Origin of the sequence: Rickettsiella endosymbiont of Rhagonycha lignosa, from assembly GCF_964031165.1 — a bacterium.
In the GTDB taxonomy this organism is placed as follows: domain Bacteria; phylum Pseudomonadota; class Gammaproteobacteria; order Diplorickettsiales; family Diplorickettsiaceae; genus Aquirickettsiella.
On sequence record NZ_OZ035011.1, the window covers coordinates 285,001 to 342,671 of the forward strand.

General features: G+C 37.3%; 49 protein-coding genes, 1 tRNA gene and 2 rRNA genes (1 of these 52 running past the window's edge). 32 read left to right on the top strand and 20 right to left on the bottom strand.

Features of this window, described 5'->3' with window-relative positions:
- The 7 genes from AAHI99_RS01290 to AAHI99_RS01320 all read left to right on the top strand — a co-directional run.
- Positions 1-1,740, top strand: a 23S ribosomal RNA gene (locus tag AAHI99_RS01290) (it extends 1,370 nt beyond the left edge of the window).
- Positions 1,741-2,060: 320 nt separating this feature from the next.
- A 5S ribosomal RNA gene (gene rrf / locus AAHI99_RS01295) occupies positions 2,061-2,176 on the top strand.
- A gap of 102 nt (positions 2,177-2,278) precedes the next feature.
- Complete coding sequence (gene queA / locus AAHI99_RS01300; RefSeq protein WP_342228336.1) at positions 2,279-3,316, top strand: tRNA preQ1(34) S-adenosylmethionine ribosyltransferase-isomerase QueA; 1,038 nt, start codon at positions 2,279-2,281, stop codon at positions 3,314-3,316.
- 88 nt (positions 3,317-3,404) lie between these two features.
- A complete protein-coding gene (gene yajC, locus AAHI99_RS01305) occupies positions 3,405-3,740 on the top strand; it encodes a preprotein translocase subunit YajC (protein WP_342227886.1) in 336 nt (111 codons plus the stop codon).
- A gap of 7 nt (positions 3,741-3,747) precedes the next feature.
- The gene (secD, locus tag AAHI99_RS01310; protein ID WP_342227887.1) at positions 3,748-5,610 is read left to right on the top strand and encodes a protein translocase subunit SecD; all 1,863 of its coding nucleotides are present in this window, start codon (positions 3,748-3,750) and stop codon (positions 5,608-5,610) included.
- An 18-nt stretch (positions 5,611-5,628) separates the two neighbouring features.
- Positions 5,629-6,543: a protein translocase subunit SecF gene (gene secF, locus AAHI99_RS01315; RefSeq protein WP_342227888.1), complete on the top strand. Its 915-nt coding sequence runs from the start codon at positions 5,629-5,631 to the stop codon at positions 6,541-6,543.
- A gap of 215 nt (positions 6,544-6,758) precedes the next feature.
- Positions 6,759-7,502 carry a hypothetical protein gene (locus tag AAHI99_RS01320; protein WP_342227889.1) on the top strand — a complete coding sequence of 248 codons (744 nt, stop codon included), beginning with the start codon at positions 6,759-6,761 and terminating at the stop codon, positions 7,500-7,502.
- A gap of 17 nt (positions 7,503-7,519) precedes the next feature.
- On the opposite strand, the gene AAHI99_RS01325 is transcribed toward AAHI99_RS01320, so the two are convergent.
- The gene (locus AAHI99_RS01325) at positions 7,520-8,326 is read right to left on the bottom strand and encodes an inositol monophosphatase family protein (RefSeq protein WP_342227890.1); all 807 of its coding nucleotides are present in this window, start codon (positions 8,324-8,326) and stop codon (positions 7,520-7,522) included.
- 159 nt (positions 8,327-8,485) lie between these two features.
- Here AAHI99_RS01325 and AAHI99_RS01330 point away from each other — a divergent pair, with 159 nt between their 5' ends.
- Positions 8,486-9,208: an RNA methyltransferase gene (locus AAHI99_RS01330; RefSeq protein WP_342227891.1), complete on the top strand. Its 723-nt coding sequence runs from the start codon at positions 8,486-8,488 to the stop codon at positions 9,206-9,208.
- A gap of 13 nt (positions 9,209-9,221) precedes the next feature.
- Positions 9,222-10,373, top strand: coding sequence for a tRNA guanosine(34) transglycosylase Tgt (gene tgt / locus AAHI99_RS01335; RefSeq protein ID WP_342227892.1), 1,152 nt, complete (start codon positions 9,222-9,224; stop codon positions 10,371-10,373).
- Positions 10,374-10,416: 43 nt separating this feature from the next.
- Here the strand turns inward: tgt and AAHI99_RS01340 are convergent, their stop codons facing one another.
- Positions 10,417-10,584 carry a DUF1328 family protein gene (locus AAHI99_RS01340; RefSeq protein ID WP_339050890.1) on the bottom strand — a complete coding sequence of 56 codons (168 nt, stop codon included), beginning with the start codon at positions 10,582-10,584 and terminating at the stop codon, positions 10,417-10,419.
- A gap of 131 nt (positions 10,585-10,715) precedes the next feature.
- Here AAHI99_RS01340 and acs point away from each other — a divergent pair, with 131 nt between their 5' ends.
- From acs to AAHI99_RS01355, 3 genes are read left to right on the top strand one after another with little or no spacing between them, the layout of a single operon-like run.
- Complete coding sequence (gene acs, locus AAHI99_RS01345) at positions 10,716-12,710, top strand: acetate--CoA ligase (protein ID WP_342227893.1); 1,995 nt, start codon at positions 10,716-10,718, stop codon at positions 12,708-12,710.
- Complete coding sequence (gene kdsB / locus AAHI99_RS01350; protein WP_342227894.1) at positions 12,700-13,491, top strand: 3-deoxy-manno-octulosonate cytidylyltransferase; 792 nt, start codon at positions 12,700-12,702, stop codon at positions 13,489-13,491. Before acs ends, kdsB begins: the two co-directional genes overlap by 11 nt.
- A gap of 10 nt (positions 13,492-13,501) precedes the next feature.
- The gene (locus AAHI99_RS01355; RefSeq protein ID WP_342227895.1) at positions 13,502-14,143 is read left to right on the top strand and encodes a histidine phosphatase family protein; all 642 of its coding nucleotides are present in this window, start codon (positions 13,502-13,504) and stop codon (positions 14,141-14,143) included.
- A 23-nt stretch (positions 14,144-14,166) separates the two neighbouring features.
- Here the strand turns inward: AAHI99_RS01355 and AAHI99_RS01360 are convergent, their stop codons facing one another.
- Both AAHI99_RS01360 and AAHI99_RS01365 read right to left on the bottom strand, forming a co-directional pair.
- Complete coding sequence (locus tag AAHI99_RS01360; RefSeq protein ID WP_342227896.1) at positions 14,167-14,799, bottom strand: M15 family metallopeptidase; 633 nt, start codon at positions 14,797-14,799, stop codon at positions 14,167-14,169.
- A 130-nt stretch (positions 14,800-14,929) separates the two neighbouring features.
- On the bottom strand, positions 14,930-15,268 hold the full coding sequence (locus AAHI99_RS01365; protein WP_342227897.1) for a hypothetical protein: 339 nt from the start codon (positions 15,266-15,268) through the stop codon (positions 14,930-14,932).
- A gap of 147 nt (positions 15,269-15,415) precedes the next feature.
- Between AAHI99_RS01365 and AAHI99_RS01370 the strand changes: the two genes are divergently transcribed.
- Positions 15,416-15,492 (top strand) — tRNA-Ile (locus tag AAHI99_RS01370).
- Between the two features lie 275 nt (positions 15,493-15,767).
- On the opposite strand, the gene AAHI99_RS01375 is transcribed toward AAHI99_RS01370, so the two are convergent.
- The gene (locus AAHI99_RS01375) at positions 15,768-16,136 is read right to left on the bottom strand and encodes an antibiotic biosynthesis monooxygenase family protein (RefSeq protein WP_342227898.1); all 369 of its coding nucleotides are present in this window, start codon (positions 16,134-16,136) and stop codon (positions 15,768-15,770) included.
- 318 nt (positions 16,137-16,454) lie between these two features.
- Complete coding sequence (locus tag AAHI99_RS01380; protein ID WP_342227899.1) at positions 16,455-18,344, bottom strand: hypothetical protein; 1,890 nt, start codon at positions 18,342-18,344, stop codon at positions 16,455-16,457.
- A 370-nt stretch (positions 18,345-18,714) separates the two neighbouring features.
- On the opposite strand from AAHI99_RS01380, the gene AAHI99_RS01385 reads away from it, so the two are divergent.
- Positions 18,715-19,062 (top strand): hypothetical protein, encoded by a 348-nt coding sequence (locus AAHI99_RS01385; protein ID WP_342227900.1) that lies wholly within the window; start codon positions 18,715-18,717, stop codon positions 19,060-19,062.
- Positions 19,037-19,660 carry a class I SAM-dependent methyltransferase gene (locus tag AAHI99_RS01390; protein ID WP_342227901.1) on the top strand — a complete coding sequence of 208 codons (624 nt, stop codon included), beginning with the start codon at positions 19,037-19,039 and terminating at the stop codon, positions 19,658-19,660. The genes AAHI99_RS01385 and AAHI99_RS01390 overlap by 26 nt, the downstream gene beginning before the upstream one ends.
- A 129-nt stretch (positions 19,661-19,789) precedes the next feature.
- On the opposite strand, the gene gstA is transcribed toward AAHI99_RS01390, so the two are convergent.
- Both gstA and AAHI99_RS01400 read right to left on the bottom strand, forming a co-directional pair.
- Positions 19,790-20,395, bottom strand: coding sequence for a glutathione transferase GstA (gene gstA, locus AAHI99_RS01395; RefSeq protein WP_342227902.1), 606 nt, complete (start codon positions 20,393-20,395; stop codon positions 19,790-19,792).
- A 149-nt stretch (positions 20,396-20,544) separates the two neighbouring features.
- Complete coding sequence (locus tag AAHI99_RS01400) at positions 20,545-20,808, bottom strand: hypothetical protein (RefSeq protein ID WP_342227903.1); 264 nt, start codon at positions 20,806-20,808, stop codon at positions 20,545-20,547.
- 160 nt (positions 20,809-20,968) lie between these two features.
- Between AAHI99_RS01400 and AAHI99_RS01405 the strand changes: the two genes are divergently transcribed.
- From AAHI99_RS01405 to AAHI99_RS01420, 4 genes are all read left to right on the top strand, one after another.
- Complete coding sequence (locus AAHI99_RS01405) at positions 20,969-21,460, top strand: hypothetical protein (RefSeq protein ID WP_342227904.1); 492 nt, start codon at positions 20,969-20,971, stop codon at positions 21,458-21,460.
- Between the two features lie 192 nt (positions 21,461-21,652).
- On the top strand, positions 21,653-22,075 hold the full coding sequence (locus AAHI99_RS01410; RefSeq protein WP_342227905.1) for a translesion error-prone DNA polymerase V autoproteolytic subunit: 423 nt from the start codon (positions 21,653-21,655) through the stop codon (positions 22,073-22,075).
- A gap of 2 nt (positions 22,076-22,077) precedes the next feature.
- Entirely contained in the window at positions 22,078-23,343 is a 1,266-nt protein-coding gene (locus AAHI99_RS01415; RefSeq protein ID WP_342227906.1) for a Y-family DNA polymerase, read from the top strand.
- Positions 23,344-23,618: 275 nt separating this feature from the next.
- A complete protein-coding gene (locus AAHI99_RS01420; RefSeq protein ID WP_342227907.1) occupies positions 23,619-24,614 on the top strand; it encodes a hypothetical protein in 996 nt (331 codons plus the stop codon).
- 56 nt (positions 24,615-24,670) lie between these two features.
- On the opposite strand, the gene rpoD is transcribed toward AAHI99_RS01420, so the two are convergent.
- Positions 24,671-26,602 (bottom strand): RNA polymerase sigma factor RpoD, encoded by a 1,932-nt coding sequence (rpoD, locus tag AAHI99_RS01425; protein WP_342227908.1) that lies wholly within the window; start codon positions 26,600-26,602, stop codon positions 24,671-24,673.
- Between the two features lie 106 nt (positions 26,603-26,708).
- Between rpoD and folP the strand changes: the two genes are divergently transcribed.
- Positions 26,709-28,052: a dihydropteroate synthase gene (gene folP, locus AAHI99_RS01430; RefSeq protein WP_342227909.1), complete on the top strand. Its 1,344-nt coding sequence runs from the start codon at positions 26,709-26,711 to the stop codon at positions 28,050-28,052.
- A gap of 26 nt (positions 28,053-28,078) precedes the next feature.
- Here folP and gcvPB read toward each other — a convergent pair whose 3' ends face one another.
- The 6 genes from gcvPB to AAHI99_RS01460 all read right to left on the bottom strand — a co-directional run bounded on the left by gcvPB (position 28,079) and on the right by AAHI99_RS01460 (position 34,403).
- Entirely contained in the window at positions 28,079-29,530 is a 1,452-nt protein-coding gene (gene gcvPB, locus AAHI99_RS01435) for an aminomethyl-transferring glycine dehydrogenase subunit GcvPB (RefSeq protein WP_342227910.1), read from the bottom strand.
- A 13-nt stretch (positions 29,531-29,543) separates the two neighbouring features.
- Complete coding sequence (gcvPA, locus tag AAHI99_RS01440; RefSeq protein ID WP_342227911.1) at positions 29,544-30,905, bottom strand: aminomethyl-transferring glycine dehydrogenase subunit GcvPA; 1,362 nt, start codon at positions 30,903-30,905, stop codon at positions 29,544-29,546.
- Position 30,906: 1 nt separating this feature from the next.
- Positions 30,907-31,299 (bottom strand): glycine cleavage system protein GcvH, encoded by a 393-nt coding sequence (gcvH, locus tag AAHI99_RS01445; RefSeq protein ID WP_342227912.1) that lies wholly within the window; start codon positions 31,297-31,299, stop codon positions 30,907-30,909.
- Between the two features lie 28 nt (positions 31,300-31,327).
- On the bottom strand, positions 31,328-32,416 hold the full coding sequence (gene gcvT / locus AAHI99_RS01450; protein ID WP_342227913.1) for a glycine cleavage system aminomethyltransferase GcvT: 1,089 nt from the start codon (positions 32,414-32,416) through the stop codon (positions 31,328-31,330).
- Between the two features lie 263 nt (positions 32,417-32,679).
- On the bottom strand, positions 32,680-33,546 hold the full coding sequence (locus tag AAHI99_RS01455) for a ParB/RepB/Spo0J family partition protein (protein ID WP_342227914.1): 867 nt from the start codon (positions 33,544-33,546) through the stop codon (positions 32,680-32,682).
- Entirely contained in the window at positions 33,543-34,403 is an 861-nt protein-coding gene (locus tag AAHI99_RS01460; RefSeq protein ID WP_342227915.1) for a ParA family protein, read from the bottom strand. The genes AAHI99_RS01455 and AAHI99_RS01460 overlap by 4 nt, the downstream gene beginning before the upstream one ends.
- 213 nt (positions 34,404-34,616) lie before the next feature.
- Between AAHI99_RS01460 and AAHI99_RS01465 the strand changes: the two genes are divergently transcribed.
- The 4 genes from AAHI99_RS01465 to AAHI99_RS01480 all read left to right on the top strand — a co-directional run bounded on the left by AAHI99_RS01465 (position 34,617) and on the right by AAHI99_RS01480 (position 38,112).
- Positions 34,617-35,489, top strand: a complete 873-nt coding sequence (locus AAHI99_RS01465; protein ID WP_342227916.1) for a metal ABC transporter solute-binding protein, Zn/Mn family — start codon at positions 34,617-34,619, stop codon at positions 35,487-35,489.
- Entirely contained in the window at positions 35,470-36,282 is an 813-nt protein-coding gene (locus tag AAHI99_RS01470; RefSeq protein ID WP_342227917.1) for a metal ABC transporter ATP-binding protein, read from the top strand. Before AAHI99_RS01465 ends, AAHI99_RS01470 begins: the two co-directional genes overlap by 20 nt.
- Complete coding sequence (locus AAHI99_RS01475) at positions 36,239-37,057, top strand: metal ABC transporter permease (RefSeq protein ID WP_342227918.1); 819 nt, start codon at positions 36,239-36,241, stop codon at positions 37,055-37,057. Before AAHI99_RS01470 ends, AAHI99_RS01475 begins: the two co-directional genes overlap by 44 nt.
- A 65-nt stretch (positions 37,058-37,122) precedes the next feature.
- Positions 37,123-38,112 carry a hypothetical protein gene (locus tag AAHI99_RS01480; protein WP_342227919.1) on the top strand — a complete coding sequence of 330 codons (990 nt, stop codon included), beginning with the start codon at positions 37,123-37,125 and terminating at the stop codon, positions 38,110-38,112.
- Positions 38,113-38,162: 50 nt separating this feature from the next.
- On the opposite strand, the gene AAHI99_RS01485 is transcribed toward AAHI99_RS01480, so the two are convergent.
- Entirely contained in the window at positions 38,163-39,245 is a 1,083-nt protein-coding gene (locus AAHI99_RS01485) for a ribonucleotide-diphosphate reductase subunit beta (protein WP_342227920.1), read from the bottom strand.
- Between the two features lie 173 nt (positions 39,246-39,418).
- On the bottom strand, positions 39,419-42,268 hold the full coding sequence (locus AAHI99_RS01490; protein ID WP_342227921.1) for a ribonucleoside-diphosphate reductase subunit alpha: 2,850 nt from the start codon (positions 42,266-42,268) through the stop codon (positions 39,419-39,421).
- A gap of 256 nt (positions 42,269-42,524) precedes the next feature.
- On the opposite strand from AAHI99_RS01490, the gene AAHI99_RS01495 reads away from it, so the two are divergent.
- The 4 genes from AAHI99_RS01495 to infA all read left to right on the top strand — a co-directional run bounded on the left by AAHI99_RS01495 (position 42,525) and on the right by infA (position 46,055).
- Positions 42,525-43,916 carry a phosphomannomutase/phosphoglucomutase gene (locus AAHI99_RS01495; RefSeq protein WP_342227922.1) on the top strand — a complete coding sequence of 464 codons (1,392 nt, stop codon included), beginning with the start codon at positions 42,525-42,527 and terminating at the stop codon, positions 43,914-43,916.
- Between the two features lie 126 nt (positions 43,917-44,042).
- Positions 44,043-44,807: an exodeoxyribonuclease III gene (locus AAHI99_RS01500; RefSeq protein WP_342227923.1), complete on the top strand. Its 765-nt coding sequence runs from the start codon at positions 44,043-44,045 to the stop codon at positions 44,805-44,807.
- A 203-nt stretch (positions 44,808-45,010) separates the two neighbouring features.
- On the top strand, positions 45,011-45,376 hold the full coding sequence (locus AAHI99_RS01505; protein ID WP_342227924.1) for a hypothetical protein: 366 nt from the start codon (positions 45,011-45,013) through the stop codon (positions 45,374-45,376).
- Positions 45,377-45,806: 430 nt separating this feature from the next.
- On the top strand, positions 45,807-46,055 hold the full coding sequence (gene infA, locus AAHI99_RS01510) for a translation initiation factor IF-1 (protein ID WP_339050938.1): 249 nt from the start codon (positions 45,807-45,809) through the stop codon (positions 46,053-46,055).
- Here infA and clpA read toward each other — a convergent pair.
- The 3 genes from clpA to AAHI99_RS01525 form a co-directional block, all read right to left on the bottom strand.
- Positions 46,048-48,357 carry an ATP-dependent Clp protease ATP-binding subunit ClpA gene (clpA, locus tag AAHI99_RS01515; protein ID WP_342227925.1) on the bottom strand — a complete coding sequence of 770 codons (2,310 nt, stop codon included), beginning with the start codon at positions 48,355-48,357 and terminating at the stop codon, positions 46,048-46,050. The genes infA and clpA overlap by 8 nt on opposite strands.
- 309 nt (positions 48,358-48,666) lie before the next feature.
- Positions 48,667-49,959 carry an NADP-dependent isocitrate dehydrogenase gene (gene icd / locus AAHI99_RS01520; RefSeq protein ID WP_342227926.1) on the bottom strand — a complete coding sequence of 431 codons (1,293 nt, stop codon included), beginning with the start codon at positions 49,957-49,959 and terminating at the stop codon, positions 48,667-48,669.
- 120 nt (positions 49,960-50,079) lie between these two features.
- Complete coding sequence (locus AAHI99_RS01525) at positions 50,080-51,993, bottom strand: hypothetical protein (protein ID WP_342227927.1); 1,914 nt, start codon at positions 51,991-51,993, stop codon at positions 50,080-50,082.
- 648 nt (positions 51,994-52,641) lie between these two features.
- Here AAHI99_RS01525 and AAHI99_RS01530 point away from each other — a divergent pair.
- The 4 genes from AAHI99_RS01530 to AAHI99_RS01545 all read left to right on the top strand — a co-directional run bounded on the left by AAHI99_RS01530 (position 52,642) and on the right by AAHI99_RS01545 (position 57,661).
- Entirely contained in the window at positions 52,642-55,197 is a 2,556-nt protein-coding gene (locus tag AAHI99_RS01530; RefSeq protein ID WP_342227928.1) for a hypothetical protein, read from the top strand.
- 241 nt (positions 55,198-55,438) lie between these two features.
- Positions 55,439-56,077, top strand: coding sequence for a site-2 protease family protein (locus AAHI99_RS01535; protein WP_342227929.1), 639 nt, complete (start codon positions 55,439-55,441; stop codon positions 56,075-56,077).
- Between the two features lie 16 nt (positions 56,078-56,093).
- Positions 56,094-56,912 carry a ScpA family protein gene (locus AAHI99_RS01540; RefSeq protein WP_342227930.1) on the top strand — a complete coding sequence of 273 codons (819 nt, stop codon included), beginning with the start codon at positions 56,094-56,096 and terminating at the stop codon, positions 56,910-56,912.
- Positions 56,909-57,661, top strand: a complete 753-nt coding sequence (locus AAHI99_RS01545; RefSeq protein ID WP_342227931.1) for an SDR family oxidoreductase — start codon at positions 56,909-56,911, stop codon at positions 57,659-57,661. The genes AAHI99_RS01540 and AAHI99_RS01545 overlap by 4 nt, the downstream gene beginning before the upstream one ends.
- Positions 57,662-57,671: the final 10 nt, after the last annotated feature.

The window sequence follows — 57,671 nt, forward strand, 5'->3', positions numbered from 1 at the left end:
GTGCGAATGCTGACATGAGTAACGATAAGGCGAGTGAAAACCTCGCCCGCCGAAAGTCCCAGGATTCCTGCGCAACGGTAATCGACGCAGGGTGAGTCGGCCCCTAAGGCGAGGCGGAAACGCGTAGTCGATGGGAAACAGGTTAAAATTCCTGTACTTTTATAGGCTGTGATGGGAGGACGAAGAAGGCTAGATTAGCCGGAGACTGGTAGTTCCGGTTTAAACGTGTAGAGAGAATCTCTAGGAAAATCCGGAGGTTCGTTAATCTCGAGACGTGACGACGAGTTGTTAACTTCGGTTAACGACGAAGTAATTGATGCCCTGCTTCCAGGAAAACTCTCTAAACTTCAGGTCTATAGGAACCGTACCGCAAACCGACACAGGTGGACAGGTAGAGAATACTAAGGCGATGAGACAACTTGGGTGAAGGAACTAGGCAAATTGGCACCGTAACTTCGGGAGAAGGTGCACCTTTTTTGGTGAGTGGGTTTACCCCATAAGCTGAGGGAGGTTGAAATAATCAGGTGGTTGCGACTGTTTACCAAAAACACAGCACTCTGCAAACTCGAAAGAGGAAGTATAGGGTGTGACGCCTGCCCGGTGCCGGAAGGTTAATTGAAGTGGTTAACTTGCGCTGAGATGGCTTTTGACAATGAATTAGAGAGAAGAATAATTCGAAGAGAAAGTTCAAAAGTCATGTCAGCGCAGGTGAAGCTGCGGATCGAAGCCCCGGTAAACGGCGGCCGTAACTATAACGGTCCTAAGGTAGCGAAATTCCTTGTCGGGTAAGTTCCGACCTGCACGAATGGCGTAACGACAGCCACACTGTCTCCACCCAAGGCTCAGTGAAATTGAAATCGCTGTGAAGATGCAGCGTACCCGCGGCAAGACGGAAAGACCCCGTGCACCTTTACTACAGCTTTACACTGGACTTTGAATTTAACTGTGTAGAATAGGTGGGAGGCGTTGAAGCGAGTTCGCTAGAATTCGTGGAGCCGACCGGTGAAATACCACCCTGTTAAAGTTGAAGTTCTAACCTAGGGCCCTGAACGGGCTTGGGGACAGTGTATGGTGGGTAGTTTGACTGGGGCGGTCTCCTCCTAAAGAGTAACGGAGGAGCACGAAGGTACCCTCAGCGCGGTCGGACATCGCGCATTGCGTGTAATGGCACAAGGGTGCTTGACTGCGAGACAAACACGTCGAGCAGGTGCGAAAGCAGGTCATAGTGATCCGGTGGTTCCGAATGGAAGGGCCATCGCTTAACGAATAAAAGGTACGCCGGGGATAACAGGCTGATACCGCCCAAGAGTTCATATCGACGGCGGTGTTTGGCACCTCGATGTCGGCTCATCACATCCTGGGGCTGAAGCAGGTCCCAAGGGTATGGCTGTTCGCCATTTAAAGTGGTACGCGAGCTGGGTTCAGAACGTCGTGAGACAGTTCGGTCCCTATCTGCCGTGGGCGCTGGAGATTTGAGAGGAGCTACGCCTAGTACGAGAGGACCGGCGTGGAGGTACCGCTGGTGGTCCGGTTGTTTCGCCAGAAGCATAGCCGGGTAGCTACGTACCGACAGGATAACCGCTGAAAGCATCTAAGCGGGAAGCCTCCCTCAAGATAAGATCTCCCGAGGATTTATTCCTCCTAAAGGTCCGTTGAAGACGACGACGTAGATAGGTGGGGTGTGTAAGTGCAGCAATGTATTGAGCTAACCCATACTAATTGACCGTGTGGCTTGATTTGAGAATCCTACTGGTTATTCTTTAGATGAATACTAGATAGGCTGAATAAAGCATATCCACATAAACACTTTTTACAGATTTTTTGTTTTGATTGTTAAAGTAAAGTAAATTTACTTGAATAAAGGTTTTACCTAAGTTTTAAAGAGATTTAGCGAAACTAAAATAGGATTCGCGCTGTTGATAAGGAGCGATGAATTTTATTTGAGATCAAGGCGGGTTAACTTTGAGTAGCGGAGTGTACTGGAAAGTACATGAGCAACGGAAAAGTTAAGCCAACGAAGAGATCGGATAAAAGACAAGCGACTTAGCGCAAAATGAATGCCTGGCGACCTTAGCGAATAGGCACCACCTGATCCCATTCCGAACTCAGACGTGAAACTATTCTGCGCCAATGATACTTTGGGGTTCCCCCATGGGAAAGTAGGGCATCGCCAGGCTACTGTTACATATAAAAAACCCGCTATACGCGGGTTTTTTGTTTTTAATCGGCGGCTTTTGCTTTGTTTATTGTATTGTTTTATGGTTAGCTTATCTTGAAAATTCAAACTCAATATAAACTGGAAGATTTTGCTTATGAACTTCCGGAAAAGTTAATAGCGCACTATCCAACCAAACAGCGCACCGATAGCCGATTGTTTTGTTTAAATAAAACGACAGGTTTCATTCAACATAAAAAATTCAAAGATATTTTAAATTTTATAAATCCAGGTGATCTGTTAGTTTTAAATAATACGCAAGTTATTCCAGCACGATTGTTTGCAAAGAAAACGACAGGTGGAAAAGTAGAAATTTTAATTGAAAAAATAGTAGATAAAAAACGTGTTTTAGCCCAACTAAAATCAAGTAAGTCACTTAAATTAGGAACTATACTTATATTAGAAACGGGTGTGAGTCTAGAAATCACTGCTCGATCTGAAAATATATTTGAATTAGTTTTTTTAATCGAACCTAATACCTCTATTTTAGAGCTATTAAATAAAATAGGTCATATTCCATTACCGCCCTATATACAAAGAGCAGATGAATTATTTGATTGGGAGCGTTATCAAACTGTTTTTGCATCTTCGCCAGGCGCTATCGCAGCGCCGACAGCAGGTTTACATTTTGATGAAGACTTGTTAACACAGTTAAAAGATAAAGGAGTAAATATTGCTTATATTACTTTACATGTTGGTTCAGGAACTTTTCAACCCATTCGCTGCGCACGTCTAGAAGATCATCGTATGCACAATGAGCATGTTACCGTGTCTGAAACGGTATGTGAACAGATAACCTTAACTAAACAAAATAATAAACGCGTTATAGCCGTTGGAACTACAGTAGCGAGAAGTTTAGAAACTGCGACTTTAAATAATCAGATTAAATCATTTGTTGGAAGCACACGTCTTTTTATTTATCCAGGTTTTAATTTTCGTTGTATCGATGCCATAATCACTAATTTTCATTTGCCGCATTCGACTCTATTAATGTTAGTGTGTGCTTTTGCAGGCTATGAGCGTGTTATGCAATCCTATCATGAGGCGATTAAACAGAATTATCGATTTTTTAGCTATGGCGATGCAATGTGGATTAATTAAAGAAGATTTCAATGGACAAAATTTGCGAATAAGCAACGAACCAGGTAAATTGCTTGGCTTAATATTATGATTCCCTCAGGAGTAAAGTATGAGTTTTTTTATCACTGATGCGTTGGCTATACCAGCCACACCTACTATTAGCCCTCAATCGAGTGGATTTTCTCAAATCTTAATTTTATTAGGCTTTGTAGTTATTTTTTACTTGTTATTATGGCGGCCACAAGCGAAACGCGCGAAAGAACATCGCCAATTAATGGCTAGCTTAGCGATAGGTGATGAAGTGACAACTACCGGTGGAATAGTCGGTAAGATTACCCGTCTAAATGATGATTTAATTACTCTGAAAATTGCAGAAAACGTGGAAATTAATTTACAAAAAGCGGCTGTTTCTAGCGTATTACCTAAAGGGACTATGAAGTCTTAAACCATTTATGCTCAATAAATACCCTCTCTGGAAAAATAGTTTATTACTGGTGTTGCTGATACTTGGTTTTATTTATGCAGCACCTAATCTTTTTCCAGAGCAGCCGGCGGTTCAAATTTCGCCTTCTACAGCGATAATGCATGTGAATTTGGAAGCTTTACAAACCAAAGTCAATGCCTTGATTAAAGCAGCACAGATTTTTCCTGTTAGTGAAGAGCTTAATCAGCAAACGCTTTTATTGCGATTTAATAACACGGATACACAACTTAAAGCCAAAGATATTTTATCCTCTGCCTTGGGTGATGATTATACGGTGGCCGTTAATTTACTGTCCTCGACACCACGTTGGATGCAGACAATTGGTGCGTCTCCTATGAAATTAGGGTTAGATTTGCGCGGGGGGGTACATTTCGCTTTAGAAGTCGATATTAATAATCTTATTGCGCAACGGATGCAAGGTTTAGCAAAGAATATTAGTGAAAATTTACAACAAGCTCGTATTCGCTATACAGAATTAATACCTAAAGAAAAGCAATTATCTATTTTATTTAGAGACATAGTTAATTTAAACCAAGCAAAAAAATTGTTACAGCAACAGTTTCCAGCTTTTGAATTTAGTGAAGCAACCGGAAATCCCAAACAACTAGTAGCTGTTTGGTCGAACCAAGGGCTTAATAATTTACGGCAATTGGCTATAGACCAAACCATCAATACTTTACGGAATCGAATTAACGAGTTGGGTGTCGCAGAACCTATTGTTCAACAACAGGGGAATAATCGAATTTTAGTCGATTTGCCGGGTGTTCAAGATATAGCACGAGCACAACAAATTTTAGGTGGAACAGCAACGATAGAGTTTCGTTTAGTGGATACAGTACATGATCCACATTTGGCACAAGTAAATAACACATCCCCTGTGGGCTCACAATTATATCAATATGAAAATCAACCCGTGTTACTAAACAAACAAGTTATTTTAACGGGTAATTCGATTACTGACGCTTCAACTAGCTTTGATGAATCGGGACGATCCGCGGTAAGTATAAGTTTGGGAGGAGGGGGTGAAAGTTATTTTCATCAGGTGACCGGTGAAAACATAGGTAAACCGCTGGCTATTGTGTATGTTGAAACTAAAAGCAGCGCAAAAGTTGTGAATGGTAAAATTATTCATATTCCTCGTAAAGTGGAACGAATTATTAGTATTGCGAGAATTCAGACCGCACTACCCCCTAATTTTCAGGTAACGGGTTTAACTAACCCACAAGAAGCATTAAATTTATCCTTGTTGTTACGCGCAGGTGCATTGCCAGCGCCTATTTATGTAGTCGAGCAACGAACCATAGGTCCACAATTAGGCGCTGAGAACATCCATAAAGGAATTATTTCTATTATTGTAGGATTTATTTTGGCCGTTGTGTTTATGGCTGTTTATTATGGTGTATTTGGTGTAATTGCTGATATAGCCTTAGCACTTAATTTAGTACTATTAGTCGCTTTATTATCTTTATTGGGTATGACGTTAACTTTGCCAGGTATGGCAGGGATTGTGCTGACTGTTGGTATGGCTGTTGATGCGAATGTCTTAATATTTGAGCGTATTCGTGAAGAATTACGCAATGGTGTGTCACCGCAATCGAGTATTCATGCCGGTTACGATCGTGCATTAATTACTATTATTGATGCGAATGTGACAACTTTAATAGTCGCATTAATATTATTTGGAGTAGGTACTGGCTCAATCAAAGGATTTGCGGTGACTCTAACCATAGGATTGCTCACTTCAATGTTAACCGGGATCATGATAACAAGAGCCTTGATCAATGCGTGCTATGGGGGACGTCCTCTAAAACGTTTGCCGATTGGTATTTAGTTTTAAAGAGTAAAAACAGTGGAATTTTTTAAAAAACAAACCCATATAAATTTTTTAGGCTTACGTCGCTGGGCGGTGGGTTTATCTTTACTATTAGTTATTATTTCAGTGGGGTCCTTAATCATCAAAGGTTTACATTGGGGATTAGATTTTACTGGTGGTAGCCAATTACAAGTTTCTTTTAATCATACGGCAGATATTCCTTTATTAAGGAAACAATTAGAGGCAGCTGGATTTAAAGATGTCTTAGTGCAAAGCTACGGAACATCACGTGATATATTGATTAGCTTGGCGCCTCATCAGCAGACTACACAACATGATTTAAGTGCACAAATTATAAATGCTTTACCCGGTGCTCAATTAAAACAAGTCGAATATATAGGACCTCAGGTAGGACGAGAATTAGCAACACAAGGTGCACTTGCTGTTTTTATTGCATTATTAGGTATCATGATTTATATCGCGCTGCGTTTTGAGTATCGTTTTGCTATAGGAGCGGCGATCGCTTTGATTCATGATCCTATCGTTATTTTGGGCATATTTTCTTTATTTGATATTGAATTCAATCTAACCGCATTAGCGGCAATTTTAGCAGTAATTGGTTACTCACTTAATGACACCATCGTTATCTTTGATCGAATTCGCGAAAACTTTCGTAAGCTTCGCAAAGGTACTGCAGTTGAAGTGGTTAATTTGTCTATAAATCAAACCTTGTCGCGTACTATCATGACATCCGCAACGACATTACTCGTTGTACTTTCGCTGTGTGTTTTTGGTGGAACAATGATTCATAGTTTCGCTTTAGCACTCGTAATAGGAATCGTTGTGGGTACTTATTCGTCGATTTATGTGGCCGGAATTATTGCCGTAGCATTAGGTCTGGATCGACGTAATTTTTTACCTTCAGTAAAAAATGTCGACGATAGACCTTAATTCAATATGCTTCTTTAGAATTCTTCGACGAGCTTGTATCTAAGTCTTTTATATTTTTACCTCCCTATAAACGCTGTTTAAAAAATATACGTTTTTTAATATTTATTTAAGGAAAAGTTGCTAATATAACTAACTGAAAGAATGATAAAACATACTGATTTCTCTAAAAGACTATCAATAAATAGAATCAGTAACTGAAGGAAAAAAATAAAAAAATGCCTACTTATCATCGAGAATTTACTAAAAGCTTTAAGATTTCTCCTGCTGATGACCAGAGCTTGATTGTGCATGATTTTAATAGAAACAAAGGACATATTTATATTAACGATAAATTGTTGGAAGAAATGTTTACTGAAATTACAGCAGATAATCTTGATCGAGTATGGAATAAGTTATTCGTAGGTGCTGGAAAAGAGGAATTAATTCACTGGAAGGATTTTGCTACTAAATATCTTCATCAGGGTGGTTTTATGTATCCACTCCAATCAATTGTAGCGGGATGTTTAGCAATGCCAAATTTAGGATACAGTACTGCATTCGCTCAAAAGGAATTACACTTTACATTTAATAAAAATGATTTACAAATCAAAGAAAATTTTACCTATACAAATTTACTAAATCCTGATGACTCCTTAACATTAAAGGCAAAGGAAGGTAGTTATCTATTTCGGGGGGAGTTATCACACAGTGTATTTGTTGATATAAATGATAAAAAAATTGCAAATTTTCAACATACTATTGCTGAGGTCAAACTCGATTATAAAGAACCAAAATTAAAAACACATCTCGATGAAAGGAGTGTAATTAAAAAAATAAAGGACTTATTCAAAGATTTTTTTAAAGACTTAATTCCTAGCTTAAATAACTATGCGTTCTTTAAGACTGTCTATAAAGGTAATTTTTGCTTATCAGAGTCTAAAAAAATAGAAGGTACTGAGTATATTAGAGTAACAAAATGAAAAAAGCTAAGCAAAAACTAAACTGAACGAATAGCTTGTAATACTAAAGGACAGAGCTTGGGGTTAGCGACAAGGATATGTCCAGCTTCAAAGTAGTTCTCACCGCCTTTTATATCACAAGCTATTCCACCCGCTTCTATAACCAACAAAACACCCGCAGCCATATCCCAAGGTGCAAGTTCAAGCTCTAAAGCAGCATCTAAGCGTCCTGCAGCCACATAAGCTAAATCAAGAGCCGCTGATCCGGTTCGGCGTATGCCACTGGCTTGTGACATCATGGTGCGTAAAGCTTCTTTATTGATTGATGCGGCCAGTGTATTAAAGCCACGGCTAGGAATCGAGATTCCTATTAAGGATTCTGGAATACTAGAACGTGTACTGACACGTAAACGACGCGTATAACGTTGTGTATTATCTAAATAAGCACCTTGGCCGCGGGTTGCAGTAAACCTTTCTTGACGTAAGGGATCATAGATTAAGGCATGTTCAATATAATTTTTTTCATTGTTTTTAATAGCGATAGATACAGCAAAATGTGGAAAATCATGAACATAATTACAGGTTCCATCGAGTGGATCAATAATCCAAGTATATTTATCTCCGTTAATCGGCTCGCTTTCTTCCGCAATGATCCCATGATTTGGATAAGCATCTTGGATAGTGGAGATAATAATTTTTTCAGCTTTTAGATCGATTTCAGTGACAACGCCGCGATTGTCCTGCTTTTGTTGCATACGAAGTCGGTCTAGACGGTTCAAACCATCTAAAATAGTCTTGCCTGCCAGACGGGCAGCGCGATCGGCGATATTTAGAAAAGGGTGCATGAGTATTGATGATAGAGTGAAAACTAATACTATATTTTTAAAAGTGTAAGATGATACCATAGCTTATGCATCTTAAATATCTTTAGATGCAGTCCGCCTTTATATGCAAATGGATATAGATTATAAAAAACCTACGTTGAAAGGTTTACAGGTAAAACCATGCCACTTTCACAAATACGGATCGTGCTCGTTAATACAACCGATCCTGGAAATATCGGTGCTACCGCTCGTGCGATGAAAACCATGGGTTTGAAACAACTTTATCTGGTAGAACCTAAGTCTTTTCCGCATGTGAATGCATCGGTGCGCGCGAGCAATGCGATTGACGTCTTAGCGGAAGTAACAGTCGTCGACCATTTAGCCACAGCGCTCCAGGATTGTCATTTAGTATTTGGTACCAGTACGCGTATCCGCGAGCTTAATTGGGTTTCTTTAACAGCTCGAGCAGCGGCTGAAAAAATAGTTATTAATCCTAAGCAGAAGGTAGCAGTAGTATTTGGGCGGGAACGATGTGGTCTTATCAATAAAGAATTACAACAATGCCATTTTCAAATTCATATCCCAGCAAACCCGGATTATAGTTCCTTAAACTTAGCAGCCGCAGTACAAATTGTTTGTTATGAGTTACGCATGGCTTTTTTACATGAAACTAAACTTGAGGAAAAAATCATCCAGTTGGCAGATGTCAAACAGCAAGAATATTTTTACCAGCATTTACATGACCTATTGAATAAAATTGAATTTTTAAAACCCATTCGTAGTCAGCAAATCATGGATAGACTACGTCGATTATTCAGCCGATCCGAATTAGATGTAAATGAAGTGAAAATTTTACGGGGAATACTCAGTACGATTGAAAAAAAATTAGCTTCTAAGTCATGAATATGTCTTTTGCATGAATAATCAATTTAATTGCGAACTACTTAAATCTAGCAAAAACACTCATGCTCGAGTCACTAAAATAACCACTGCGCATGGTAGTGTGCTAACTCCTGCTTTTATGCCTGTGGGGACGCGTGCTTTTGTTAATCATATGACGCCTCATGATCTGAAAAGTGTGGGTTCACAAATTATTTTAGGTGGCAATACCTATCATATGTTACTTAATCCTGGTATGGATATTATCTTAGCGAGTGGTGGGATGCATCGCTTAATGGCTTGGGAAGGGCCTATGCTGACTGATAGCGGTGGCTTTCAAGTATTTAGTTTATCTAAAAATGCCAAAATCTGTCGGATTGATGCGGATGGAGCACATTTTAAACATCCGATTACCGGAAAGGTGGTCCATTTGACGCCTAAAAGTTCTATCGAAGCCCAAAGAATTATTGGTGCCGATATCATCATGGCGTTTGATGAATGTACTCCTGAAAATGGGGGTAGAGATGCCGCTTTAGCGGCGATGGATCGTACACATCGTTGGTTATTAGCTTCAAAAGAGGCCTATTTCGCTGCAGATTCAGTTTATAACCATCAACAAGCTTTATTTGGAATTATTCAAGGTGGAAGTTTTAGAGATCTTCGCGAATTGAGTACGCAATTTATTTTAGATGCACAACTTGATGGCATTGCTATTGGTGGAGAAGTTATTGGTTTTGATATGCAAAAAACCACGGAAGTGATCGATTGGATTCGACCGTTATTACCGGAAAACAAAGTTCGTTACACCATGGGCGTTGGATTGAATCCACAAGATTTGATTGATGTGGCGGCCAAAGGAATTGATTTATTCGATTGTGTTGCTCCAACGCGCAATGCACGACATGGCGCACTTTATCATGGAAATATTATCAAAAAAGGTAATTGGTTAGAATTTATCAGTGAAAAGGATCAAGCAAGAATATTAATTAAAAAATCCATTTACGCAAAGGATGAAAATCCTATTTTAGTAGGGTGTTTATGCTATACTTGTCGGCATTTTACTCGGGCCTATTTACATTTTTTATTTAAACAAGGATCGTCTCTTTATAACCAGCTGGCATGCATACATAACATACACATCATGCACAATGTTTGCGAACAAATTCGACGTTTAATCTTTGATGAATAAGGGACAAAAAATTTTATTTTAATGGATTGCCAGCGGTAATTTTTTATCGTTGTCTGCGAAATAACATCGTTACAAAAGCAATGATGGCTAATATGATGAATATAAAAAAGATGATTTTTGCAACACCTGCTGCTACGGCAAAAACACCGGTAAACCCAATAATGGCTGCAATGATCGCAATAGCTAGAAAGATAAATGCCCACGCTAACATAATATTTCTCCTCTATTTAAATGGCTTAAGCTTTAAGGTTAGTTGATGAATCCAGTAGTCGCAAGTGGCGGTATGCATTCTTAGAAAAGTGTCGCCATATTTTGCTCGTTTTGACACCAGGAGTATAAAATATGTCTATAAACGAATCACAAACGATAGATACTATCTTAAAAGAAATCAAAGTTTATCCCCCGTCAAAAAAATTTTCTGATCAGGCGATGATTAAATCGATGGCTCAATATGACGAGATTTATCGCTACTCTATGGAGCAGCCCGAACAATTTTGGGCGAACATTGCCAGCGAATTACATTGGATGCAAGCTTGGAAAAAGGTATTAATTTGGGAAGAACCGTATTCAAAATGGTTTGCAGCAGGTAAAACCAATCTAGCTTATAATTGTCTCGATCGACATCTTGAACACTATGGCGAAAAAACCGCATTGCTTTGGCAGGGAGAGCCGGAAGAAAAACGTCAATTTACTTATAAGGAATTACATCAAGCGGTTTGCCAATTTGCTAATGGTTTGAAAAAACTAGGTGTAAAAAAAGGTGATTGCATCACGCTGTATATGCCGTTGATACCAGAGCTTATTATTGCCGTATTAGCTTGCGCGCGTTTAGGAATCATTCATAATGTGGTGTTTGGCGGCTATTCAGTACTAGCCTTAGAAGCGCGAATCCAAGATTCAAAATCTAAATTTGTGATTACAGCAGATGGTGGTTATCGGCGTGGCAAGATTATTCCACTTAAGCAGGTTATGGATGAAGCGTTACTCAGTTGCCCGTTGGTAGAAAAAGTTATTATTTATCAAAGGACTCATGCTGAAATTACTTTAAAAGTAGATCGTGATGTTTGGTGGCATGATGTGATAGCAGGGCTTGACCAAAACTGTCCTGCTGAACCGATGGATAGCGAAGATACGCTTTTTATTCTTTATACTTCAGGCTCTACCGGAGTACCAAAGGGGATTTTTCATACAACTGCCGGCTATATGGTAGGCGCTTATTATACTTCCAAGATAGTTTTTGATTTAAAACCGCAAGATGTGTACTGGTGTACTGCCGATGTGGGTTGGATCACTGGCCATACCTATGTAGTTTATGGACCATTGCTGAATGCAGCGACGGTGCTTATCTATGAAGGGGCCCCTGACTGGCCTAAACCGGATCGTTTCTGGCAGCTTATCGAATCTTACCGAGTCAGCATTTTTTATACGGCTCCCACAGCAGTACGTTCTTTTATGAAATGGGGAGATGAATGGATAGACAAAAAAGATTTATCAAGTTTAAGACTTTTAGGCAGTGTAGGTGAGCCCTTAAATCCAGAAGCTTGGCTTTGGTATTTTGAGAAAATTGGTAACAAACAATGCCCCATTGTAGATACTTGGTGGCAAACGGAAACGGGGTCGATTATGATTGCGCCACTTTCTGGAGCAACGCCGACTAAACCAGGTTCTGTGGCAAAACCCTTACCCGGTGTGGAAGTTGATATTGTGGATCCTGCGACGGGACTTAGAGTAGAGCAAGGAAAGGGAGGTGCATTAGTCATTCGTCGACCTTGGCCGAGTATGTTACGCGGTATTTGGAATGATCCAAAAAGATATGAAGAACAATATTGGAGTAAAGTTCCCCATGCTTACTTTTCTGGAGATAGTGCACATTATGACACACAAAATTACATTTGGATTATGGGGCGTACCGATGATGTGATCAAAGTTTCTGGGCATCGTTTAGGGTCAGCAGAAATAGAAGCGGCGTTAGATAGTTATCCTGCGGTTGCCGAATCCGCGGTAGTCCCTATTCCGGATAAAACTACCGGTCAGGCTATCGTTGCTTTTGTTGTGTTAAATGATATTGAAAAACCGACGTCAACATTAAAAACAAATATTATGAATCAAGTTCGAAGTACTATTGGTGCTTTAGCATTACCAAAGCGCTTAATTTTTACTGTTGCCTTACCAAAAACGCGTTCTGGAAAAATTATGCGCCGCTTATTACAAGACATCGCTGTGAATCGTCAAATTGATCAGGACACATCGACACTAGAAGATTTCTCAGTTCTAAAACAATTACAAGAACAACAAAAACAACAAAACGGAGAATCGAATAGCCATTATGCAGAATAAAAATATCATCATTATTCCAGCACGTTATCAATCCAGTCGTTTTCCAGGAAAACCATTAGCATTGATCAAAGGTCATAGTTTGATTTACCGAGTTTGGTCTATTGCAAAAACTATTAAAGGGGTGGATGAAGTCTATATTGCAACGGATCATGTCGATATACAAACACACGCTTTAGGTTTTGGTGCTAAAGTTCTGATGACTGAAGAATGTAATAATGGCACCGAACGTATTTTTGCCGCACTTGCGTTATTAACAAATAAACCGGATATTATTTTAAATTTGCAGGGAGACGCCGTGCTAACTCCACCCTGGGTTATCCAAGCGTTAATCAATGCCATGATCAATAATTCTCAATTAGAAATAACAACACCAGCAACCCTAATTACTACCAAGCAATACTCTCTTATGCAAAAGGCTAAATTAAAAGGTGAGGTGGGAGGTACAATGGTTGTATGTGACAAAGATTTAAATGCTATGTATTTTTCTAAAAGTATGATTCCCTATTTAAGAGATACGCAAATGCAGTTGCCACCACTTTATCGGCATATCGGACTGTATGCTTATCGTTATTCAGCACTCGAAAAATATATTTCATTATCGCCCACCCCTTTAGAAAAATTAGAAGGCCTAGAACAATTACGAATACTGGAAAATGGTAAACCCATTCGAGTGATATTAGTGGATTATAAAGGACATACTCACGCTTCGATTGATAGTCCAGAAGATGTTAGTAGAGTTGAACAGTTAATAGAAACAGAAGGTGAATTAGTAACATTGTAGTAGAAATGATATGAAAATTATTTTATCTCGACATGGTAATACCTTTTCTGCAAGCGATCCGGTGGTTTGGGTGGGTGCTACACAAGATTTACCTCTTGTTGATTCAGGTATATTGCAAGCCAAATGTTTGGCGCAAGCATTACAAAAATCAGAGATACATCCTAAGGCAGTGTATTGTGGTCCTTTAAAGAGAACACGTGATTATGCGGCTGTAGTTTTAGAACAATTACATTCTTCCTTAAAACCAATTATAGATGCGCGTTTAAATGAGATCGATTATGGAAATTGGGCCGGTCTTAGTAGTACGCAGATTCAAGAAATTGATGAAGGCGATGAATTGGCTGCTTGGGAAAATTTAAGTGTATGGCCCAAAATTGCTCGGTGGTCAGGATCCCCAACGCAAATGATTAAAGAAGTTAAAACATTTAGTAAAGCGCTAGTTGCTCAATATGATCCAACAGACACTATTTTAGTAATTACTAGTAATGGTCGGCTACGTTATTTTTTAAAACTTATTCCGGGTCTTTTTGAACAGCATGTGCGGAATAAAGAATTTAAAGTGGCTACCGGAAATATATGTTTGTTAACTTATGAGAATAGAAAATGGCAAATAAAATTTTGGAATAAAAAACCTGAATATCTTTTGTTATAAAATTTTCAAATCATATCAATTTTTTATTTAACAAAAAAATTAAAATAGGTATTTTTATAAGGTTCGTTTTTTAAAGTAAAATGCCACCATTCAGTACTTAATGGCATAAAACCATACTGCAACATCAATTTACGTAATAACATACGGTTTTTAAATTGTTTTGGAGTAATATCGCGATTATCTGGATGTGACAAAGGATCTAGAAAATCAAAAGATGTCCCCATATCCAGCATTTTGTTGGTAGCAAGATCTATAATGCTTAGATCCATAGTGCTTCCTCTGGTATGGCCTGAACGACGCGCAATGTAACCGCGTTTAAAGAGCTCATTTTTATCAATGTGTGGATAAAACAAACTTTTCGTCTTCTCATCACTATTTTGACTCCATTGTACAAAATCTTCCACCGCCATCTGTGGTCGATAACAATCATAAACTAATAGACCCAAATTTTGCTTATTTAATACCGCTTGTACCTTAGATAAAGCAATAGCAGCCTTATGAGTTAATATGCAGACCGGTTTTTTATAACCGATAATGGGGCGACCAACAAAATTATTATTACTAAAATAACGTATATCTTGTTTAATGTTAGGAATGATCTCAGTGACATAAACAAAATTATTAGGCTTTTCTTCTGCAAAAACATCCATAACCATAAAAACCAGCAAGAAAAAAAATATAGGATACTTAGTGAAAACTATTTTACACATAAAAAAAAGAATGATGAGAAAGCTGTATTTATTTAAACACAGAATTTTTTTTCCTGCTACAGAGGATAAAAAATTTTTAACAAGAACCTACTTTTAATTGACCATTACAATTGTTAAGTTTTTTAAGTTCATCAATAGTATAAAATAAAGAATAATCTGAACTAATAATATTTTTACCGTTTTGGTCATAATGCGCGTTGTAACTTCCGTTAGCGACTTCACTGCCGTCAGATTTTTTACAATGTACATAAATACCACAGTTATCACCTATTGATTTTGTTCCAAAAGCGGGGTAACAGCTTTTATAAGCGGAAGAGGATTTCCAAGCCGCTTGACATTCTTCTGTAGTCACAGCAAAAGCACTCGAACTTAAGATTAATAAACCGATCGTTAAGCCGGATAAGAAAAGTTTCATGACACTCCTTATATGATGAAGATACTTAATGAGAATTATAGAAGAAATTTACAAGGTTTAGCCGGTTAATATTTGTGCTTTTTAAGTGAGAATACAAAATTGCTAATCATGTCTAAATTAGCTACAATTCGGCTCCTTCCTTTAGAAGGGCCCTTAGCTCAGTTGGTTAGAGCAGCGGACTCATAATCCGTTGGTCCTAGGTTCAAGTCCTAGAGGGCCCACCAGTAAAATCAAGTACTTAAGCTGCTTTTACTGATTCTTGCAACAGATAACGGTCCAATTACCGTGAGTGATTATCGTAATCAAGCTTGGTTATGTGCGTAATTAATAAACCGTTATCTTCAATAATATACGATGTACGGAGATATTTTTCATGGCATTGCCAAATAACAATCTAGAACAAGTTGTACCTATCAAGTTTTAAGTTTAGCCTACTTAAAGCTTGATAGTTGCGTTATAACTAATTTTTCCTTCCGAAACAATTGAAGTAATAGCGGTATTATTCTGTACAAAGATTTGGTATAGCAACACGAGTGAATAAGTGTGGTTGTGCAATAGTGCTGGATGGGTATGCATTCAGCCGGCTATGAAACTCTGGACTTGAAAAAGCCGCACGGAAAAGTTCAACAGATTCCCATACTGCATAGTTAAGAAACATGCTGCTTCCAGCAATAGCTCGGTGCAGCTGTGTCGAAATATAACCAGGCTGTTTTTTCATCCAATTTGCATCATCTTCCCACGCACTAAGCAATGCATCGATATCGTTTGGGTCGACTTTAAAAATATTTACGAGAATGACAGGGGAATCAGTAGAATTGAACTGTTCATTAATAGGAAACTGAGGGTCAAGAGGCTGAATCGTAAGCATAGGAATGGCTCCAAATTATTTTGGCTAATTATATTTTTTTTTATTCGGGAATACAATAGTTGCTAACTACTCCTTATAATTCCCTAGCAAAGAGAAAGAATTTTTTGATAGCAATGCATTTTTTTAGGTTAATATTGTATATTTTGTTGAAAAATTTAGGCCTGAATGGATTTAAAATAGCATTGTTCCTTTATAATAGTATAATAGTTGCAGCAGGTGATTCAATAGCATCAGCCATTCTCCAGGCAATGTCCATAATACATCTGATATTTTACGAATTTACGAAATAACAGTAAAATCAAACGTCTTGGCTAAGTATTAGTGGCTACGTAATTTAACTGTGTTAAATATCAGCAGTACATGTCCTTGATCATCATTTTCTTGTTTAGCATAAACACGGATATTACCATGCGCACCTAAGGCTTTGGCTTTATATTTCGAGATAAACCATATTCCGTGTGTATCTTTAACGGGTGTTCGAGTGCTGATAATTCCTTGACGGTCTTTTTTTGGCACGATGCGTGCATTGGTAATAATAATGTCTTTAAAGTGATCATACGCATTTTCTTGACAGCGAGGAAAATCATCGTGTTTCAATTTGAATTGCGAAAACAAATTGTACGCCCCACTTATTTTGACTATCGCACCATCTTTGCTACCAGAGTAAGTGCCGGAACGCCATGTATAATGTTCAGATAGATGCAACTGAGCGGGTGTGAACAGAGCAGATTTTTTGTTTATGTTCGACCAGATTTTTTTTGTGGTACGAGGAAAAAAAGCAGCGTTAGAAGTTTTCTTTGTTTTTGCAAAGCTTGATGCCGTAATTTCATTTACAGACCGAACTGAATATGGTTGATAAGTCGCGAACCAACCCTTTAAAAACTTTAATGCTTCTTCGTGCCGCAACTGATCAATTGCTGTAACTTGAGTGATAGTCATAATATCTTCTTTGATTTGCACAGAAAAATTATCACTGAAGCAATTTATTAATAGTTTACACATCTCTTCTTTTAAAACATTAGGTATATTAACTAACTGAATAATAAAATTATATCTCGTTACCAAATCATTTTTATTTATTTCTTGAATTTCATATTCAGGTTTTATCTGGATGGAAGAGAATAATTCGGCAAGTTGACACATTAATTTATATTTGTTTTTTATGTTTTGTAAACGACTTATATAAGAGGTTGTGATTTCATTAATTTGTATATCGGATAAAAGTTTAGTGAAGAATAAAACGACTTCGTGTTTATTGTAAGCTGTAATTTTGACATGTTCATACTTACAAAGTACACACACCAATTCTTTTATTAATCGGGAAATAGGTATACCTTCGAAGAGTTTATGTTCTCTCCTGGTATTTCTTCTAAATATATTCAAATGAAAATAATAAACTCCGGTGTTATCAATATTTATCCTATTCCAGTCAGGTAGTCCTATCTCGTGCGATAGGGTGTTTAATGATTGTCTACCTATCTGCATTATTTTGCTTTTCTTATGTTCAAGCTGACGTTGGTGTAGGCAATCAACTATATTATTATAAATATTAAAAACGAGATGAAATGCATGCAAGTTGGCATCTGTAACTTGGTTATTAAAATATCTTCTTAAACAGAATGCCAGTGTGCCTGAATAGAATAAAAAATAGAGTAATTTTCTAGTATTTTGTAAATTTTGTTTAATTTTTTTCAGGTCTTGAAGAGCCTCAACTGCTTCATTGCGGGTCAGTAATCTTTGAGGTTCGCGTAATAAAAGAGCGTGCGGAGAATTTGTCCCATAAAATAGCTGAGGAAAAAATTTAAAAAATAGAGGTGTTGCAATATATTTATTCATCAAGACGAATAAACTAAACATTAGTAAATAATCTTCGATATTTAGCGTAAAATCATTATGGAGAGAAGTATCCACTTCAGAAGATAAAGTTATGCTTTTATAATTTTTATCTGATTTCTGAGCCAAATAGTTAAATAATTCGTTAAAACAAGTCAAAAGTGGATTTAGCAAAACTAGCCAGTAGTTGAATACAAATTTGTGAATAGGCCAAAATTTAGTAATAAGTATAAAACTTAAAAATCCACCTAATGTAGATCGATTAATTCTAGTAGCTAATACATTAATAGTATCGATATAGGTTTCTAGTTCAGCTAGCTGCTCTACGGTGGGCGGTTGTTGTTGCTCAATAGCTCTATTTCTTCTTTTAGACATATAAGTATCCTCTAGATTTTTGTTGAATTTAATTTGGTATACTGAAATGTAAAATTGTGTAGGATAAAATTTTTATTGTTATTAGGTACTTACAATTTTTTTATTCTAAGCAATTTAAATTATTTAGTATTGTTTATTTTTTAATCTTCTGTAGTCGAGGCAGTTTGCACACCGGGATGGTTAGCAATCCGCTAAAAATAGACCAATAAATGTTTATATTTATTCATATCAAATTTTTACATAATAAGTCATTGCATTTTATAATTTGAATTCGCTTATACTATATCAGGAGTTTTGTTGCTAGCTTACAAGCATCAAAATTGCTCAATAAGCTTCATGGATTTTTTTAGCTATAGGGTTCAATTTACTTATGCCTAATGAATTAAACAAAAAAAAATTACTATCACATACTGTCTCATCTGAAACATTGCAATGTTCTATCGAAAAAATTACTCAAAGAATTAAGCAGCAAGGAGACAAACCCTATGTTGATGTAAAGCGTCAGCTTGAATTACTCTCACAGCTAAAGTTGTTTGATTTCGGTCGCTATTTAATACAAAACCGAGGTATTAATGGATATTGGACGCATTATATGCTCACATATCCTTGGTTTAGAAAAAAAGCTGAAAAAAATAATCGTGGGGAATGTTTATCTGAATTAGAGAGTTTTATATTCAATCGCGCCCCTAGATATGCTCGCAACACAACAGCGTTTTGAAATTTTTTTAAAGGAAAATCAAGAACAAGTAAAAGATAATGCCAAACTATGTTCAATTCCTTGTGGAATGATGGGGGAATTATTTTATTTGGATTATAAAGATGTTAAAAATTTTTATTTACTAGGGATTGATTATGATTCAAACGCATTAGACGATGCCAAATTACTTGCAAAACAGAAGTGTCTATCAAAGTTTATTAAATTAATTCGGCAAGATGCCTGGGATCTTAATATTCAAGAGAAATTCGATTTAATTTCAAGTAATGGATTGAATATTTATGAAACAAATGATAATAAAATCAGCCAATTATACAAAAAATTTTATACAGGACTAAAATTGGGAGGAAAATTAGTGACGAGCTTTTTAACTCCTCCGCCATCAATCACGACACAATGCGAGTGGGACATGTCTAAAATTGATCAACATGATCTTTTACTTCAAAAAATTATTTTTTCTGACATCATTGATGCAAAATGGCAGTGTTACCGGTCCTCAGAACAAACATATAATCAGTTAAAAGCTGTTGGATTTTCGGATATACAATTTATATTTGATCTTTCTAAGATGTTTCCGACAGTTATCGCTTATAAAAAATAAAATAAGGCAATTTCTTGGTCGCCATGTAAAAATTTAGTTATGAAACTTTTTTAATTTTATGCTTTAAATTTTCAAGTTATTTTATTTTTTAAAATTAAATCAATTATACTTTTAAAAAAGTATAATCTATTATTTAAGACCTTCTGCAGTCAAGGCAGCTTGCACAGCGGGACGTTTAGCAATGTGCTCAAAATAGGCCAATATATGTTTATATTTACCCATATCGAATTTCATGGCAAATCCCCAACGCAAAATAGTAAATAGGTAAGCGTCGGCTACCGTGAAATGATTTCCCTGTAAATATTCGTCTTTTTTTAGAACTTCATCGAGATATTTAAATTGTGTTTCCAGTTTTGCTCGCAGAATTATTTTACATTCCTCCGGTGTTTCTGGGTGAAATAGAGGGCTAAAGCTTTTATGTAGTTCGGAAGTTATATAAGCAAGCCATGTGATGGTTTGATAGCGTGACAAGTTGCCCACAAGTGCAATTAGGTTGGAATTTGGTTTCTTCTCTGCCAAATAGAGTACGATAGCTATACCTTCGGTTAGTAAGTTACCATCGTCTAATAATAATGCAGGTACTTGTCCTTTGGGGTTGATGCTCAGGTAATCTTTTCCGGAAGCCGTCTTTTTTTTCACTAAATCCACTTTTTCTAATGTAAAATCTTGTCCTGTTTCACATAACACGATATGCGGAGACAACGAACAAGCTCCTGGACTATAAAATAATTTCATTCTACCTCCGTTAATAAAAAACTGAGTCCAAAGTAAACTGATTAATTTTTAATTCCTTTCTTGAGCACTATTGGTATTACATTCTTTTTTTTTGTTAAAAAAATTAACTTCTAGTTTAATAATTGTAATGTTCCTTTTAGGCAGGATCGCTATGGCTGATATAGATGATACTGAGTTTTTTTACCTGATTTTTTTATTAATGTAACTAGTTTTTCGGCATCATTTTTTTGGAACTGGGCATCGACAAGGATGGCTTTTTTATTACCTAGGATCAATGTCGAAGATACAGGAAACAAGGATGCGCTGCCTGGGTTATAGACTCTAAGCGTTAATTTGCTGGGTTCTGCAAAACTTAACGCAGAATATAAAATGATGGAGAGAGAAAAAAGTTTGCACAGTTTTTTCAAGCGCATACCAGCAACCTCTACTTTCTGAGTAGCTTCAGTCTACAAAGGATTACCAAAAAAGTCCAAGCAATAAGATAATTTCAGGGAATATTTTTTTTATTCTTTAATCTTTTTTTAACATAAAATAACGTATAATCATTGTGCTAATAACAATTGGAGATTGTCTATGAACGAAAGAAACGCATTATATTTACTGTCTTTTTTATGTTTTTTATTGAGAAGATATCATGTAAACAATGGTTTACATGTTGAGCCTAAATTAAAAAATGAGCTAGCTGGGATCATGACATCGCCAATGTACAATAAGGAGCGCGATCGCGAATTTATCGAGAGTAGGATAATGGGAAATCCGTGGTTTATGATTGACGTGTGCATATCAATGTCGCTTTTAATGGTTTCAGCCGCCTTATTTTTTAGAGCGTTAAATATAGACAGGCCGGCTGCAGTCGGCGAGCGTGTTGCGGAAGAGCAAAACAGAGCAAATGTTCAAGATAGGCCTGTTGTACCTACACAGCTAAACGTAACTACGCAGCAAGCTCAGATAAACCCAGCCGCTCTTTTCCAACCTTCTACGAGCTCTTCCAATACGGACGTTGCTGAAGCTTCTTCTTCTTTTACAAATAATGAGCAGCAAACAAGTAGCAAAAAAACCAGATAATTATATTTATAATGGATATTAAATAGCTTATTTATTTTATAAATAAATAAGCTATCACACTGTATATATATATAAATTTGATATCTGGGGATTTTCTATGAGAGAATCTACTTAATGGCGATGGATGCTTCTTAGCACTGGATGGGCTTAGATACCCTCGCAGTTATTTTCTATTGCTTTCAGTTAAAGTTTATGTCCAGTGCTTATCGATGTATTATTTCACATACTTATCTTATTCCTTACCTATCGTCGGCGGTACATGCCGGATTTCCTTCGCCGGCAGATGATTTTTTAGAGGGCCATCTCGATCTGAATGAATATTTGATTCATCACCCGGCGGCCACGTACTACGTTCGAGTTAAAGGTGAATCGATGATTAATGCCGGTATTCATGATGGTGATCTATTAATTGTCGATCGTAGTTTGGAACCACGTGATAATAAAGTAGTGATTGCAGTTGTCGATGGTCAATTAACCGTAAAACGACTTAAAAAATTAAAAAACCAACAATTTGTTTTGATAGCAGAAAATCCAGATTTTCCGGCGATTGCAGTGAATGAAGAAAATAATGTCAGTATCTGGGGAATTGTCACCAATGTTATTCATCCAGTGTAAGCATGTCTTCCTTTGCATTGGCGGATTGTAATAATTTTTATGTTTCTTGCGAACGAGTGTTTAACCCGGCCTTAGAAAAACAACCTATTATTATTTTATCGAATAATGATGGTTGTATTATTTCGCGTTCGAATGAAGCAAAAGCATTAGGTATTCCCATGGGCGCACCCGTTTTTAAGTACCGCGAGCTGATACGGCGCAGTCAGATTCGATGTTTTTCTTCGAATTACGCGCTTTATGGTGATATGTCGCAACGTGTCATGGATTCATTGCGGCGCTTATGTCCGGATATGGAAGTGTATTCCATTGATGAAGCTTTTTTAAAACTCGATCATTTTTCAAACTATGATTTAAACACTTACTTAATAGATATTCGCCAAAAAATAAAACAATGGACAGGTATTCCTATTTCGATAGGCTTAGCGCCTAGTAAAACCTTAGCTAAAGTAGCCAATTTTTATGCGAAACGGCTTATTAAAACAGGCGTTTGTGATTTACGTTCGGTGCTGCACCGAGATTCGTTATTAAAGACGCTGCCTATAGAAGAGATTTGGGGAATTGGCCGTAAACTGACTGAAAAACTTCATCATTATTCGATTAAAACCGCTTTTGATTTACAACAGGCTAATCCAAAAATAATGCGTCGACGCTTCAGTGTGGTGGTTGAGCGTATTATTCTCGAGCTCAATGGTATTTCGTGTCTTGGCTTAGAAAGTGTAGCGGCTAAAAAACAGATTATGTGTTCGCGCTCGTTTGGGCGGCCGATAACTAGTCTGCACGACTTAAGCAGTGCGTTGAGTCGCTATACCGCGCGTGCTGCTTATAAATTAAGAGAGCAAGCTTGCAAAGCGCAAGCCATTTATGTGTTTATTACTACTAATAAGCATAAAATCAGCGATCGACAATACATGAAGGGTTTAGCGTGCTCTTTAGTGACTGCGACGGATGATACGCGCGTATTAATTACCGCGGCACAGCAGGTTTTAAAACAATTGTATAAAACCGGATTTTATTATAAAAAAACCGGAATTTTATTAATGGATATTATACCGAGTCAGCAACAATCCAATGATCTATTTATTCAGTCAACTTCACAACATTCACGCGCATTAATGAAAGTATTGGATGAGACGAATAAGATCTTTGGTTCACATACGCTTTTTTTTGCAGCGGAAGGTAGCGCACAGACCTCTTGGGCGATGCGTGCTGGACAGCGCTCCCCACGCTACACGACACATTGGCAAGAAATTGTTAATGCAAAGGCCTAATCAAGATTGGATCACGAATTGGATTTAATCTTTATATCTCTATCGGTATGAACTGCCTTTAAATTTATATGTGGAAAATTAGAATCAGAATAATTATTTTGCATAAATAATTTTTAATTTTTTATTCTAAAATAATTCATTTTTTTGAAATAAATTAATCATATTAAAATTAATTATTTTTTTTATTATTTTAATTCATTTTTTATTATTATTTGTAAATAAATGTCACGCATGTTATTTTATTTAAGTAATAGATTAAAAAAAGGAGTGATTTTATGAGTGAAACATTATGGATTACCATCCCAACTAATGAAGAAAATGAATTAAAAAATATTATTAGTTCAATTTCTAGTAAAAATTTATCTAATTTAAGTATTGATCAACTAGTTAAAAAATTACAAAATAATCAAGCCGCAGATTGGATAGCAGTACTGGCTCAGTATAATGCGATACCCTCTGTTAATAATATTAATACCTCAGAAATGCTGAATAGAGCTAAAAGTGTAAGGAATAAGTTTGCAGAGCGAGGCTTTCCGGACTTGCAAGTTCGACAATTTGAGCCGCGTGAGTTGCTGAGTTTAGTTATTCTGTGTTATTCCAATCCGACTTTAATTGGCCGTAATTTATGTACAGCTTTAAATGATAATAATAACGAGAATGTAAAAAAGGAAATGATTCAATTCTCGGCTTACAGAAAATCTGAAGATAGAGTGCTTCCTTCTCAAAGCAACTTACGTTTACTGGGTACTGCAATTTATTTCAATGATACGAATATTAGCTTGCCGCAGAGTGTAATTGATAGAGTAACGCGAGAAACTATTCGCGATGGACGTATAGTTCGTAAACTGGACCAACGTGGTGGTTTTGAAGAAGTGATAAATGGCCCTGCGAGAGCTAGTGTTCAGGAAAATGCTCATAGAAAGCGAGATGTACCTGAAATAGATAGTCACGCAGTATTCCAAAGCTTACAATCGGGCGAATCCTCGCGAGAGGTTTTTGTTCCGTCAAATATAGGCGACGCATCCTCTTCTGCTTCACCTATCAGCTATGGAAACCAATCTGAGCTTACTCCACAAGTATTATCTTTAAATGCAACTAATAATGCAGCGAACACGAATAACTTGCATGGTAATGTGTTATTAGGTGCTTGGTTTTTTTCTTGTGTAGCCAAACCTGCATATGATTATGTCGGAAGTTTTTTCTCAAAGGCTGAACATATAGAACAACCAGAGAAAGAAGCGGCACTATTATCCCCGACAGCTAAACCCTAAGTTCAAGTAAAAAGGGACTGATGATTAATCATTAGTCCCTTTTCTTTAAAAGGATACTATTCTTGATCAAGAAAGCTACGTAAAGGTTCTGAACGAGTAGGATGACGTAATTTACGTAACGCCTTGGCTTCAATTTGTCGAATGCGTTCTCGTGTCACATCAAACTGTTTACCCACTTCTTCCAATGTGTGATCCGTATTCATATCAATACCAAAGCGCATGCGTAATACTTTTGCTTCACGTGGGGTGAGTGATGCTAGTACTCGCTGTGCAGTTTCTCGTAGGCCTTCGATAGTAGCGGCATCGATGGGAGATAGAGCGGTTGCGTCTTCTATAAAATCACCTAAATGTGAATCACCATCTTCATCACCAATGGGTGTTTCCATTGAAATGGGTTCTTTAGCAATTTTAAGAATTTTACGGATTTTATCTTCCGGTAAACCCATTTTTTTGCTGAGATCTTCAGGAGAGGGTTCTTTGCCCGTGGCTTGTAATATTTGTCGTGAAATACGATTCAGCTTATTAATCGTTTCGATCATATGCACAGGGATACGAATTGTTCGTGCTTGATCGGCAATGGAGCGCGTGATGGCTTGTCGTATCCACCAGGTGGCATAGGTGGAAAATTTATAGCCGCGACGGTATTCAAATTTATCGACGGCTTTCATTAAGCCAATATTACCTTCTTGAATTAAATCAAGAAATTGTAAACCACGGTTGGTATATTTTTTGGCGATAGAAATAACAAGTCGTAGATTGGCTTCGACCATTTCTTTTTTTGCACGTCGAGCTTTTGCTTCTCCCGCAGACATTTGACGATTGATTTCTTTGATTTCACCAATTGTCATGCCAATTGTTTTTTCTAATTCACGCAACTTATCTTGTGCCGTAGTGACAGGAATGTGCAAAGATTTTAAGGTTTGCGAATAACTCTTTTTAGCATTGATGTGTTTTTTGAGAAAATTTTCATTAGTCTCGTTTTTGGGAAAAGTGCTAATAAAAAGTTGGCGTGGCATTTTGGCTTCATTAATACATAAACGCATGATGACACGTTCTTGAATGCGAACCTTATCTAATAAGTCACGCATTTTGCGCGTCAATTTATCAAGTTGGCGTGGAATTAATTTAAATTTAGTAAACGCGTCGGCTAATAAGGCGGCTTGTTTTAAGGTTTTTTTATCGTGGCGACCGTGTTTTTTTTGCGTCGAAATATAAGCTTCGTAAAGTGTTTTTAATTCAGCAAAACGAGTATGTGCCAATTCTGGGTCGGGTCCGCCATCCAGTTCGCCAAATCCTTCATCATCATCGGTTGCACTTTTAGCTTTGTTTTCATCGCTATCATCATCAGTTTCTTTATCATCGATACTTTTATCTTCACTAAAACCTTCATCATCTGTTTCCGCTTCAGGCGAAATATTTTTTCCGGGTGGTAATTCAAGTGGGATGGATAATTCTTCTAGATCGAGAAATCCACTAATAATGTCATTTAAACGGATTTCTTGTTGTTCATAACGCGTAAAATCGCTCAGTATATCGAAAACATTTTCTGGATATTGTGTGAGTGCAGAGAGTATCGCTTGTAAACCTTCTTCAATACGCTTAGCAAGTTTAATTTCACCTTCGCGTGTGAGCAATTCAACGGTACCCATTTCACGCATATACATACGTACTGGATCCGTTGTTCGACCTAATTCGGCCGCAATATTGCCTAAAATATTAGTGTTTTCTGAGCTGCTTTCTTCTTCTGATGAGTTGTTGGCTATACTCGAAGAAAGCAAAGTTTCCATGTCGGGCGGAACTTCATAAACAGGTATGCCGATATCACCGAGCATCAAGATAATTTCATCGAGTTGCAGTTGCTCTTGCTCGGCTTCAGAGATAATATCTTCCAACAGATGGTCATTGATTTCAGCGTAAGTGACAAATCCTTGCTTTTTACCGTGTGCAATAAGCTCTCGTAAACGGGATTGTTGTTGTTCGAAATCCATAGCTGCGCTTGACCTCTTGGGAAAGTAATAATTTTATTATATACCTAATTAAGATAAACCTATAAACCTTTAACGTAGAAAAGGCAAGCCCTTTAAGGCAAAAAATATGCTAATACTCAGTTTAGGTACAAACTTGGGCGATAGTTTAAACAACCTACGCTTAGGCCTGCAATTATTACAAAAATCACGGAAGATTGCACCTTTACAAATTTCTCCTCTTTATAGTTCATCAGCACTACTTCCTGCTTATGCACCTGTGGCTTGGAATAGACCTTTTTTAAATCTAGCAGTTGCTTGCGAAACAGATTTGTCTCCATTAGAGGTGTTGAAGCTTATTAAGCAAATTGAGCGCCAGCTTGGTAGAGAAGAAAACCAACGTTGGGCACCACGAATTATCGATATTGATATTTTAGCTTGGGATAATTGTGTGATTGATCAAATCGGGCTAAAAATCCCCCACACCGAATTATTATCTAGACCTTTTGCTTTATGGCCATTGTTGGATTTGTGGCCGGATTGGCAGCATCCCAGTGCTGAACTTACTGAACTATTACAACGTTGGGGTTCACGGTATACCGGAGAGTTAGCCCCCTGCGGGACCAAACAACTCCCACATCGTTTAGAAGGGAGTGCCTTAGTTGGAATATTAAATATAACGCCTGATTCTTTTTCTGATGGAGGTAAATTTATTAGCGTACCTAATGCACTGGCGCAAGCGGAAAAATTGATGCGCGAGGGGGCTGAAGTGTTGGATATAGGAGCCGAATCGACACGACCAGGTGCTACGCCGGTTTTACCAGAAACCGAGTGGAGGCTGTTAAAGCCCGTTTTAACAGCATTAAAAGAACAGTGTAAGCAGTGGGCATTTAAACCAAAGATTAGTATCGATACGCGACATTCCATCGTAGCAGAAAAAGCGATGCAATTGGGTATTGACTGGATAAATGATGTGAGTGGGTTTGTTGATCCAAACATGCGCGCATTGGCCGCAGGCAGTTCTGTGAAGTGTGTTGTCATGCACAATCTTGGCGTTCCGGCGCAGAAAAATGTCGTATTGGCTTCACACCCTAATATTTGTGAGCAAATATTAGATTGGACAGAGCAACGTTTTGATGAATTACTTGATGCAGGTGTCGATGCAAACCAACTCATTTTTGATATTGGCATCGGTTTTGGTAAAACATCTCAACAATCTATATTTTTGTTGAAAAATATTAAGCAATTTCGACGTTTAAATTGTCCTATATTGGTAGGGCATTCACGAAAATCTTTTTTAAATTTGATAACAGAAAAACCTTTTCCAGACAGAGACTTTGAAACCGCGATGGTGTCCTATCAATTAGCAGCGCAGGGCGTAAATTATTTGCGTGTTCACAATGTGGGTTTAAATTCAGAAGCTATTGCTATGGCAACGCAACTTATTTCGAAGGATGAGTTAGTAACTGCATAGCAGAACTAATCATGAATGCAAAAAAATTAACTTTCCCAGATAAGATCTAATTCTCGCACTGCTTTCACATCATCTAAACGTTGTAGACTTAAATGATGCGGTGCATTATTTAAATGCGTTGGATTTTCTTTTGCTTCGATAAGGATTTTTTTCATCGCCATTATAAATTGATCCAATTCCTGCTTTGACTCAGTTTCCGTAGGTTCTATCAATAAGCATTCAGGAACGAGTAAAGGAAAATAGGTTGTGGGTGCGTGAAAACCAAAATCAAGCAAACGTTTACCCACATCCATCGCTGTAATGTTAAATTGTTTGGCTAAAGTTTTTAGCGTCAAAATAAATTCATGACTAGCACGTCGCTGTGGAAAAGCAGGAATATATCCAATTTGTTGTAATCGTTTAAGTAAATAATTGGCATTCAGCGTAGCGATTTCTGATACGCGCTTTAATCCTTCACGCCCTAATAATCGAGCATAGACATAAGCGCGTAAAAGAATACCGGTATTTCCCATAAACGTAGATAAGCGACCAATACTTTGTGGTCGATCGGGTAGATCGAGCCATCGATAACGATTATTTTCGTAAGTAACGGTTGGGATGGGTAAAAATGGTAGGAGACGTTTTCCAACAGCAACGGGTCCCGCACCAGGACCGCCGCCACCATGGGGTGTGGCAAAAGTTTTATGTAAGTTGAGGTGCATGACATCAAAGCCCATATCACCAGGCCGAACTTTACCTAATATCGCATTCAGATTAGCGCCATCATAATAAAGTAACCCACCTGCTTGATGGATAATGTGAGCAATCTGTTCAATTTGCCTTTCAAATATTCCTAAGGTTGAAGGGTTAGTTAGCATGATTCCCGCAGTGTGAGGTCCAACTGCGGCTTGCAATGCAGCCAAATCTAAATCACCTTCAAGATTAGTAGGGATTTCACGAACTTTATAGCCACACATGACGGCAGAAGCAGGATTGGTACCATGGGCGGCATCTGGAATAAGAAATTCGGTTCTATCGTGATCATTACGTGAGATATGATAGGCTTTGATCATGGCAACACCGGCAAATTCACCTTGAGCACCTGCCATAGGGGTTAATGAAACACCACACATACCGGTTATATCTTCTAAAATCTTTTGAAATTCATACAAACAACGTAAGGTGCCTTGGCAACTTTCTACAGGCAATAAAGGATGTTGGTTAAGAAAAGCAGGCGATGATACCAAACGATGCACACCACGTGGATTGTACTTCATTGTACAAGATCCTAAGGGATAGAAATTCGTATCAATCGAAAAATTTTTTTGTGACAGACGTGTAAAATGTCGTACCACTTGTAATTCAGAAACTTCAGGTAGAAAAATTTCTGCTTTCCTCAATAAATTTTCGGGTATACAAGAAAATTTATTCTGCGGTAAATTCGAAGGGATTTGCGCTTTTGCAGTACGGCCTGTTTGACTTAATTCAAAAATAAGCATAAAAATTTTTACGTTATACGGTAAGTAATGTGAACAATTCTTGTTGATATCTGGTTAGATCATCTTGGTTTTTAGTTTCAGTGACACAAATTAACAAAGCATGACCTAATTCAGGATAAAATGTTGATAGATCATATCCTCCGTGTATTCCTGATTTTGCTAAATCACGTAATAAGCCAGGAACAGGTTTAGGTAAGCGGATAATAAACTCATGAAAAAATGGCGTATTAAAAATTAATTCTACACCGGGTATTTGGGTTAATAGATCGGCGAGTTGCTGAGCATAGTAATTAGATGTCGACGCGACTTTTTGTAAGCCCACGGGGCCTAACAGACTCATATAAATAGTTGCTGCAGTGACTAATAAACCTTGATTAGTGCAAATATTCGAAGTGGCTTTAGCACGACGTATGTGTTGTTCACGTGCTTGTAGTGTTAATGTAAATCCTGGCTTACCGTTTTTATCAATTGTGCGACCGACAATTCTGCCTGGCATTTGTCGCAACCATTCTTTTTTGCAACACATAAAGCCAAAGTAAGGTCCACCACCTGCAAGTGGCACACCCAGTGATTGTCCTTCACCGCATACAATATCAGCACCTTGCTTACCCCAACTTCCCGGCTCCTTAAGCAAAGCCAAACTAATGGGATTGGTGACAGCAATGACAAAAGCCTGTTTAGCATGTGCCCATTCAGTTAATTGATCAACTTCTTCTAATGAACCAAAAAAATTAGGTTGAGGTATCACTAAAGCACAAATATCTTGTTGTTTGCAGTTTTCAAGTGTGGATAATAAAGTTTTACCTTGTTCTGGGCAGTAAGGAAGATCAATGAGCTCGATGGATTGTTGAGTAACAATAGCCTGTAAGGTTTGTCGATAATGAGGATGTAAGCTACGAGGGATTAGTATTTTTGCGGATAAAGTTTTTTTGTTGGCTCTAATCGCCATTAAAACCGCTTCAGCCAAGGCAGAAGCACCGTCATAAAGTGAAGCATTAGAATAATCCATACCCGTTAGACTTGCCATCATGGTTTGATATTCATAGATCAATTGCAAGGTCCCTTGACTAGCTTCCGCTTGATAGGGCGTATAAGCCGTCATAAATTCACCACGACTAGTAATATCCCAAACTGCGGCTGGGATATGATGTTCGTAGGCACCAGCACCAATAAAACAAAGTCCTTTTCTATTTTCCTGACTACGTTGTTCTGTTATACGCGTCATTTCCATTTCAGTTAAACCTGAAGAAACATGATTTAATTCTGCAATTTTTAAATGAGATGGAATTTCATCAAAGAGATCATCGATGGCATGCACGCCCAACAAAGCCAGCATTTCTTGCACTTCGACTTCAGTGTGAGGAATGAATGGCATGTTAAGCCTCAACTAAAATTTGTTGTTGGTAAGTGACAAAGTCCAATAAATTTTCTAATTCACTTGCATCTGAAAACTGAAGTCGAAATAACCATCCTTGTTCGTAAGAGTCTAAGTTGATCAGTTGAGGCTTATCACTCAATGCTGTATTGATTTCAGTGACCACGCCAGAAAGAGGAGCATACACATCAGCAGCAGCTTTTACAGATTCTAAAACACAGGCTTCCTCACTTTTTTTAAAAATCTTTTTAATGACAGGTAATTCAACATAGACAATATCACCTAACAATTCTTGAGCATGCGCGGTAATTCCAATACAGACGATATTATTTTCTTCGATACGAACCCACTCATGAGTTGTTGTATATTTTAATAATTCGGGTAGTTTTTTCATGATAGTCACTCTTTAAAAAATCAATTGCTTAAATAAAAGTTTTTTTTCCTTTTCGTATAAAGGGAGGTTTAATGATGCGTGCCTGATATTGTTTGGTGCCCATGATAACATCACAATAATTTTCGTTATGCGCGTAAGGTATTCTAGCAAAAGCAATAGAACTGCCTAACGTAGGAGAGTAACTTCCACTAGTAATTTCACCCTCTCCTTCGGAAGTAATAATTTTTTGATGGTTACGTAAGATGCGACCTTTTTCTTCTAATACTAAACCCACTAATTTACGCGAAGGGTTTTCTAGTTGTTTGATTAGTGCCTGACGCCCCATAAACTCTCGATCGCTAGGATCCCAGGCAATTGTCCAAGCGAGGTTGGATTCTAAAGGAGTTGTTGTGACATCCATATCGGCGCCATGCAAATTTAGTCCAGCTTCTAGACGCAAGGTATCGCGTGCACCTAATCCACATGGTTTGTTACCACACTCAATTAAACGTTGCCAGAAGCCTTCAGCTTCGTGTATCGGTAAGATCACCTCTAGGCCATCTTCACCGGTGTAACCTGTTCTTGCGATGCACCAATTATCGTGCTGAACACAATGGAAAGGTTTTAATTCTTTTATTAGAGATTGTTGATGTAAATCAAAAGCATTATTTGCTTTTAATATTGCATGAGGGCCTTGAATGGCAATAATTGCGAGATCGGTGCGTTCAAGGATAGAAATACAAGAAAAATGTTGGGCTTGCTTTTTCATCCAATCGAGATCGGATAGTCGATTTCCAGCATTGATGACGACGCGATAAAGTTGTTTCGAAAGTTGATAAACGATTAAATCATCCAAAATACCACCCACATTATTTAACATGCAGGTATATAGAGCTTTTCCTGGAATAAGACGTTGCGGATTATTTGCCAATAAAAAACTGAGATAATGAATTGCATTTTCTCCAGCAATATCGACGGCTAACATATGCGAAACATCAAATAAACCGCTGTCTTGTCTGACGACATGGTGCTCTTGTATTTGAGAGCCATAATGCAGAGGCATTTGCCAACCTGCAAAATTGACGAGTATTGCTCCGTTTTTTTTATGTTGTCCATGAAGAACTGTTTTATTTTCCATTGGCTTGCCATTTGATAATTTTTCAATGCCCAATTATAACTTGTGGGCGATAAATTACTATAGTTCGATAATAATCTTGTATAAAATAGGGATTTCGTGACTAGAATTGGGCAAAAGAATGGTTTAATAAGCTTTGCTAGATAATAACTTACCTATCATTGTGAGCGGGAAAGCGCGCGACAATCTAGGAAATACGAGACTATGAACGGTCACGTTCATTCGTTCGCCAAGGCGGTAATTTTTTATTAGTTGTTACAAAAAAATTAGTTCAGATGAGACAGAATCCCATCTAATTCTTCTAAACTATTATAATGGATGATAAGTTGACCCTTTCCTTTAGCTGTTTGTTTAAAATAAACTTTGGCACCTAATGTTTCTGATAATTTACGTTCGAGTTGTTGTACATCAGCATCAATTTTTAATGGGATAGTGATTTCCGGGTTAATATAAGCCTGATTTTGAACTAAACGTTCTGTTTCACGAACAGACAATTTATTTTTTATAATTTTTTCAGCTGCTTGAATTTGTAAATTACCCGATAGACTTAACAAAGCTCTGGCGTGACCCATTTCGAGTTGGCCTTGTTGCAATAAAAGCTTTACTTGCGGAGTTAAACTTAATAAACGTAATAAATTCGTAATGGCGGTACGTGAACGACCTAAGGTTTTGGCAATTTCTTGATGTGTCAATTTGAATTCGTTAATAAGTCGTTGTATACCTTCCGCTTCTTCCAACGGATTCAAATCTTGACGTTGAATATTTTCTATCAAAGAAATAGCCAGCGCCGTTTCATCTGAGATTACTTTGATTAATACAGGCACTTCATTGAGATTAGCGAGTTGAGCTGCGCGCCAACGACGTTCCCCGGCAATAATTTCATAACAATTTTCACCAATAAGACGTACCACGATAGGGTTGATTATGCCTTGTGTACGAATGGAGTTGGCTAAGTCTTCTAATGCTTCTTTTGCAAATTCTCTTCTAGGTTGATAACGACCGGCTTGTAACCACTCAATGGGTAAATAACGTAATTCTTCTTTGCGAGGATTTGTTGTTTGTACCAAATCTTCAAAAGGTTGACCACTTAATAACATATCAAGATTTCGACCTAAGCGCGATTTTTTCATCATAGTACCTGCTCGACGGACGGAGATTTTTCATAATTTGAACGTTTTTTTAAAAAAACGTTCGAGGGTATATCTGTAGGTGAACCCACAAGTGGAATAGGGCATCCATCTCGTGTTAATACTTCCTTGGCTAAACTTAAATAGGCATGACTTCCATTTGATTGAGGGTCATACAATAAAGCTGGCTGTCCATGACTAGGTGCTTCCGCGAGTCGAATATTGCGAGGAATCAGTGTCGTATATATTTTATCTTTAAAATGCATAACCAATTCTTCGGAAACCTGTTTGGCTAGACTATTTCGGCCATCGAATAGCGTACGAAGTATGCCATGGATTTGTAAATGTGGATTGACTGTTGCGCGTAAACTCTGCAAGGTATTCATCAAATTGCTTAAGCCTTCTAAAGCAAAATATTCACATTGTACCGGGATAATGACAAACTGTGCTGCTACTAAAGCATTAACGGTCAGTATATTTAAAGACGGCGGGCAATCAAGCAAAATGTAGTCATAAGCATCAATGAGTAAACTTAGCTTTTTTTTGAGTATATATTCACGTTGTTCTATTTTTAATAATTGAATTTCGGTCTGTGTTAAATCCCCTGAGCCAGGAATTAATGTAAAATTTGCTGGAGTAACGATGAGACTCTGTTCTATTGGAACTTCATCTAAAAGTACTTGTGCGATATGTGGGCTAAGGTCTTTTTGTAAAAGACTACCCGTGGTTGCATTGGCTTGAGGGTCGAGGTCTATTAGCAGTGTTTTTTGTTCTAACAAAGCCATCGAAGCAGCAAGGTTAATACAGGTTGTGGTTTTCCCCACCCCCCCTTTTTGATTTACGATAGCGATAATTTTACCCATAAAAGCCCCATAATATCTATCTTGACAAGTCTGATATAGTATACCTAGTCGCATTTGAATTTTTGACTGGATTGCTGTTGCTCGACGCAACCCTCTTCACGGCACTTGTCAAAAATCCTATTGCTGTGAGTATAGTATAACGGCTCAATGTAAACTTGCTAATTACTATTAGCTATAGCGAAAATTTTTCATTTGAATAAAAAAGGGGTTTTTATGAAAGTTTTACAAGCCTTAACTTTGCTATTGGCCATCGGTTTTACAACATCTAGTATAGCAAAACCCATCCACATTATCGCTGCTGAGAATTTTTATGGTTCTGTTGCAAAACAGATCGGTGGGAATTTTGTCCAAGTCACAAGCATTCTGAATCACCCCGATCAAGATCCACATTTATTTAATTTAACTCCAAGTGTTGCTAAGGTTTTGGAGCAAGGCGATCTAATTATTTATAATGGTTTGGGTTACGATCCTTGGATGCAGAATTTATTGAGTATTGGCTCTGCCACAACAAGAACCTTTATTTGTGTCGCTGATTTAATGCATAGAAAAGAAGGGGTCAACCCGCATATTTGGTATGATCCAAATACGATGCCCGTTTATGCGATGGTATTGCGCGATTATTTGATCAAACATGATCCACACCATCAAAAAGAGTATCAGATACATTACCAGCAGTTTGTTGCAGAACACCAAAATTTAAAATTACTAATAAAAAAAATTAAAGTTCAACATAAGGGTGTTGCAGTTATTGCGACTGAGCCCGTGTTTGGATATATGGCACAGGCTTTAGGATTTCGTATGCAAGGAATTCCGTTTCAACTCAGTATGATGAATGGAGTGGATCCAAGTCCTAAACAAGTACAAGAATTTCAACGTCAATTACAGCAGCATCGTGTCAAATTAGTATTATACAATAATCAAGTGAGTAGTCCTTTGGTATTGCATTTATTACAACAGGCTAAATTGTTAGGAATTCCTATCGTAGGGGTGATGGAAACTCAACCTATGCATGTGACTTATTATCAATGGATGCAGAATCAATTAAAACGAGTGGAGCAGGCTTTAGATGAACGCCATCGAATTTAAACAACTTAGTCTCGCTTATGGGCAACGCTGTATTTTTCAGGATTTTATTGCAAGCATTAATTCCGGTGAATTTGTTGCCATTTTAGGCGCTAACGGCGCCGGAAAAAGTACTTTGTTGCGATCGATATTAGGTTTAATTACTCCATCCAATGGCTGTATTTCCGTATTTGGACAAGCAGTACATAAGGGCGCTGCTTTTATTGGTTATATGCCGCAAATACGCCAAAATATCAGTAATAGTTTAAGTGCCTATGCTTGGTTAGGCGCAAATTTGAATGGGTATCAGTGGGGGTTGCCAGTTTTAAATGAAAAACAAACCGAAGAATTACAGCGTGTTATTCAGTTAGTAAAAGCTGAAAAGATTGTCAATCGACCCTACAGCCTTTTATCAGGAGGGGAAAGACAACGTTTATTATTGGCTCAAGCCTTATTGAATAAACCAAAGATTTTATTATTGGATGAGCCACTAATGAATCTAGATCCTTATTATCAAGCCACGTTGGTCAGTTTAATTGATGATATCCGTTTACAACATAATATTACGATACTGTTCACTTCACATGATATCAACCCGTTATTAACCAGCGTAGATAGAGTACTCTATTTGGCGAAAGGTAAAGCCGTGATAGGTTTAGTCAATGAAATTATCAATAGTAAAAAATTAAGTGAGCTTTATGGCTTGGATATACAAGTTATTCAGCATGAACAGCAACTTTTTGTCATAAATAAAGAATTAGGATTCCATCATCATGTCAACCATTGTCGACCCGACCTTGATCATTTCTCTGTTTGAATATCATTTTCTACGTAACGCACTGATAGCAGGTACGATTGCAGCGATATTAGCAGGCTTCGTCGGTTATTTTATGGTTATCAGGAGGTTGGCTTTTGCTGGTCATGCCTTAGGGCATATTGGGTTTGCTGGAGCGACCGGTGCAGGTTTAATCGGTTTAATGCCGGTCAGTGGGCAGTTAATTTTGACGATATTAGCAGCGATCGGCATAGGTAGTTTGGGGCACCGAATTAATAAAAGTGACGTAGCTATCGGCATCATTTTGGCTTTGGCTTTAGGATTGGGTGTTTTATTTTTACATTTTTATACCAGTTATGCAGCACAAGCCATGACGGTATTATTTGGTAATATCTTGGGTGTTTCAGCGCATTTAATAAAGATGATGTTGATCTATTCTGTTCTTAGTTTATTAGGCTTAAGTATCATTGCAAGACCCTTATTATTTGCTAGCTTAGAGCCTGAGTTAGCCGAAGCAAAAGGTGTTTCTCTATCATTGATTTCTATTTTGTTTATGATCATTGTGGCGGTTGCTGTAACAGAAGCCAGTCAAGTAGTCGGTGTCCTTTTAGTATTTACTTTATTGATTGGACCTGCTGCAGCCGCTTTAAATTGGACGCACCGTATTTTAAGTGGCTTATTTTTAACTGTCCTGTTTGGGATCTTAATCGTATGGTTAGGTATTATTTTATCATTTATTACTGATTGGCCCATTCCGTTTTGGATTAGTGCATTGGCTGCCGGTAATTATTTTCTCAGTTATCTAGGAAATGAATAAATAGACCTATTTAATATACTATTAACTTTTAATGTTTTTTTATAGAATGGCGAGTTTTTTTTATTATGCTAACGGTTAAAAATTTTTTTTTCGCTTTAATTTTGATGGCCATTTTATTGGTAGGAAGCTCTTATAGTAAACTATTTGCCGCTAATAATCCCCTGATTACTAATTACCATACTATTTTTGCATTTGGTTACAATAAGCATGCTTCATTGCGAATTGCTATTCGTATGTACCATCTAGGAAAAAAACCTTATTTATTACTGGTCAATCCCTACAATTTTGCAACTGAGATTGTTCCATTTTCTTCTATTAGTTTAAAAAATATTCCTCAAGTTAATGGCTTAAATTATTACAATCACTATTTACCCTTAGAGATTAAAAATACGCCTTATGTGAAAGCACTCATCCGTTATACTTCTCCACCATATCCATTGCAAAATTATGGAATTACGCATACGGATCATCTACTAGAGGGTGTTTTTCTTACAGTAGATATGTGTCCTTCAAAAAAATCTTTTGAGAAAACTTTTTTTCAACGTCTTGTTATACAAACTAAGCAAACTAAACAGGTTGTTCCTTTAGGGATTGGTCTATCTGGGTTATGGGCAATTCATCATCAAAAGGAATTTGCTTGGTTACTCCAACAACAGAAGTTAAATACCCTCCATATCACTTGGATTGATCACTCTTTCCATCATCCCTATTATGTAGAGGCTCCACTTAGAGAGAATTTTCTGTTAACGCCATCAACGAATATTTTGCATGAAATTCTTGATACCGAAAAATTATTAATTACTTATGGCCAAACACCCTCAGTTTTTTTTCGTTTTCCTGGACTTGTTTCGAGTAAATGTCTTGTTTTGGAGCTGCGACAGTTTGGTTTAATTCCTATAGCTAGTAATGCTTGGTTAGCCAAAGGGCAATCGCCTAAACCAGGAAGCATCATACTGGTTCATGGTAATGGTAATGAGCCAAAAGGTATTAAGCTATTTTTTAAGCAGCAAGAAAAAAATAAATTTCGCTTATTACCTTTAAGCCAAGCTTTTTAAAAAAATTATGCATAATTGACTTTCTTGAATAAAAAAATTAATTTTTTTATTTAGTCATCCCAATTTAAACTTCCACCGGTTTGATATTCCGTTACGCGGGTTTCAAAGAAATTCTTTTCCTTTTTCAAATCAATGATTTCACTCATCCAGGGTAAAGGGTTGCTAACACCAGGATATTGTTCAGGCAAACCAATTTGTGCGAGACGACGATTCCCGATGAAACGTAGATAATCCCACATCATGTTAGCATTCAATCCAAGAATGCCACGTGGCATGGTATCTAAAGCATATTGATATTCTAGATCGACACCTTCTTTGACGAGATCAATGACATAGCGTTTGAATTCTGGTGTCCATAAATGTGGATTTTCCAATTTAATTTGGTTGATGACATCGATACCAAAATTTAAATGCATCGATTCATCGCGCAAGATATATTGAAATTGTTCGGCTGTTCCGGTCATTTTATTGCGTCGCCCCATGCTTAGGATCTGTGAAAAACCGACATAGAAAAATATGCCTTCAAACACCACATAAAAAGCAATTAAATCGCGCAATAAACGTTGATCATTTTCGGGCGTGCCAGTACGAAAATTAGGATCGGCTAAGCTTTGCGTAAAAGGGAGTGCCCATTCGGTTTTTTTGGCTACGGTAGGTAATTCGCGATACATATTAAACAGGCGCGCTTCATCCATGCCTAAACTTTCTATGACATATTGATAGGCATGCGTGTGCAGAGCTTCTTCAAAAGCTTGTCTTAGTAAGTATTGTCGGCATTCTGGATTGGTAATATGGCGATAGACGGCTAAAACCAGATTATTCGCAACCAGAGAATCTGCGGTTGAAAAAAAACCTAGGCTGCGTTCTACGATCAAACGTTCATCTTCGCTTAATCCTTTTGCATCACGCCATAATGCGATATCAGCGGACATGTTAACTTCTTGTGGCATCCAATGATTAGCGCAGGCGGCTAAGTATTTTTCCCAGGCCCATTTATATTTAAATGGAACTAGCTGATTGAGATCAGCGCGACAGTTAATGATTTTCTTATCATCGACTTGCACGCGGGCTGCGCCTATTTCTAGTGTTTCTAGACCGGTAAAACCACCGGTTGCTTGTTCAGTAGTACTCATCGCTTTAGGATCCTCTTTAATATACTCTTCGCACTTGAATTTTTGTCGGTGTTGCCGCTCAATTCGCAATCCTCATGTATGTTATATACACTGCGGTTGCTTATTCTCACGGCGCCTTGACAAAAATCCCATTGCTGTGAGTTAGTAACTTTAATTTACAAAAAACCAGTTGGTTATTGACATGATTCGCAATCTGGGTCGAGTATCGAACAAACAGGGCCGCCGGCTGCGCTATCCATTTGCACTGAATTTAAGTGACTTTTCTCTAAGGTTGCCTTTTCAGTATGTGTAGCACCCATGGTCCGTAAATAGTAACTCGTTTTTAATCCTTTCAGCCAAATGTTTTTATAAAGTTCATCTAATCTTTTACCAGAAGCTTGCGCCATATAAAGATTTAACGATTGACTTTGATCTATCCATTTTTGTCGACGCGATCCGGCTTCAACTAGCCAATGTGTAGGGACTTCAAAAGCAGTCGCATACAGTTGTTTTAAGCTATCAGGAACCCGCTCAATTTTTTGTAAACTACCGTCATAGTATTTAAGGTCATTGAGCATAACGGCATCCCATAATCCCAATAATTTCAAATCTTTGACTAAATAGGGATTGATCACGGTAAACTCGCCGGACATATTGGATTTTACAAAAAGATTTTGATAGGTCGGCTCAATGGACTGTGAAACGCCACAGATATTGGAAATAGTGGCTGTCGGTGCAATGGCCATACAATTCGAGTTGCGCATACCATCTGTCATCACTTTTGTTCGCAATGTGTCCCAATCTAAACGAGTGGTTTGATCTTGATCTAAAAATTTACCACGGGTTTTTTGTAACCGTGCAATAGAATCTAAGGGTAGGATCCCTTGACTCCACAGAGATCCATTAAAGCTTTCATACGAACCACGCTCTTTGGCTAAATCACTGGAAGCTTCGATGGCGTAATAACTAATCGATTCCATGGAGTGATCGGCAAAAGTGATTGCAGCTTCTGAAGCATAGGGTAGTCGTAATTGATATAAAGCGTCTTGGAAACCCATCAGACCTAGACCGATAGGACGGTGTTTTAAGTTAGAACTACGTGCTTGAGGTACAGTGTAATAATTGATATCAATGACATTATCTAACATGCGAATGGCTGTGCGAATGGTACGACGCAATTTCGTTTGATCGATTTCGCCAGATTCGGTTAGATGTTGAGGTAGATTAATACTTCCTAAATTACAGACGGCTATTTCATCAATTGAGGTATTCAGCGTAATTTCAGTACATAAATTGGAGCTATGAATGGTTCCAACATGCTGTTGTGGTGAACGTAAGTTGCAAGGATCTTTAAATGTGATCCAAGGATGTCCGGTTTCAAATAATAAACTTAACATTTTTCGCCATAGATTAGCTGCGGGAATCGTTTTGAAATTTTTAATTTCACCGCGCGCGACTTTGGCTTCATAGGTTTGATATTTTTCTTCAAATTCTAGACCAAACGCATCATGTAAATCAGGAGTTTCATCGGGAGAAAATAAAGTCCAGTTCTCTCCTTGCATGAGTCGTTTCATAAACAAATCAGGTACCCAATTCGCGGTATTCATATCATGCGTACGACGTCGATCGTCACCGGTATTTTTTCGTAATTCTAAAAACTCTTCAATATCTAAATGCCATGTTTCTAAATAGGCGCAGACGGCACCTTTACGTTTACCACCTTGGTTAACGGCCACTGCAGAAGCATTAGCTACATTTAAAAAAGGTACGACCCCGAGTGACTTACCATTGGTGCCTTTAATTCGTGCGCCCATCGCTCGAACTGATGTCCAGTCATTGCCTAAACCACCCGCAAATTTTGAAAGTAAGGCATTATCTTTTATGGCACTATAAATTTGATTGAGATCATCGGGGATAGTTGTTAAGAAGCAACTTGAGAGTTGTGGGCGCAGAGTTCCAGCATTGAATAGAGTCGGTGTGGATGCCATATAATCAAAAGACGAAAGTAAATGATAAAATTCAATTGCTCGTTCTTCTTTGTTAGATTCTTGTTGCGCAAGTCCCATGGCAACGCGCATAAAGAAAGCTTGAGGCAATTCAAAACGGACATCATCGGCGTGTAAGAAGTAGCGATCGTATAAAGTTTGTAAACTTAGATAAGTAAATTTCTGATCGTGTTCAGGTAATAAAGCCTTACTTAATTTTTCTAAGTCAAAGGTTTGTAATTGCGGGTCCAATAATTCTAAGGCAATTCCGCGCTTGATATAGTGCTGGAAATAGTGATGATATACACCATGATTACTGATGTGGGTTGTAGTAGGTAGATCAAGAAAGTTTAATGCTTCTGTATATAATGTGCGTAATAAGAAACGTGCAGTGGCGTAGGTATAATTAGGATCTTGTTCGACAAGAGAACGTACGCTAATAATGAGTGCTTTATCAATTTCTGCGATAGGCATCCCATCATATAGATTACGTAAAGTTTCTTGTAAAATGAGTTCATGTTTTACTTCGCTTAAATCTTTACAGGTCTCCGTAATCAACAGGCTTAGTTGTATGAGATCGAGTGGACGCTGACTACCATCCGCTAAGGTTATTTGTAGTTGAATCTCAGATTCTGATTTTGTTTCTGCGCGCATTTTTCGTCGTTCTTCACGGTAAAGCACGTATGCGCGTGCGACTTGGTGAGCTTCCACCCGCATTAAAGCCAACTCAACCTGATCTTGTATGGCTTCAATAGGCAGTGTTCCGCCATTGGGGTGGCGTTGTTGTATGATGTTTGTGACTTGTTGCGTTAATTGCGATACCCGCTCATGGATACGGGTTGACAATGCGGCTTGTCCACCTTCTACAGCGAGAAAAGCTTTAGTAATTGCAATCCTAATTTTACTTTGATCGTAATTAACAAGTTTACCATTACGTTTTATAACTTGTAGTGTACAGATGGATTTACTATCTTGTTCTGCTTCAGCTTCAGGTAGTAGAATCTCGGCACTGTTAAGCAGAAGAGAAGAAGTCATTAGTTCGGATGAAAGTCCGCTCATGGATGCTCCTTAAAAAAGTTGTGAGGAATTATGTCTATGAAAATGATATAACACAATATCATGTGGTTTCTATACTATGCAACCACTATATGAAGTGAGTAAATATTTAGTAAGCTGTGAGTAAGTTGGGTAAAACATGTTAGTGTGCATACTTATTTTTCGTATGGGAGCCCACCGGAACTAGGTTTATGCATAGATGGTTAAATTTTTTGTATGATAGGCGTATTTTGTCGTTTTATAGGTAACTCGAGGTGATATGCAAGACATTTCTTTAGCAGAAGTTTCAAAGAGTATTTTTCGTGCCTACGATATTCGAGGCATCGTGGGTGAATCAATAACGCCTGATCTTATCTATACACTGGGAAAGACGATAGGGAGTGTAGCCCAAGAACAAGGCGAACAAACCATTATCACTGCACGAGATGGACGTTTGTCAGGACCTATTTTGATGGAGGCCTTACAGCAGGGATTACGTGAAAGCGGTTGTGATGTTATAGATATTGGGGAAGTCCCTAGTCCAGTTCTTTATTTTGCTACACGTTATTTGAATTATCGTTCGGGAGTGATGTTAACGGCGAGTCATAATCCCTCGAATTATAATGGTTTAAAGATAGTTATAGCAGGGAAAAGCTTGTCAGAAGGTGCTATTGATGAACTTTATTTACGTGTCCAAGCAGGTGGCTTTAAATTAGGAAAAGGGAATTATCAGCAAATATCTATTATCGACGCCTATCTCAATCGGATTACTCAAGATATTTGTTTAGCGCGTCCTTTACGGGTCGTACTTGATTGTGGAAATGGTGTAAGCGGCGTCGTTGCTCCCGAATTATTAAGGCGTTTGGGTTGTGAAGTGATTGAATTATTTTGTGATGTGGATGGCCATTTCCCGAATCATCATCCTGATCCCAGCGTGCCAGAGAATTTAAATGATTTAATTGCTAGCGTGAATCAGCATAAAGCAGATATTGGTCTCGCTTTAGATGGCGATGGTGATAGGTTGGGCGTGGTCACGAATCGAGGAGAAATTATTTGGCCTGATCGACAAATGATGTTGTATGCAATTGATGTATTATCACGTAATCCAGGCGCACTCATTATTTATGACATCAAATCGACCGGTCATTTAGCAAAGGTGATTGCCGAAAATGGCGGACAGTCTTTGATGTGGAAGACAGGGCATTCGATTATGAAAGCTAAATTAGAAGAAACAGGGGCATTATTGGCGGGCGAGATGAGCGGTCATATCTTTTTTAAAGAACGTTGGTATGGTTTTGATGATGGTTTATATACCGCTGCTCGGTTATTAGAAATTGTCGCGAAAAGTAAAAAAGATGTGAGTGAGCTGTTTGCAGAATTGCCGAATGGCATTAATACCCCTGAATTAAAATTGGCTATTGTTGAAGATAAAAAATTTGCCTTTATTCAAGCTTTTCAGAAAAATATTGATTTTCCAGGTGCAAAACTGAGTAAAATAGATGGTGTGCGCGCAGATTTTATTGATGGTTGGGGTTTAGTTCGTGCATCGAATACTGGGCCGTATTTAACATTACGGTTTGAAGCAGATAATTCAACCGCTTTAAAGCGTATCCAAACTCTATTTAGAAATGCTTTACTAGCGATGGATCCGCATCTGAAATTACCGTTTTAAATATACGCTTCACATTTGAATTTTTTAGCTGCGTTGCCTTAACTCGCAATCCTCATATAGGTAATATACACTCCGGTTGCTCCGTTTTCCGGCGCCTTGCTAAACCCCCAATTACTGTGAGTAAATATGCGTATTATTTCTTTCAATGTGAACGGCATTCGTTCTGCAACGCGGAAAGGCTTTTTTGATTGGCTAAAATATCAAAAAGCGGATGTGATTTGTTTACAGGAAACCAAAGCGCAAAAAAACCAATTAGATGCATCGCATTTTCCCAAAGAATACCAAGCTTATTTTTTTGATGCCGAAAAAAAAGGGTATAGTGGGGTAGCAATTTATAGTCGTGTTGAACCGGATTCAATAGCGGCGGGTTTAGGTTGGGAGTGCGCGGATAAAGAAGGTCGTTATCTACAACTCAATTTCCCTGGATTGAGTATTGCTTCTTTGTATATGCCTTCAGGTAGTAGTAGTGAATTACGACAAGAGTTTAAGTTTCAATTTTTAAATCAGTATTTGCCTATTTTGAAAAAACAACTCCAACATAAACAAGATTTTATTATTTGTGGAGATTGGAACATTGCGCATAAACCCATCGATTTAAAAAATTGGCGGAGCAATCAAAAAAATTCTGGTTTTTTACCAGAAGAACGAGCCTGGTTAGATCAAGTGTTGGGGCCTGTCGGTTATGTAGATGCTTTTCGCGCATTAAATCAACAGACAGAACAATATACTTGGTGGTCAAATCGCGGACGTGCCTGGGATAATAATGTCGGATGGAGGATTGATTACCAGATTATTACACCAGGACTCAAAAATAAAATTAAATCGGTTGAGATTTATAAAGATCAACGCTTTTCGGATCATGCCCCTTTAATTATTGACTATCTTATTTGAAACAACTTTTCCGGTTTATTTTCCCCCTCTCTATTTATTTTTTTGTTGATTTCTGATAAAAGAATATAGTATTTATTTTTGCTAAATAAATATATTTTATTTGTTTTTAATAGCTATTAATTTGAAAATTAAATGCTATAAAAGCACGCATATTTTCCCTTCTGGGAGAAATGTTGACTTCATAATAAAAAGGAACTTTATTTATGTTATCCCCCACGGCTGATATTAATCCCACTGAAAATCGACTCGAAGTAGCCTTTAAAAAAGGCGACTATGACCATTACTTAACTTACGAAGATATCGCGGATATTGCACGCCTTCACTACGCCGATTATGGACCGAGCGATACAACCGATTCATACAGAGCCTTTGAAATTATTGGTTCACCGGGGCAACTGCGTAGAGCGCTGCAACTGTTTGTGACAAAAGCTAACCAAGTCCCGTATGCCCGCTTAAGCTTAATCGTTAATATAGTACAATTACACTGGGTTAGTTTGGTCGTGGTTAGTCACCACAAAAACTATGCGGCGCGTTATGGGGAGGAAGGGTGTAGTTTTGACAAAACTTAGTTTGCCTAATCGTTAGACCATTCGGTAATTTGCTCATTTTAGGATTATCTTTCTCCGTCTTTAAACTTTTAATTATCCTACGGTTTTTTTTGATTTGCGAATGGCTAGCACAGTGTAAGTTTGAATTACAGGCCGCTGAACAACGAGTAGTTAAGGGTATTACACGAATCTCATCGATGGCTAAGCCGTTAACTTTTCTTTTCAAACCAGTACCTAAAGCTTCTTTTAATCAACAGGAGGATCGACCAAGTCTTCAGTATGCAGGTGCATAAAGAGGGATAATTTTATAAAATTTAAGGTCGTTACTTTTATTCATAATATTAAATTTTGAATATTAATAACTGTTAAATTAAAATGTTATTGTAAACGTACGGCTTTTACGGCAACATAGCCGATATTAATGCGTGAAAGAGTTAAGCTTAGGTAAATTATGGCCAAAGAAGATCAGATAGTGATGGAAGGTACGGTTGTTGAGACTTTACCTAATACCTTATTTAGGGTGGAATTGGAAAATGGGCATGTTATTAATGCCCATATTTCTGGACGTATGCGAAAAAGCTATATCCGTGTCCTTACTGGCGATAAGGTGAAAGTTGAAATGACACCCTATGATCTGAGCAAGGGCCGTATTATTTTTCGTGGTAAAGGGTCCGAGCCGGATAAATCTAAGCCTAGCTAATAGGTGCTTGAGTTAGATTTTTATTCTGTGCAGGAGGCGTAATAATGCCCCTTTTTTCAGAAATTATTAATTGTAACTCATCATCGATACTTGTTAATACCAATTGACCGCCGTGCACCAAACGCCCAAAGAGTAGTTCATCAGCGATTGGTTTTTTGATCCTTTCTTGAATGAGTCGCATCATCGGGCGTGCCCCCATGTTTCTATCATAACCGTGCTTAGCTAACCAAACACGAGCAGGTTTGTCCACCGTTAAAGTGACATGTTTCTTTTCAAGTTGAGCTTCTAACTCCAATAAATACTTATCAACTACCTGCGAGACGATAGATGCATTTAAATAATTAAAATAGATAGTTGCATCCAAGCGATTGCGAAATTCAGGAGAGAATATTCGTTTGATAGCCTCTGAATTTTCAGCTTGATTCAAGTTGGGTGTAAAACCTATTTCTTGTCGACTAAACTGTTCTGCTCCTGCATTACTAGTCATTACCAAAATAATATGACTAAAATCGGTCTTTCTACCATTGGTATCAGTTAAGTTACCATGATCCATGACTTGTAATAAAAGATTAAAAATATCTGGATGTGCTTTTTCAATTTCATCCAATAATAAAACAGCGTGAGGATGTTTAGTCACTGCTTCGGTCAGTAAACCGCCTTGATCATAACCAATATAACCAGGAGGAGCCCCTATTAGACGAGACACACTATGTCTTTCCATATATTCAGACATATCAAAACGCAGTAATTCGATGCCCATAAGTTCTGCAAGTTGACGTGTAACTTCCGTTTTGCCCACACCCGTTGGTCCTGCGAACAGAAAAGAGCCGATAGTTTTATTGGTTTCTCTTAAACCAGAGCGTGTCAATTTCATGGCTGCACAAAGATTTTCAATTGCCATATCTTGGCCAAATACGCGTGCTTTAAGTTTTGTTTCTAAGTGACGCAAGCGACTTTTATCTGAGGCAGAAACATTTCGTGTAGGAATGCGTACCATCTTCGCTACAATTGCTTCAATTTCATGGATACCGATAACTTGTTTTCTTTTATGACGGGGCCGTAAGGCCTGATAAGCGCCGGCTTCGTCAACGATATCAATCGCTTTGTCCGGTAAGAAACGATCCGGTAAATAACGCGCTGCAAGTTCTACGCTGGCACGTAAAGCAGTCATACGATATTTGACGTGATGGTGTTCTTCCAGTCTATCGCGCAATCCGCGTAAAATAGCAATCGTTTCTTCTAAATTGGGTTCAGGGACATCGATTTTTTGGAAACGTCGGGCTAAAGCACGATCTTTTTCAAAAATACTACGATATTCTTGATAAGTCGTTGCGCCGATACATTTTAATTCACCGGTTGTGAGTAAAGGTTTAATTAAGTTAGAAGCATCCATCACGCCACCGGAGGCAGCGCCAGCGCCAATAACGACATGAATCTCATCAATAAAGAGAACTGATTGAGGTTCTTGTTTAAGTTGCGCTAACAATGCCTTAAATCTTTTTTCAAAATCGCCACGATATTTGGTCCCAGCTAATAAACTACCGAGATCTAAAGAATAAATGGTGCTGTTAGCTAGAACAGAGGGAACTCTTTTTTCAATTATTGCTTTGGCGAGCCCTTCTACAATCGCTGTTTTACCGACACCGGCTTCACCCACTAATAAAGGATTATTTTTACGACGGCGACAAAGAATTTGAATAACACGCGCTAATTCTTCTTCGCGACCAATCAAGGGATCAATTTTTCCAAGACGTGCTTTGCTATTTAAATTAATCGCATAAAGCTCTAAAGGACTATTACCAGGACCTTCTATAGTGACTTCTTCTTCAGTTACAAACTGATTTAACTTTGGCTCTAAATTATCTTGTAATTTAGGTAGCCCTTGAGATATATAATTCGATATATCTGAGCGGGTTACATTTTCACGACGTAAAAAATAAATAGCTTGACTATCTTGCTCACCGAAGATAGCAGCTAAGATGTTAACGCCATGTACTTGGGTTTTCCCGCTGGATTGCACTTGAAAAATAGCACGTTGTAAAACGCGTTGAAACCCTAGTGTGGGTTGTATATCGAGATTAGGATCAGCAGAAGGAAACAAAGGTGTTGTTGCCGCAATAAAATTACTAATTTCATTTTTAAGTCGATTTAAATTCGCTCCGCACGCTTTCAATGCGGCAACGGCAGACGGTTCATCTAAAAGCGCTAACAATAGATGTTCAACCGTTAAATATTCATAACGTTTTTCACGGGCTTGTTTAAATATTGAATTTAAACTAACTTCAAGCTCTTTGCTAAACATGGTAGCCCTCCTTTTCGAATCGCATAAAAATCCGTGACTTCTCGCATAAAGGCGAGTTTCACTGTTGTTATACAAGCTGGGTAGTCCATGTTGAAAAAATTATTTCCCTTTAATTTCAGCCTAGTCGAAATTTAGGGATTTGCGAGTTTGCTTAAAATTAAGCCTTTTAAATGCAGGTCAAGGTAGGGTATCTTTTTTTGATGCTTTGCTGATGTTTTTGTAGGAAATGCAAGATACTAAAACGAAAGTGTTAAGAGGAAAATTTCAATTTTCCTCTTAATTTAGTCAAGACTTATAAAATAGTTTATTTTATAAGCTTGTAATAGAGGCCAAGGTTTGTTTATTGCACATATGATCGACGATAGATTGAGCAAAATCAGAGCAACTTACTTCTTTGGCATCGTTCATTAAACGAGCAAAATCATACGTCACTGTTTTGGCTTGTATGGCTGCTTCCATGCCCGATATGATGCGATCAGCGGCTTCATTCCAACCCAAATGGCGTAACATCATTTCTGCTGATAGGATCAGCGATCCGGGATTGACCTTATTTTGTCCTGCATACTTAGGCGCTGTGCCATGGGTTGCTTCAAACATGGCTACTTTGTCACTGAGGTTTGCGCCAGGAGCAATACCGATCCCACCGACTTGTGCGGCTAAAGCGTCTGAAACATAATCTCCATTCAGATTTAATGTTGCAATGACACTATATTCAGCGGGACGCAATAGAATTTGCTGTAAAAAAGCATCAGCGATAAAATCTTTAATAATGATTTCTTTTCCTGTTTTTGGATTTTTTAGGCGCATCCACGGTCCTCCATCGAGCAGTTCTGCACCAAATTGATCCTTTGCTAGGCTATAACCCCAATCTTTAAAAGCGCCTTCGGTGAATTTCATGATATTGCCTTTATGTACTAAGGTTATTGAAGGCAAATCTTGATCTATTGCGTATTGAATCGCGCGTTTGACTAAACGCTGTGTGCCTTCTTTCGATACTGGCTTAATACCGATGCCGCAATGTTCAGGAAAACGAATTTTTTTAACATTCATGTCATGTTGCAAGAAAGCAATTAATTTTTTGGCCTCTTTGCTATCGGCTTCCCATTCTATCCCTGCATAAATATCCTCAGAGTTTTCTCTAAAAATGACCATGTTGACTTTTTCAGGTTCGCGAACCGGGCTAGGGACACCTTTAAAATAGCGCACCGGGCGCAGACAAACATACAGATCCAATTGTTGGCGCAATGCCACATTTAAGGAACGAATTCCGCCGCCTACCGGTGTAGTCAGTGGACCTTTGATAGAAACTACATAATCGCGCACCGCAGAAAGTGTTTCTTCGGGTAACCAAACATCCGATCCATAAACCTGAGTTGCTTTTTCTCCAGCAAAAATTTCCATCCAAGCAATTCGACGTTTATCGCCATAAGCGTTGCTAATAGCCGCATCGACGACAAGTCGCATTGCGGGGGTGATATCCACGCCGATACCATCACCTTCAATAAAAGGAATGATCGGTTGGTTGGGTACATTTAATGAATAATCCGGATTAACCGTTATTTTCTCGCCAGAACTTGGAATCTGAATATGTTGGTAGGACATGCGCGTACTCCGCTTTTTATTGAGATCGAATAAGATATTAGTTCGATCCTAATTTTACCGGATTTTATTCGTTTGAGCGAGTTAAAACGTGAAATTTAATGGAATTTTAACAGTATATTTTTATGGTTGCGATACTTTAAAATGATTATTATTGGTTTGCTGTTCTTGGCAGTGAGTTTGTATAAATTGTAATAAATGGTTGTAAATAATTTCTGAATGTATGGAAGCTGCTGCTCTATGCTTCACTAAACACAGGATATGTTCTTGGAGTGTCGTATTCAATAATTCGACTGAAACTGATCTAGTTTGTTTTGGTTGTTGAAAAAAACCGTTGGTTGGATATTTTGGGTCAGCAGCAATAATCTTTTCAAGATGATTAATCAGCCGATTAATTTTATCTTGAAGGATATGCCCCTCAGGACCTGATATTTCAGCAAACTGTTTGGAAATAGTTAATATTCTCTTATATTCCTTATGAAGTTGATTTTTACTTCCAGGTAAAAAAGTATCCTTTTGCCATTTCTCGTTTTCATCGCAAATATGAAATTTAACAAGCTCACGCAAAAGATTTGCGTAAAATAAGCTTTCATTCGGTTTATCAGTATTGTGTATTATTTCTTCAATTTTATTAAAATTATTTGAAGAATTTTGTTTGTTAATTATTTGTGGGATGAGATTTAAAAAATTCGTTGCCATAGCATCAAGATTAAAAGCTTCAAGGCCGTAATAATAATCCATAGTTTCTTCTATAAATAAACTTTGTAGATCCTTAGCTTCCAGAATAGCTGTTGAGTAGGTGGGGTAGGCTTCAGCTCTTTTTTGTGAACTAATTGTTTTTAGAGTTCTCTGGTTAGAGAGTAATAATAAGTTTAATTTCTTATCTATATTTTCGAATTGTGCAATATCAACCGCATTTTTATTGGATGTTAAGCCGGTTAATTCTTTTGCGATAGTTAACCAGGAAAGTTGGGTTAATAAGGTGTGATTTGAACTATCTTTAGAAGAAACTTGAAGTTGCTGACTGAGATCAAAAAATAATCGGGCATAAAATCTATATGAATTCTCAATAGATGCTTTATTGAGAATGTTTTTGAAGTGTTTTTCCGTTTGCTGTAATTTTTTCTCTTCTAATTTTAATAGGTCATTAATTGGGACTTTTACTTTGCTTGGGGAGATGTATGATTTTTTACCAATTGAACTTTCATGGTTAGTCAGGTCATTAGATGGTTGAGGCGGGTTGTTAACACTTTCTGTGGTAGTAATCTTTTTTTTCTTAAGATTAGATGCCTCTGAGGGATCGAAAGATTTTCGCTTGGCTGGTTTTTTTATTTTAGAAAAATCATCTAATTCATCTTGAATATCTTTTATGCGTTGCCTTGTGAAGGTTGCATCTTCTTGTTGATTCAATTGCACATAAAACTTAAAGGACTTTTCCAAGCATGCTATAATAGTAGAAAGTAAATTCTTTTTATGAACATAGTCATACTTATCAGTAATTTTAGATAAATTTTCTGATTCCTTAATTAATGTTTCAGCAAAATTGTAAAAATAAGTCGCTTTAAGCTGTAATGTAAATTTTTTATGCCAGGCAAGTAAATAATCGTCTATTCTCTTGCATAGATCGCGAAAATCTTTGCGTAAATCTTTATTAGTAATTTTTTCGATACAAAGCTTAAATTTTTCATTCTCGGACCCTAAAGCTGTCAAGGATTCGGTAAGTTCTTTTAACTTTTTATTATTGCTTAATACAACATCCTCATTTGTTGGATTTTGGGGGATATCATTAAACTGAGATTGAATGTTACCGAGCCAAGCTTCTAAATAATAAGATTCGAGTAAATTGCTAATATTATTTTTTTTTCGATTATGCTCAATTAATTCCATAATCTCTACATATTTCCGTCCGCAATTTTTAAAGCTTATATTCTTCTCATGGGGATTGTCCCAGCTCTTCAATGCATCGTTAAATTCGCGATTAGCGGCTTCTAGGAAATTGTGTAAATGTAGCTCTATTTTGGCTATTTTTGTTTTCATGGAATCCATTTTCTTAAAGCTTAGTTAATTAAATACTAACAATAAAAACTTAAATATTTATTAAGCACACTATAAAAAATTGAGAGATTTTCTGAGGAATGACGATTATTTAATAAAGAAAAAAAGCAATAAATTTGTGTGAATAATAAAATTTTTACAGTTCACAATCTTACTTTAGCTAAATGTCCCCCAGTTTAGGATGTTAAAAATATTTAGCTAATGTTGAGTCATAAGAAATTTAAGTGGTTTTTAATTTGATATTTTGTTTGTGCATCTGATAACCTATATAAATTTGTGAAAGTAATATTTTAAACATCGAGTCTAGATCGAATGCCTTTTCTTCTTAGCAAAGGCTTTCTCTGATAATGACATGAAAATTTTTAAAATTTATGACTTTTAAATCTCAAAGGGATCTTTTGGAACGATAATTTTGCATAATGATCCGATGAATCAAAAAAGTTCATTTGTTTAGCCATTGCAGATATTTATTTTTTCAATAATCCCATTATACAACTTTTATCGTAGAGCCGTATTTAATAAGATTTTAATGTTTACAAAGTAAAATATAATTTTATGTCTTAAGAGTAGTGTATGCAGGTACCTCCCTCCATAATAAATCCGGATTCATTAGGAAAGCCATGCGAAGATGTGCTTAAAATTTTAAATTATTTTACTGATTTTATTTGCAACATAAAGGCTAATGTTACAGATTCTCCCCATTTTAAAGAAGACGCAATTAAGGTTATTAATTGTCTAAAATTTATCAAGATCAACTTAGAGTTTATTGGTTATGTCGTTGAAAACCGAACAGATTCTCGACTTTACCGGGATAAGACCGATAAAGCAAAAGGAGTTATTCGAGACTTTTATGGCACAAGTTTCCATGTAAATTCTTACTGTACTAGTGTTGACGCTCAATCTGCATTAGAAAACTTAGTTCTACAGATTGAAAACGCTATAACAGCCATGAGAAAAGTTGGTAAATTAGAAGCTTTTTGTCGTGAATTGCAATTTGATAAAGATACCGGTTGTATTGAGGCTCGTACGGCAAAAGCACTTTCATTTGCAGCTGCTTGCTTGAGTAGTTCTTCTCATCATTTAGATCAGTTAATGGAGCAATGTCAATTTATTCCCGAAGATGATGCTACAAAGATGCTAGAAAAATCAATCAATTTTTTTAAACCTTATATTGGACAAGCATGTATCTGGCAAAATAAAGATTATATTATCGATGAAAGCTTAATTAGGCAGTATTTAACTGAAGTTTTTGGCATCGAGTTTCCTGCCAAAGAAATTGAAATCATTAAAAATTTATTTGAGGGATTTACTCTTATTGAAAAAGCAGAATATTTAAAATCGCCACTTACAATAGAATCTTTTGAAGCCTATCTTTTTTTATTAGAAGAAATAGAAAAAATGAACGAAATGGAGCAGGTTAATTTAAAGATGAGAGAAAAGCTTCATTTTTTTAATGCAAATATTGGGATATATTTCTGTACATTTGCTTTTACTTCGATAATTCTTTCAATAGCGATAGCAGGAATAGCGGCAATAGCAATAGGGTCAGTTTTTATGCCTTGGTTGCTATTAGGACTCATCATTACTTCAGGTTTAGGTTGTATAGGTCTTTATTTTATATGGTTGATGGGAGAAGAACCAAATTTATCCATAGTGTTACTTATTATGATGGCTGCCCCGGTGATAGGCATTGTATTAGCAGGAGCAATAACAGGAGTGATACTAGATTTTATAGTTAGTGTAATCACTTCCTTTGGAATTTTTATTTCCAATAAGGAAATTTTTTTATTTAAAAAACATCAGGACTTTGTTATTAACAAAAATCTATTGTTAACGCGATATATTGATGACTATTTTGAAGGTAAAGACAATAAATTATCTGTAAAATTAATTAGTTTATTCAATGAGTATCTAACTCAAAAAGGTGAATTAACAGAAAAAGAATCGGCTTTTTTACAAGTTATAAATAAGGAATATATTTATTATCCTGAGATTAATATAGATGAAATTTGGAGAGAAGGGGTAAAATCTTGGCATCATTATCGTTATTTACGACAAAATAATAGTCCCGATATTCTATTCGTAATAAGTGATTTATTGTGTAGTAATCGATTATTTGAAGGATCGCTTACTGCTTTAAATGAGAGTTCAATTGCACAAATAAGAGCAAATTTTACCATAGTAGAGGAAACTATTTTAAATAATGAAGCCTTAGCTAAGGTAATTAAACCAAAAGATTGGCAATTATTTATCGAACAATTGCAAGATTTAAATTATCGTGCTCTTTTGCGTAAACCTGTTTCAAATCAGATTTCTTGTCCAACTTATAAGTTTGTCCACTGCACAGGGGAAATAGTACCTTACCAAGGAAAAAGATGTCCAAAGGAAGAATATACGCATACCAAGAAAACATCGACTACCTTAATTTCTTCAAAAAAAAATACACAACTTTTTGGAGCACACCATAATATCCCATCTAATTTGGTAGGTTTGTTGTTTCATCAAGGAAAATGTAAGGTTAAAGCCAGACTCCTTAAAGATTCAGGGACTTATCAGCATGCTTGGATAGGTAATGAGGAAGCTGTAAAAAGTTATAGTGCTTGTATGCAAGCAATTAATGAAATTGATGAAATTTCATTCAAAGATAAAATTCAAAATACAACACGAACCAATGAAGTACTAGCAAAATTGAATAAAGAGGCATTATTGGCCATTGTGATAGCAGGGCGGGATACAACAGAAGCACGTCAATTAGGTATCTCAAGACAATGTGAGATTAAAAATAAATTTTCTATCGTTCTACCTATTATCTTTTATGATTCCTCACAGAAATCTATAAAGCCTTATGAATGGGAAAAAAATACACTGGATTTGAATGAGCGCAAAAAACTTAATCTGAAGAACCTTAACTATGAGTGTTTAAATAGGAATTGGAAACACGGCTTTTTTCATAGTGCTGTTTTTCCAAGTAAACAGCCTAAACTGGTTAAATTTTTTACTTCTAAAATAAAAAAATTAGAGCTAGATGAAGAAAATAATTATTTTAGCTGGGCTAAAGTGGAACAAGAAATAAAAGATAAACTTATTAAAAAATGTAATCAGAATAAATTTTTTAGAATCTTAAAAGGACGTTCAGACGATACTACCCTATTCTATCAGGATATGTTGAATAAATTAAGATCATAAGAACTTTAAAAGTAAGTTCTGTTTGCTTATTTCTGAATAAAACGATGGTCATTATTATGCTTTGTAAAGTTCTTTTGCTAGAATCGCGTTAAAATCAAGAAGCCATTCATAAGTGGTTATCGCTAAATAATCAGCTTAAATCAAGCATAAAAGTTTGTTTTCTCGCTAAACTTGAAAAACCCATTCGCCTATTCTACACAGATGTGTATATACTTTAAATTTAGAACTAATTGAGTAAGAAATGTTAGGTGATTTTTCTTTAGGCCAAAAAATAATACTCTGGGTGATACCCTTACTCTTCGCTATTACCGTGCATGAGACCGCACATGGTTGGGTTGCTTCGAAATGCGGAGACCCAACGGCTAAATTATTAGGTCGTTTAACCTTGAACCCTCTGAAGCATATCGATCCTATAGGTACAATTATTGTACCCGCCATTCTTTTTTCCCTCGGTGGTTTTATATTTGGGTGGGCTAAGCCCGTGCCCATAACTTGGCAAAATCTAAGAAATCCGCGACGTGATATGGCTTTAGTGGCTGCGGCAGGTCCTTTAGCGAATCTATTTATGGCCTTTTTATGGGTGGGCATCGCCAAAGTGGCGATGGCATTCGATAATTCCCCAATTATTTATATGGCCCAGATTGGCGTGACAATAAATTTGGTATTAATGTTATTAAATCTGATTCCAATCCCGCCTCTCGATGGCAGTCGTGTGGTGGCGAGTTTTTTGTCACCGAAAATGGCTTATCAGTTCAATAAATTAGAGGTGTATGGTTTTCTTATTTTAGTGCTGTTATTAGCCAGTGGTATTTTAGGCAGGGTCTTAGGGCCGCTATTACAAGGATTATTATCGGTTTTCTTTAGATTTTTTGGTTTATAACGATTACACTGGCGCTATGACAGAACACAATCTTGCTACAACATTGGCCGATGCGCCTATTGCCACTGTACGTGGCCAACCGTTGATTCAGTTGCCTAGTGATCTATATATCCCACCCCAAGCCCTAGAAGTACTTTTAGAGGCGTTTACAGGGCCTTTAGATTTACTTTTATATCTAATAAAAAAGCAAAATTTTGATATTTTAGATATTCCGGTTGCCGAAATAACACGTCAATATATGCAATATATTGAATTGATGCAGGTATTGGAAATTGAATTAGCTGCAGAATATTTGGTCATGGCGGCCATATTGACTGAAATTAAATCACGATTACTTTTACCTAAGCCTGCTGAAACACCAACCAATGATGATGAAATGGATCCGCGTGCTGAGCTCATTCGGCGTTTACAGGAGTATGAACGGACTAAACAAGCCGCACAAAGACTAGAAGAATTGCCACGTTTAGGCCGGGATGTTTTTTTAGCGATGGCTGAAGCAGGCCTGCCACTTGCCTCGGCAGAAAACCCTAGACAAGTCCCGCTCTTAGCTTTAGAGGAATTGGTAGAGGCTTTCCAAGCGGTTTTAGCTAGAGCTGCTTTAAAGAAACATCATGCCATTACTGAAGAACCGTTGTCGATTAAGGATCGGATGTCGCAAATTTTGCAGAAAATGACAATTCAAACCACTATTAAGTTTACGGAGTTGTTTAAATGTGAAGAAGGTCGCATGGGGGTTGTAGTGACTTTTATGGCTTTATTAGAATTATGGCGACAATCCTTAATTGAACTTTCACAAACCCAGCCTTTTGCAGAGATTGAAGTGCGAGGGGTATGATGTTTCAAAATAAAACAATAATAATAACAGGCGGAGCATCAGGAATAGGCGCGGCAACAGTTACGTTATTTAGTCGTGCAGGAGCGAACGTTTACATACTCGATAAAAAAAAGCTGATAGATGATTCATCATTGTCGATTCATTATTTAGAATGTGATGTTTCGAATGCTAAGCAGGTTAAGTCGGCTTTTTATACCATTCTTCAGAAAAATCCAACGATTGATTATCTTTTTTGTAATGCCGGTATACATTTATTCGCCAATATCGAAGAAAGTTCTTATGAAGCGATGCAAAAAGTTTTTGCAACCAATTTATTAGGTACGATTTATTGTTTGCAGCAAGTATTACCTAGCATGAAACAACAAAGATTTGGATCGATCGTTTTAATGGCTTCGGATCAAGCGTTTATTGCCAAAGAACAATGTGCGATTTATGGAGCTAGCAAAGCCGCTATTGCTCAATTAGCTAAAAGTACCGCACTAGATTATGCACAATATGGAATCCGCGTTAATTGTGTTTGTCCCGGCACGATCGATACGCCGATGTACCAAGCTGTTTTAGAACAATTTCAGCAAAAAAATGGCTTAAGTGTGTCATCAATTCGAGATCAGGTCGCAGAAAAATTACCCTTGCGACGCGTGGGAAAATCTGAGGAGGTGGCGCAAGTGGTTAGTTTCTTATGCAGTGAAGCCGCTTCTTTTATGACGGGTGCATTAGTTAATGTCGATGGCGGCTATACTATTCAGTAAAAATACTCTT

Excerpts from the sequence above, each read along its gene's own strand:
- yajC (WP_342227886.1), top strand. The coding sequence starts at position 3,405 with ATGAGTTTTTTTATCACTGATGCGTTGGCTATACCAGCCACACCTACT.
- secD (WP_342227887.1), top strand. The coding sequence starts at position 3,748 with ATGCTCAATAAATACCCTCTCTGGAAAAATAGTTTATTACTGGTGTTG.
- AAHI99_RS01320 (WP_342227889.1), top strand. The coding sequence starts at position 6,759 with ATGCCTACTTATCATCGAGAATTTACTAAAAGCTTTAAGATTTCTCCT.
- AAHI99_RS01325 (WP_342227890.1), bottom strand. The coding sequence starts at position 8,326 with ATGCACCCTTTTCTAAATATCGCCGATCGCGCTGCCCGTCTGGCAGGC.
- AAHI99_RS01330 (WP_342227891.1), top strand. The coding sequence starts at position 8,486 with ATGCCACTTTCACAAATACGGATCGTGCTCGTTAATACAACCGATCCT.
- tgt (WP_342227892.1), top strand. The coding sequence starts at position 9,222 with ATGAATAATCAATTTAATTGCGAACTACTTAAATCTAGCAAAAACACT.
- AAHI99_RS01340 (WP_339050890.1), bottom strand. The coding sequence starts at position 10,584 with ATGTTAGCGTGGGCATTTATCTTTCTAGCTATTGCGATCATTGCAGCC.
- acs (WP_342227893.1), top strand. The coding sequence starts at position 10,716 with ATGTCTATAAACGAATCACAAACGATAGATACTATCTTAAAAGAAATC.
- kdsB (WP_342227894.1), top strand. The coding sequence starts at position 12,700 with ATGCAGAATAAAAATATCATCATTATTCCAGCACGTTATCAATCCAGT.
- AAHI99_RS01355 (WP_342227895.1), top strand. The coding sequence starts at position 13,502 with ATGAAAATTATTTTATCTCGACATGGTAATACCTTTTCTGCAAGCGAT.
- AAHI99_RS01360 (WP_342227896.1), bottom strand. The coding sequence starts at position 14,799 with ATGGTTATGGATGTTTTTGCAGAAGAAAAGCCTAATAATTTTGTTTAT.
- AAHI99_RS01365 (WP_342227897.1), bottom strand. The coding sequence starts at position 15,268 with ATGAAACTTTTCTTATCCGGCTTAACGATCGGTTTATTAATCTTAAGT.
- AAHI99_RS01375 (WP_342227898.1), bottom strand. The coding sequence starts at position 16,136 with ATGCTTACGATTCAGCCTCTTGACCCTCAGTTTCCTATTAATGAACAG.
- AAHI99_RS01380 (WP_342227899.1), bottom strand. The coding sequence starts at position 18,344 with ATGTCTAAAAGAAGAAATAGAGCTATTGAGCAACAACAACCGCCCACC.
- AAHI99_RS01385 (WP_342227900.1), top strand. The coding sequence starts at position 18,715 with ATGCCTAATGAATTAAACAAAAAAAAATTACTATCACATACTGTCTCA.
- AAHI99_RS01390 (WP_342227901.1), top strand. The coding sequence starts at position 19,037 with ATGCTCGCAACACAACAGCGTTTTGAAATTTTTTTAAAGGAAAATCAA.
- gstA (WP_342227902.1), bottom strand. The coding sequence starts at position 20,395 with ATGAAATTATTTTATAGTCCAGGAGCTTGTTCGTTGTCTCCGCATATC.
- AAHI99_RS01400 (WP_342227903.1), bottom strand. The coding sequence starts at position 20,808 with ATGCGCTTGAAAAAACTGTGCAAACTTTTTTCTCTCTCCATCATTTTA.
- AAHI99_RS01405 (WP_342227904.1), top strand. The coding sequence starts at position 20,969 with ATGAACGAAAGAAACGCATTATATTTACTGTCTTTTTTATGTTTTTTA.
- AAHI99_RS01410 (WP_342227905.1), top strand. The coding sequence starts at position 21,653 with ATGTCCAGTGCTTATCGATGTATTATTTCACATACTTATCTTATTCCT.
- AAHI99_RS01415 (WP_342227906.1), top strand. The coding sequence starts at position 22,078 with ATGTCTTCCTTTGCATTGGCGGATTGTAATAATTTTTATGTTTCTTGC.
- AAHI99_RS01420 (WP_342227907.1), top strand. The coding sequence starts at position 23,619 with ATGAGTGAAACATTATGGATTACCATCCCAACTAATGAAGAAAATGAA.
- rpoD (WP_342227908.1), bottom strand. The coding sequence starts at position 26,602 with ATGGATTTCGAACAACAACAATCCCGTTTACGAGAGCTTATTGCACAC.
- folP (WP_342227909.1), top strand. The coding sequence starts at position 26,709 with ATGCTAATACTCAGTTTAGGTACAAACTTGGGCGATAGTTTAAACAAC.
- gcvPB (WP_342227910.1), bottom strand. The coding sequence starts at position 29,530 with ATGCTTATTTTTGAATTAAGTCAAACAGGCCGTACTGCAAAAGCGCAA.
- gcvPA (WP_342227911.1), bottom strand. The coding sequence starts at position 30,905 with ATGCCATTCATTCCTCACACTGAAGTCGAAGTGCAAGAAATGCTGGCT.
- gcvH (WP_342227912.1), bottom strand. The coding sequence starts at position 31,299 with ATGAAAAAACTACCCGAATTATTAAAATATACAACAACTCATGAGTGG.
- gcvT (WP_342227913.1), bottom strand. The coding sequence starts at position 32,416 with ATGGAAAATAAAACAGTTCTTCATGGACAACATAAAAAAAACGGAGCA.
- AAHI99_RS01455 (WP_342227914.1), bottom strand. The coding sequence starts at position 33,546 with ATGATGAAAAAATCGCGCTTAGGTCGAAATCTTGATATGTTATTAAGT.
- AAHI99_RS01460 (WP_342227915.1), bottom strand. The coding sequence starts at position 34,403 with ATGGGTAAAATTATCGCTATCGTAAATCAAAAAGGGGGGGTGGGGAAA.
- AAHI99_RS01465 (WP_342227916.1), top strand. The coding sequence starts at position 34,617 with ATGAAAGTTTTACAAGCCTTAACTTTGCTATTGGCCATCGGTTTTACA.
- AAHI99_RS01470 (WP_342227917.1), top strand. The coding sequence starts at position 35,470 with ATGAACGCCATCGAATTTAAACAACTTAGTCTCGCTTATGGGCAACGC.
- AAHI99_RS01475 (WP_342227918.1), top strand. The coding sequence starts at position 36,239 with ATGTCAACCATTGTCGACCCGACCTTGATCATTTCTCTGTTTGAATAT.
- AAHI99_RS01480 (WP_342227919.1), top strand. The coding sequence starts at position 37,123 with ATGCTAACGGTTAAAAATTTTTTTTTCGCTTTAATTTTGATGGCCATT.
- AAHI99_RS01485 (WP_342227920.1), bottom strand. The coding sequence starts at position 39,245 with ATGAGTACTACTGAACAAGCAACCGGTGGTTTTACCGGTCTAGAAACA.
- AAHI99_RS01490 (WP_342227921.1), bottom strand. The coding sequence starts at position 42,268 with ATGAGCGGACTTTCATCCGAACTAATGACTTCTTCTCTTCTGCTTAAC.
- AAHI99_RS01495 (WP_342227922.1), top strand. The coding sequence starts at position 42,525 with ATGCAAGACATTTCTTTAGCAGAAGTTTCAAAGAGTATTTTTCGTGCC.
- AAHI99_RS01500 (WP_342227923.1), top strand. The coding sequence starts at position 44,043 with ATGCGTATTATTTCTTTCAATGTGAACGGCATTCGTTCTGCAACGCGG.
- AAHI99_RS01505 (WP_342227924.1), top strand. The coding sequence starts at position 45,011 with ATGTTATCCCCCACGGCTGATATTAATCCCACTGAAAATCGACTCGAA.
- infA (WP_339050938.1), top strand. The coding sequence starts at position 45,807 with ATGGCCAAAGAAGATCAGATAGTGATGGAAGGTACGGTTGTTGAGACT.
- clpA (WP_342227925.1), bottom strand. The coding sequence starts at position 48,357 with ATGTTTAGCAAAGAGCTTGAAGTTAGTTTAAATTCAATATTTAAACAA.
- icd (WP_342227926.1), bottom strand. The coding sequence starts at position 49,959 with ATGTCCTACCAACATATTCAGATTCCAAGTTCTGGCGAGAAAATAACG.
- AAHI99_RS01525 (WP_342227927.1), bottom strand. The coding sequence starts at position 51,993 with ATGAAAACAAAAATAGCCAAAATAGAGCTACATTTACACAATTTCCTA.
- AAHI99_RS01535 (WP_342227929.1), top strand. The coding sequence starts at position 55,439 with ATGTTAGGTGATTTTTCTTTAGGCCAAAAAATAATACTCTGGGTGATA.
- AAHI99_RS01540 (WP_342227930.1), top strand. The coding sequence starts at position 56,094 with ATGACAGAACACAATCTTGCTACAACATTGGCCGATGCGCCTATTGCC.
- AAHI99_RS01545 (WP_342227931.1), top strand. The coding sequence starts at position 56,909 with ATGATGTTTCAAAATAAAACAATAATAATAACAGGCGGAGCATCAGGA.